General features: G+C 32.7%; 59 protein-coding genes, 3 tRNA genes and 1 riboswitch (2 of these 63 only partly in view). Of the genes, 28 read left to right on the top strand and 34 right to left on the bottom strand.

Annotation, left to right across the window (positions count from 1 at the left end; genetic code table 11):
* The 5 genes from LJY17_RS15820 to LJY17_RS15800 form a co-directional block, all read right to left on the bottom strand.
* Positions 1-498, bottom strand: partial view of an asparagine synthetase B gene (locus LJY17_RS15820; protein WP_413614513.1) — the beginning only. It extends 762 nt beyond the left edge of the window; 498 of the gene's 1260 nt are visible here — the first part of the coding sequence; it begins with the start codon at positions 496-498; its stop codon lies off the left edge, out of view.
* Between the two features lie 124 nt (positions 499-622).
* A complete protein-coding gene (locus LJY17_RS15815) occupies positions 623-1303 on the bottom strand; it encodes a response regulator transcription factor (RefSeq protein WP_264544760.1) in 681 nt (226 codons plus the stop codon).
* Position 1304: 1 nt separating this feature from the next.
* Positions 1305-2096 carry a sensor histidine kinase gene (locus tag LJY17_RS15810; protein ID WP_264544759.1) on the bottom strand — a complete coding sequence of 264 codons (792 nt, stop codon included), beginning with the start codon at positions 2094-2096 and terminating at the stop codon, positions 1305-1307.
* 6 nt (positions 2097-2102) lie between these two features.
* On the bottom strand, positions 2103-2408 hold the full coding sequence (locus tag LJY17_RS15805; protein WP_338441669.1) for a hypothetical protein: 306 nt from the start codon (positions 2406-2408) through the stop codon (positions 2103-2105).
* A 393-nt stretch (positions 2409-2801) separates the two neighbouring features.
* Positions 2802-3170 (bottom strand): hypothetical protein, encoded by a 369-nt coding sequence (locus LJY17_RS15800; RefSeq protein ID WP_264544757.1) that lies wholly within the window; start codon positions 3168-3170, stop codon positions 2802-2804.
* A 143-nt stretch (positions 3171-3313) separates the two neighbouring features.
* Here LJY17_RS15800 and LJY17_RS15795 point away from each other — a divergent pair, with 143 nt between their 5' ends.
* The 8 genes from LJY17_RS15795 (at position 3314) to LJY17_RS15760 (ending at position 14216) form a co-directional block, all read left to right on the top strand.
* On the top strand, positions 3314-3865 hold the full coding sequence (locus LJY17_RS15795) for a phage tail protein (protein ID WP_264544756.1): 552 nt from the start codon (positions 3314-3316) through the stop codon (positions 3863-3865).
* Between the two features lie 40 nt (positions 3866-3905).
* Positions 3906-4457 (top strand): phage tail protein, encoded by a 552-nt coding sequence (locus tag LJY17_RS15790; protein ID WP_264544755.1) that lies wholly within the window; start codon positions 3906-3908, stop codon positions 4455-4457.
* A gap of 39 nt (positions 4458-4496) precedes the next feature.
* Positions 4497-5048: a phage tail protein gene (locus LJY17_RS15785; protein ID WP_264544754.1), complete on the top strand. Its 552-nt coding sequence runs from the start codon at positions 4497-4499 to the stop codon at positions 5046-5048.
* 38 nt (positions 5049-5086) lie between these two features.
* On the top strand, positions 5087-6238 hold the full coding sequence (locus tag LJY17_RS15780; RefSeq protein ID WP_264544753.1) for an ABC transporter substrate-binding protein: 1152 nt from the start codon (positions 5087-5089) through the stop codon (positions 6236-6238).
* A 1-nt stretch (position 6239) separates the two neighbouring features.
* Positions 6240-7175, top strand: coding sequence for a methionyl-tRNA formyltransferase (locus LJY17_RS15775; protein ID WP_264544752.1), 936 nt, complete (start codon positions 6240-6242; stop codon positions 7173-7175).
* Positions 7176-7218: 43 nt separating this feature from the next.
* On the top strand, positions 7219-9105 hold the full coding sequence (locus LJY17_RS15770) for a T9SS type A sorting domain-containing protein (protein ID WP_264544751.1): 1887 nt from the start codon (positions 7219-7221) through the stop codon (positions 9103-9105).
* 93 nt (positions 9106-9198) lie between these two features.
* Positions 9199-9711 carry a hypothetical protein gene (locus tag LJY17_RS15765; protein ID WP_264544750.1) on the top strand — a complete coding sequence of 171 codons (513 nt, stop codon included), beginning with the start codon at positions 9199-9201 and terminating at the stop codon, positions 9709-9711.
* Positions 9712-9743: 32 nt separating this feature from the next.
* Positions 9744-14216, top strand: coding sequence for a beta strand repeat-containing protein (locus tag LJY17_RS15760; protein WP_264544749.1), 4473 nt, complete (start codon positions 9744-9746; stop codon positions 14214-14216).
* Positions 14217-14261: 45 nt separating this feature from the next.
* Here the strand turns inward: LJY17_RS15760 and LJY17_RS15755 are convergent, their stop codons facing one another.
* The 7 genes from LJY17_RS15755 to tgt form a co-directional block, all read right to left on the bottom strand.
* Positions 14262-16202, bottom strand: a complete 1941-nt coding sequence (locus LJY17_RS15755; RefSeq protein WP_264544748.1) for a tetratricopeptide repeat protein — start codon at positions 16200-16202, stop codon at positions 14262-14264.
* A 43-nt stretch (positions 16203-16245) separates the two neighbouring features.
* On the bottom strand, positions 16246-16965 hold the full coding sequence (locus tag LJY17_RS15750; RefSeq protein ID WP_264544747.1) for a glycosyltransferase family 2 protein: 720 nt from the start codon (positions 16963-16965) through the stop codon (positions 16246-16248).
* Positions 16966-17145: 180 nt separating this feature from the next.
* Positions 17146-18696 carry a replicative DNA helicase gene (gene dnaB / locus LJY17_RS15745; protein WP_264544746.1) on the bottom strand — a complete coding sequence of 517 codons (1551 nt, stop codon included), beginning with the start codon at positions 18694-18696 and terminating at the stop codon, positions 17146-17148.
* A gap of 140 nt (positions 18697-18836) precedes the next feature.
* The gene (locus LJY17_RS15740) at positions 18837-19790 is read right to left on the bottom strand and encodes an acetyl-CoA carboxylase carboxyltransferase subunit alpha (RefSeq protein WP_264544745.1); all 954 of its coding nucleotides are present in this window, start codon (positions 19788-19790) and stop codon (positions 18837-18839) included.
* A 118-nt stretch (positions 19791-19908) separates the two neighbouring features.
* Complete coding sequence (locus tag LJY17_RS15735) at positions 19909-20787, bottom strand: DMT family transporter (RefSeq protein WP_264544744.1); 879 nt, start codon at positions 20785-20787, stop codon at positions 19909-19911.
* The gene (locus LJY17_RS15730; protein ID WP_264544858.1) at positions 20774-21880 is read right to left on the bottom strand and encodes an LptF/LptG family permease; all 1107 of its coding nucleotides are present in this window, start codon (positions 21878-21880) and stop codon (positions 20774-20776) included. The genes LJY17_RS15735 and LJY17_RS15730 overlap by 14 nt, the downstream gene beginning before the upstream one ends.
* Entirely contained in the window at positions 21880-23010 is a 1131-nt protein-coding gene (gene tgt, locus LJY17_RS15725) for a tRNA guanosine(34) transglycosylase Tgt (protein ID WP_264544743.1), read from the bottom strand. The genes LJY17_RS15730 and tgt overlap by 1 nt, the downstream gene beginning before the upstream one ends.
* Positions 23011-23251: 241 nt before the next feature.
* Between tgt and LJY17_RS15720 the strand changes: the two genes are divergently transcribed.
* On the top strand, positions 23252-24097 hold the full coding sequence (locus tag LJY17_RS15720; RefSeq protein ID WP_264544742.1) for a transketolase: 846 nt from the start codon (positions 23252-23254) through the stop codon (positions 24095-24097).
* Between the two features lie 4 nt (positions 24098-24101).
* Positions 24102-25055: a transketolase family protein gene (locus LJY17_RS15715; RefSeq protein WP_264544741.1), complete on the top strand. Its 954-nt coding sequence runs from the start codon at positions 24102-24104 to the stop codon at positions 25053-25055.
* Between the two features lie 61 nt (positions 25056-25116).
* Here the strand turns inward: LJY17_RS15715 and LJY17_RS15710 are convergent, their stop codons facing one another.
* Positions 25117-26154, bottom strand: a complete 1038-nt coding sequence (locus LJY17_RS15710) for an FKBP-type peptidyl-prolyl cis-trans isomerase (RefSeq protein ID WP_264544740.1) — start codon at positions 26152-26154, stop codon at positions 25117-25119.
* Positions 26155-26232: 78 nt separating this feature from the next.
* On the opposite strand from LJY17_RS15710, the gene LJY17_RS15705 reads away from it, so the two are divergent.
* The 3 genes from LJY17_RS15705 to LJY17_RS15695 are packed head-to-tail and all read left to right on the top strand — an operon-like array spanning position 26233 to position 27697.
* Positions 26233-26628 carry an RNA-binding S4 domain-containing protein gene (locus LJY17_RS15705; protein ID WP_264544739.1) on the top strand — a complete coding sequence of 132 codons (396 nt, stop codon included), beginning with the start codon at positions 26233-26235 and terminating at the stop codon, positions 26626-26628.
* Positions 26615-27196, top strand: coding sequence for a TPMT family class I SAM-dependent methyltransferase (locus tag LJY17_RS15700; RefSeq protein ID WP_264544738.1), 582 nt, complete (start codon positions 26615-26617; stop codon positions 27194-27196). The genes LJY17_RS15705 and LJY17_RS15700 overlap by 14 nt, the downstream gene beginning before the upstream one ends.
* A gap of 3 nt (positions 27197-27199) precedes the next feature.
* The gene (locus LJY17_RS15695; protein WP_264544737.1) at positions 27200-27697 is read left to right on the top strand and encodes a phosphoribosyltransferase domain-containing protein; all 498 of its coding nucleotides are present in this window, start codon (positions 27200-27202) and stop codon (positions 27695-27697) included.
* Here LJY17_RS15695 and LJY17_RS15690 read toward each other — a convergent pair.
* Positions 27689-28204, bottom strand: coding sequence for a shikimate kinase (locus LJY17_RS15690; protein ID WP_264544736.1), 516 nt, complete (start codon positions 28202-28204; stop codon positions 27689-27691). The genes LJY17_RS15695 and LJY17_RS15690 overlap by 9 nt on opposite strands.
* A 127-nt stretch (positions 28205-28331) precedes the next feature.
* On the opposite strand from LJY17_RS15690, the gene LJY17_RS15685 reads away from it, so the two are divergent.
* The 3 genes from LJY17_RS15685 (at position 28332) to LJY17_RS15675 (ending at position 28630) form a co-directional block, all read left to right on the top strand.
* A tRNA-Lys gene (locus tag LJY17_RS15685) sits at positions 28332-28404 on the top strand.
* Between the two features lie 33 nt (positions 28405-28437).
* Positions 28438-28510: transfer RNA gene (locus tag LJY17_RS15680), tRNA-Lys, on the top strand.
* Between the two features lie 38 nt (positions 28511-28548).
* Positions 28549-28630, top strand: a tRNA-Leu gene (locus LJY17_RS15675).
* A gap of 23 nt (positions 28631-28653) precedes the next feature.
* On the opposite strand, the gene LJY17_RS15670 is transcribed toward LJY17_RS15675, so the two are convergent.
* Entirely contained in the window at positions 28654-29790 is a 1137-nt protein-coding gene (locus LJY17_RS15670) for a lycopene cyclase family protein (protein WP_264544735.1), read from the bottom strand.
* Positions 29791-29866: 76 nt separating this feature from the next.
* Between LJY17_RS15670 and LJY17_RS15665 the strand changes: the two genes are divergently transcribed.
* The 4 genes from LJY17_RS15665 to LJY17_RS15650 are packed head-to-tail and all read left to right on the top strand — an operon-like array spanning position 29867 to position 33579.
* A complete protein-coding gene (locus LJY17_RS15665) occupies positions 29867-30766 on the top strand; it encodes a MerR family transcriptional regulator (RefSeq protein ID WP_264544734.1) in 900 nt (299 codons plus the stop codon).
* Positions 30767-30818: 52 nt separating this feature from the next.
* Entirely contained in the window at positions 30819-32279 is a 1461-nt protein-coding gene (locus LJY17_RS15660) for a phytoene desaturase family protein (RefSeq protein WP_264544733.1), read from the top strand.
* A 9-nt stretch (positions 32280-32288) separates the two neighbouring features.
* Positions 32289-33128 (top strand): phytoene/squalene synthase family protein, encoded by an 840-nt coding sequence (locus tag LJY17_RS15655; protein WP_264544732.1) that lies wholly within the window; start codon positions 32289-32291, stop codon positions 33126-33128.
* A gap of 1 nt (position 33129) precedes the next feature.
* Complete coding sequence (locus LJY17_RS15650) at positions 33130-33579, top strand: sterol desaturase family protein (protein ID WP_264544731.1); 450 nt, start codon at positions 33130-33132, stop codon at positions 33577-33579.
* Positions 33580-33605: 26 nt separating this feature from the next.
* Here LJY17_RS15650 and LJY17_RS15645 read toward each other — a convergent pair whose 3' ends face one another.
* The 4 genes from LJY17_RS15645 to LJY17_RS15630 are packed head-to-tail and all read right to left on the bottom strand — an operon-like array spanning position 33606 to position 35685.
* A complete protein-coding gene (locus LJY17_RS15645) occupies positions 33606-34142 on the bottom strand; it encodes a DUF4252 domain-containing protein (protein ID WP_264544730.1) in 537 nt (178 codons plus the stop codon).
* A 7-nt stretch (positions 34143-34149) separates the two neighbouring features.
* A complete protein-coding gene (locus LJY17_RS15640) occupies positions 34150-34677 on the bottom strand; it encodes a DUF4252 domain-containing protein (RefSeq protein WP_264544857.1) in 528 nt (175 codons plus the stop codon).
* Positions 34678-34733: 56 nt separating this feature from the next.
* Positions 34734-35189: a hypothetical protein gene (locus tag LJY17_RS15635; protein WP_264544729.1), complete on the bottom strand. Its 456-nt coding sequence runs from the start codon at positions 35187-35189 to the stop codon at positions 34734-34736.
* Entirely contained in the window at positions 35176-35685 is a 510-nt protein-coding gene (locus tag LJY17_RS15630) for an RNA polymerase sigma factor (RefSeq protein ID WP_264544728.1), read from the bottom strand. The genes LJY17_RS15635 and LJY17_RS15630 overlap by 14 nt, the downstream gene beginning before the upstream one ends.
* Positions 35686-35793: 108 nt before the next feature.
* On the opposite strand from LJY17_RS15630, the gene LJY17_RS15625 reads away from it, so the two are divergent.
* A complete protein-coding gene (locus LJY17_RS15625; protein ID WP_264544727.1) occupies positions 35794-37224 on the top strand; it encodes a S41 family peptidase in 1431 nt (476 codons plus the stop codon).
* 155 nt (positions 37225-37379) lie between these two features.
* Here the strand turns inward: LJY17_RS15625 and LJY17_RS15620 are convergent, their stop codons facing one another.
* The 8 genes from LJY17_RS15620 to LJY17_RS15585 all read right to left on the bottom strand — a co-directional run bounded on the left by LJY17_RS15620 (position 37380) and on the right by LJY17_RS15585 (position 45287).
* Positions 37380-38441 carry a DUF5074 domain-containing protein gene (locus LJY17_RS15620; RefSeq protein ID WP_264544726.1) on the bottom strand — a complete coding sequence of 354 codons (1062 nt, stop codon included), beginning with the start codon at positions 38439-38441 and terminating at the stop codon, positions 37380-37382.
* Positions 38442-38445: 4 nt separating this feature from the next.
* Positions 38446-40311: a TonB-dependent receptor plug domain-containing protein gene (locus LJY17_RS15615; protein WP_264544725.1), complete on the bottom strand. Its 1866-nt coding sequence runs from the start codon at positions 40309-40311 to the stop codon at positions 38446-38448.
* A 29-nt stretch (positions 40312-40340) separates the two neighbouring features.
* Positions 40341-40548: riboswitch (cobalamin riboswitch) on the bottom strand.
* 191 nt (positions 40549-40739) lie between these two features.
* Positions 40740-41258 carry an alpha-ribazole phosphatase gene (cobC, locus tag LJY17_RS15610; RefSeq protein ID WP_264544724.1) on the bottom strand — a complete coding sequence of 173 codons (519 nt, stop codon included), beginning with the start codon at positions 41256-41258 and terminating at the stop codon, positions 40740-40742.
* Entirely contained in the window at positions 41243-42040 is a 798-nt protein-coding gene (locus LJY17_RS15605; protein WP_264544723.1) for an adenosylcobinamide-GDP ribazoletransferase, read from the bottom strand. The genes cobC and LJY17_RS15605 overlap by 16 nt, the downstream gene beginning before the upstream one ends.
* Position 42041: 1 nt before the next feature.
* Positions 42042-43727, bottom strand: a complete 1686-nt coding sequence (gene cobT, locus LJY17_RS15600) for a nicotinate-nucleotide--dimethylbenzimidazole phosphoribosyltransferase (protein WP_319800134.1) — start codon at positions 43725-43727, stop codon at positions 42042-42044.
* Between the two features lie 9 nt (positions 43728-43736).
* Positions 43737-44375, bottom strand: a complete 639-nt coding sequence (locus LJY17_RS15595) for a diphthine--ammonia ligase (RefSeq protein ID WP_264544721.1) — start codon at positions 44373-44375, stop codon at positions 43737-43739.
* Between the two features lie 10 nt (positions 44376-44385).
* Positions 44386-44895: a bifunctional adenosylcobinamide kinase/adenosylcobinamide-phosphate guanylyltransferase gene (gene cobU / locus LJY17_RS15590; RefSeq protein ID WP_264544720.1), complete on the bottom strand. Its 510-nt coding sequence runs from the start codon at positions 44893-44895 to the stop codon at positions 44386-44388.
* A gap of 29 nt (positions 44896-44924) precedes the next feature.
* On the bottom strand, positions 44925-45287 hold the full coding sequence (locus LJY17_RS15585) for a DUF5522 domain-containing protein (protein ID WP_264544719.1): 363 nt from the start codon (positions 45285-45287) through the stop codon (positions 44925-44927).
* A 94-nt stretch (positions 45288-45381) separates the two neighbouring features.
* Between LJY17_RS15585 and LJY17_RS15580 the strand changes: the two genes are divergently transcribed.
* The 4 genes from LJY17_RS15580 to LJY17_RS15565 all read left to right on the top strand — a co-directional run bounded on the left by LJY17_RS15580 (position 45382) and on the right by LJY17_RS15565 (position 49183).
* Positions 45382-46524, top strand: a complete 1143-nt coding sequence (locus LJY17_RS15580) for an ABC transporter substrate-binding protein (protein ID WP_264544718.1) — start codon at positions 45382-45384, stop codon at positions 46522-46524.
* 1 nt (position 46525) lies between these two features.
* Positions 46526-47557: an iron ABC transporter permease gene (locus LJY17_RS15575; protein WP_264544717.1), complete on the top strand. Its 1032-nt coding sequence runs from the start codon at positions 46526-46528 to the stop codon at positions 47555-47557.
* Positions 47558-47575: 18 nt separating this feature from the next.
* Positions 47576-48355, top strand: coding sequence for an ABC transporter ATP-binding protein (locus LJY17_RS15570; RefSeq protein ID WP_264544716.1), 780 nt, complete (start codon positions 47576-47578; stop codon positions 48353-48355).
* Between the two features lie 63 nt (positions 48356-48418).
* Positions 48419-49183: a dienelactone hydrolase family protein gene (locus LJY17_RS15565; RefSeq protein WP_264544715.1), complete on the top strand. Its 765-nt coding sequence runs from the start codon at positions 48419-48421 to the stop codon at positions 49181-49183.
* Position 49184: 1 nt separating this feature from the next.
* Here the strand turns inward: LJY17_RS15565 and LJY17_RS15560 are convergent, their stop codons facing one another.
* From LJY17_RS15560 to LJY17_RS15540, 5 genes are all read right to left on the bottom strand, one after another.
* Positions 49185-50147, bottom strand: a complete 963-nt coding sequence (locus tag LJY17_RS15560) for an acyltransferase family protein (protein ID WP_264544714.1) — start codon at positions 50145-50147, stop codon at positions 49185-49187.
* Complete coding sequence (locus LJY17_RS15555; protein WP_264544713.1) at positions 50147-50599, bottom strand: tRNA (cytidine(34)-2'-O)-methyltransferase; 453 nt, start codon at positions 50597-50599, stop codon at positions 50147-50149. The genes LJY17_RS15560 and LJY17_RS15555 overlap by 1 nt, the downstream gene beginning before the upstream one ends.
* Positions 50600-50610: 11 nt before the next feature.
* Complete coding sequence (locus LJY17_RS15550; protein ID WP_264544712.1) at positions 50611-51189, bottom strand: pseudouridine synthase; 579 nt, start codon at positions 51187-51189, stop codon at positions 50611-50613.
* 63 nt (positions 51190-51252) lie between these two features.
* Positions 51253-52191, bottom strand: a complete 939-nt coding sequence (locus LJY17_RS15545) for a DUF4476 domain-containing protein (protein ID WP_264544711.1) — start codon at positions 52189-52191, stop codon at positions 51253-51255.
* A gap of 81 nt (positions 52192-52272) precedes the next feature.
* A complete protein-coding gene (locus tag LJY17_RS15540; RefSeq protein ID WP_264544710.1) occupies positions 52273-53805 on the bottom strand; it encodes a glycosyltransferase family 39 protein in 1533 nt (510 codons plus the stop codon).
* A gap of 106 nt (positions 53806-53911) precedes the next feature.
* Between LJY17_RS15540 and rmuC the strand changes: the two genes are divergently transcribed.
* From rmuC to LJY17_RS15525, 3 genes are read left to right on the top strand one after another with little or no spacing between them, the layout of a single operon-like run.
* Complete coding sequence (gene rmuC / locus LJY17_RS15535; RefSeq protein ID WP_264544709.1) at positions 53912-55282, top strand: DNA recombination protein RmuC; 1371 nt, start codon at positions 53912-53914, stop codon at positions 55280-55282.
* A gap of 3 nt (positions 55283-55285) precedes the next feature.
* Positions 55286-55651, top strand: coding sequence for a 6-phosphogluconate dehydrogenase (locus LJY17_RS15530; RefSeq protein WP_264544708.1), 366 nt, complete (start codon positions 55286-55288; stop codon positions 55649-55651).
* The gene (locus LJY17_RS15525; protein ID WP_264544707.1) at positions 55652-56200 is read left to right on the top strand and encodes an acyl-CoA thioesterase; all 549 of its coding nucleotides are present in this window, start codon (positions 55652-55654) and stop codon (positions 56198-56200) included.
* On the opposite strand, the gene LJY17_RS15520 is transcribed toward LJY17_RS15525, so the two are convergent.
* On the bottom strand, positions 56197-57036 hold the full coding sequence (locus LJY17_RS15520) for a DUF5777 family beta-barrel protein (protein WP_264544706.1): 840 nt from the start codon (positions 57034-57036) through the stop codon (positions 56197-56199). The genes LJY17_RS15525 and LJY17_RS15520 overlap by 4 nt on opposite strands.
* A 3-nt stretch (positions 57037-57039) precedes the next feature.
* Positions 57040-57671, bottom strand: the 3' portion of a protein-coding gene (locus LJY17_RS15515; protein WP_264544705.1) for a T9SS type A sorting domain-containing protein. Its footprint extends 121 nt past the window's final position; 632 of the gene's 753 nt are visible here — the last part of the coding sequence; the start codon falls outside the window, past its right edge; the stop codon is at positions 57040-57042.

The raw sequence follows: 57671 nt of genomic DNA, 5'->3' as shown, positions 1-57671 counted from the left end.
AAAATCTTCATGATGTAAGTGTAACCAATCATATAATATCAATTGATCACTCAATACTTCTTCATCATAAATTTCTTTATAAGGAATTTCAGCATAAGTTAAAACCAAAGTCACTGCATCATCCCATGGTTGCTTACCTTTTGGTGTATACACTGCTACTTTAGGTGCTTTTTCCAAAATAACGGTCTCCATATTTTGCGAAGGACTGGCAATTTCAGCAAGAATTTGATTGGCTTCTGCATCTGAAAGAACTTCAAATGATACACCTCGTATTTGACACTCCCTTCTTATTTCAGAAACATCAGGAAGTAAAAAAGATCCACCTCTGTAATTAAGTAACCAGCTTGCTTTGTATTGTTTTTCAAGAGTCCAATACGTTATTCCATAAGCCTTTAAATGATTCTTTTGTGAAGTTTCATCCATTGGCAATAAAATATAATTAGCCTTTGCTTCCAAACAAGTTATTAAGAAAAAAAACAGTAGGTATCTAAATTTCATTTTCATTTTATTTCTATCCAAATATAAACAGTTATTTTTTATAAAAATATTATTGGATTACTAAAAAAGGAATTCTGAAAATGAGCTAATTTGATTTTAAATACAACAATGAGTCATTTTTGTTCTATAAAGCTAAATCATCAACAGTTATCATTTTATTTTGAATTGCATAAACTACCAATCCAGCAACATTTTTCGATTCTGTTTTTAACAATAAATTATTTCTATGTCCTTCAACTGTTCTAGGGCTTATGAAAAGCTTTTCAGCAATTTCATGAGTATTCATTTGCTTGCAAATTAATACTAAAACTTCCTTTTCCCTGTTTGTAAGATAGTCTTCATCAAACTGACTTTTATTTTGCCTATTTAAGTTTGTCGCAATTCCTTCCTGAATTATTTTTAAAACTTGATCATTATAATAAACCCCTTTTTCATAAACCTCATTTATAGTTTTAATCATATCTGATGGTGTTGTGTTTTTAACCAAATAAGAAGCAGCTCCAATATTTATCATGTTTGCAATAAAAGATTTAGAATCATAGCTTGTTAAAGCAATTATTTTAACATCAGGAAATTCTTCCATTATTATTCGTGTCGTTTCAACACCATTAAGAAATGGCATCTTCAAGTCCATCATTATTATATCTGGATGAATTGTACTTTCTCGTAAAAAAGACACAAGTTCCTTACCATTAGAAACCTCAAATATTATCTCAAAGTTTTGTTCTCTTTCTAGCAAAAATGAAATACCTTTTCTAAACAAGACTTCATCATCAGCTAGAATAATTTTAATTTTATTTTTCATTTTAAAAATTAAAAACTACTTGTGTTCCTTTACCAATCTCAGAATATATATTTATATCTCCACCTAGAAAACTAACTCGGCTCTCTATATTTTTCATACCTAACCCCTTTTGATTTTCTATTTTTTTCAAATCAAAACCTTTTCCATTGTCAGAAAACGTACAATACACGAATCCATTTTTTTCTTCAAACGAAAGATTAATTTTAGTTGACTTACCATGTTTTATTGAATTGTTGAATAATTCTTGAATAATTCTAAACACGTGTAAATGCTTAAAAATATCAGCTTCATTAAAATCAACATTGTTTTTAAATTCAATCTCAATAGATTTACCACTATTAATTTCAAAACATAATTCTTCGATTCCTGCGTGTAAACCAAATTTTTCAAGTACTGGAGGCAACAAATCGTGAGCAATTCTCCTTGAATTATCTAAAGCTTTAGTTGTAAGATTTATAATATTTGTTGAAATTTCTTCAATTTCATTTTTAGACAAATTCTTAGCAGTTAATAAATGACTATTAAGAGAAACTATATTTAATTTTGAACTAATGTCATCATGAAGGTCTTGAGCAATTCGCGTTCTCTCTTCTTCTTGAGTAACTAAAATAGAATGTAGAAGTTCTTTTTGATAATTAACCTCCATATTTTTCTTTTCAATTTCCTTTTGAATTATTTTTTTTCGTGAAAAATAAAAAAACAAAACCAACAGTAATGCCATCAATAAAAAAGCACTGAAGGTATATATGATAGCAGTAATTAATTCTTTTTGATATACTACAGTTTCAGTCATAAACTATTATATTTTTTTAGAAAAACTTTTTTTCCATTCATATAAAATAAACAACTGATAGATAATGTATAAGAATGCATTTAATATCCAAGGCACATCATTATACTTAGAAGATAGCATTGCGGCAAGATTTCCTCCTAAAAAAAGTACTGTACTCCCGAACAAATAAATCAATATCCCAAGATTTACATAATAAAACTCTTTTTCCTCATTTAAAAGATTGTATAGATGAAAAGTTGCATAAGTGACAATAAGAAATGATGTAATGAAAATTTCAAATAAATTAAACTTCATAAATAGAGATGGATTCATTGAATATTGTATGCTTAGTGAAACTAAACAAAAAATAAAACCTCCTTTGACATATTTTTTTTGATAAAAGTTTAGTTTTAAATTAAGATAAAAAAAACTCAAAAAAACAAACTGAAGTATAAAATAAAAATGAGATATAAATAAGTTATCCATTTTCATGTATTGAAAAATACTTACAGTTATTTGGATAAAAAACATAATCATTAAATACCCTGAAAAAATTCTATAGGCTTTCCCTTTATTAAAAAAGCCTATAGAAAAAACAATTGTATTAATTAGCAAAAGTAGATATCCTAAATCCGCAAAGACTTCCAATAACATATTAAATAATTGTTTATTCACAGATCGCAACAATAAAATAAACATCTAAATTTGCTTCTTCAAATCTGTTATCTATTTTAATCCATACAATGGACTATCAATATCACAAGTTGAAGGACAAGGCTTTGTAAAATCATAAATATTTCCTTCTATTTGAACAGAAACATCACTCTTACTAGAAGTTCCTGTAATCATATCAACATAGGTATTTGTTTTAGGGTCATATTTTGTACCAACAATCATCAAACGCTCTATACCATCATCATCAATTCCTATATATGCTCTTGCAGCATCAATGTCTTCTGCGAGTACCTCTAAAATATCAATTTTAGGAATCAAAAAAGCTTTTAATTCATGATGCTTATTATAATCACCTTCTAATTGTCTCCATTTTGCTGCCCAACGTTTTGCTTCCTCTAATGTAATTGTGTTTTCTTTCATTTTTAAGTTATTTAGTTATTTAACAAAAATAATACTATAATCTTATAAAAAAAGGAAAGAAGCAAAAACAGGTATAAATACCTATACAATTTTTTATATTATAGAATAAATTAGCCTGATTAAAACACTAATTGAAAAATTGTATGTCAACAGAACCTTTTATTGGAGAAATAAAAATTTTCGCATTTGATTTCGCACCAAGATACCATGCCAATTGTGCTGGTCAAATAATGAGTATCGCTCAAAATACAGCCCTTTTTTCTTTATTGGGAACAACTTATGGTGGAAACGGCCAAACAACTTTTGCTTTACCAGATTTAAGAGGACGAATGGCTATAGGACAAGGAACTGGACCTGGTCTTCCTAATTATACTATGGGACAAATGAGTGGAAGTACAAATGTAACTTTGCTAACCTCTAATATGCCTATTCATAATCACGCTGCAACTGGAATTAATGTTAGAATACCTGTAACTTCAATAAATGAAGATTCATCTGCAACAAATAATTACATTGGTAATGCGGTAAGTGATACTTTTGGATCTGTGGCATCTCCAACAAATTCATTAGGTGCTCCAGAAATTTCAGGATCAACTGCTTTAGCAGGAGGTAGTCAACCTTTTTCTATCTTAAATCCATACATAACAATTAATTACTCTATTGCACTTCAAGGAATTTTCCCATCAAGAAATTAATTAAAAAGCATATATTTGTATAACAATCAAATTTAAAACTATGTCTACAGAACCTTTTATCGGGGAAATCAAAATTTTTGGTTTCAATTTCGCGCCTGTTAGTTATGCGCTTTGTCAAGGTCAAATTGTGAGTATTGCACAAAACACAGCCCTTTTTTCTTTACTTGGAACAATGTATGGTGGAAACGGACAAACAACTTTTGCTCTTCCGGATTTAAGAGGTCGTATGCCAATTGGTCAAGGACAAGGTCCAGGATTACCTTTTTATAACATGGGAGAAGTAGCTGGAACAACAAATGTAACATTACTATCTACTAATATGCCCATCCATAATCACGCTGCAACAGGCATCAACGTTAGAATACCAGTAACTTCTGCAAGTGAAGATTCATCAGCAACTAACAATTACATTGGTAATGCAGTAAATGATACTTTTGGATCTGCTCCATCTACCACGAATTCGTTAGGAGCACCTGTGGTTTCTGGATCAACTGCTTTAGCAGGAGGTAGTCAACCTTTTTCAATTTTGAATCCTTATTTAGCAATCAATTATTCTATTGCAACACAAGGAATCTTCCCATCAAGAAATTAGTAAAGTACACAAATAATAATCAAACTAAATTTAAAAACTATGTCTACGGAACCTTTCATTGGGGAAATCAAAATTTTTGGTTTTAATTTTGCACCTCAAAGCTACATGACTTGTCAAGGTCAAATTTTATCTATTGCACAAAACACAGCACTTTTCTCTTTACTAGGAACTACTTACGGAGGAAATGGTCAAACAACTTTTGCATTACCTAACTTACAAGGACGTGTACCTATTGGACAAGGTACTGGCCCTGGGTTACCAACTTACACTATGGGACAAGTTGGAGGCACACCAACTACAACATTAATATCTAGCAATATGCCAATACACAATCACGCTGCTACGGGTATTAATGTAAGAATACCTGTTACTTCTGCAAGTGAAGATTCTTCCGCTACCAACAATTACATTGGTAATGCAGTAAACGACACTTTTGGACCTGTAGCTTCACCTACAAATTCATTAGGTGCTCCAGTAGTTTCAGGATCTACAGCTATGGCTGGTGGAAGTCAACCATTTTCGATAATGAACCCATACTTAGCAATAAATTATTCGATTGCTGTTTTTGGAATTTTTCCTTCACGCAACTAAAACTAATGACAATTTCACTATTGTCAAGAATTTTATAAATGAAAAAAATTGGACTTTTATTACCTAAATCCACATACTATTCAACGATTGGATTTGACCTATTTGAAGGGCTCAAATCCAATTTAAAAAAAATAGGGGTAGAGGATTTTAAAATTGTAACTGAAAATATAGGATTTGGTGCAGATAAGCAACAATGCTATAGATCTGCAGAAAAATTATTATTGGACGAAAATGCAGATTTGGTTATAGCTTACATAGGACACAGAATGGCGGAACTATTACGTCCTTTATTCTTGGCAACAAATAAAATTTTAATTGTTCTCGATGCTGGTGCTAATATGCCACAAGAATGGTCTGTCTGTCCAAATATAATTTATCATTCGCTACACAACTCATTAGGGGCATATTTGTCATCAAAATTAGCAGTAAGAAAAGGCTATAAAACAGGTGGAATGATAACTGGCTATTATGATGGTGGTTATCTACAAACCTATAGTTTATCTAAAAGTTTTGAAAATGAAGGTGGTAAAATTTGTTTCAATCACGCAACGGGATACAAAGAAGATGATTTTACTATGGAACCATTAACTGGTTATTTGGATTCTTATCCTGATTCTGCTTTTTTATCATTATTTAGTGGCGATTATGTGCAATGGTATTTTCAAAAAATAAAAGACTTATTTAATGAAACAAATATCCCTATTTTTTTAACTCCATTTGGTTTTGAAGAAACAATGTTGAAAAATGTAATTTGCCCAAGTAACAATATTCACGGGATTGCTGCATGGTCAAAAAATATTAAGAACCCTGAAAACAAATCATTTATAGAAGAAATAGAATCGGCAGGTAAAATACCAAACATATTTACCTTGTTAGGATGGGAAAGTGCTGAGTTAGTAAAAGAAATACTATCTCTTTTAGAAACCAATACTAATAATGTATCGAAAGTCATAAATGGATTGAATGAATTTCAATTTAAAAGTCCAAGAGGATTAATAACATTTTATTCCAAATACAATCAGACTATAGCCCCTTTATATGAAGCTTCAATTTTACCTGATGACAATGGAAATTGTTCTGTAAAAATAAATTCAATAATAGAAAATACTAACCAACATTTTGATGATTTATATAATCAAGAATTAGAAGGTGTTACTTCTGCTTGGTATAATAGTTACGTTTGTATTTAAAATGGAAAACAAAAAGAAAATAGTAATATTATGTGGCGGGAAGTTCGCTTTCAAAGCATTGCAGTTATTAGCATTTGAGAAATTCCTTTGTGGGATTGCAATTGGTAAAGGTAATAAATCTGTAACTGAAGCATTAGAAAACGAAGCTACAAATAGCGGATTAGCTTTTAAATCTTTTCCAACTAAAAAATCTATTTCTGCTATGCGAGAATGGATAGACGAAATACGACCGGATTATATTTTCTCAATTTCATTTCCTTATTTAATACCAGAATCTGTTTTATCCTATGGAGATGACAGATTTATTAATTTTCATCCAGGTCCATTACCAAGGTATAGAGGGCCAATGCCCATTTTTGAAGTTTTAAGAAATCAAGAAGAACAAACTGCTATTTGTGCCCATTTTATGAATAGCAATTTTGATGAAGGCAACGTTATTTTTAATGATCCAATTGTAATCAAACAAAATGAAACATACGGTAGTTTAACTGTCAAAATAAGCAACAGAATGTCTCAAGTAGTTCTTAATGTTGCAAACATGTTAGAATACGGATCCAAAATACCCAATTTTGTTCAGGACGAAGACGATTCTTGTTATTACGAAAAGCCAGAACTGTCTGACACATTCATTAACTGGAAAAACATGAATGCACAGGAGATTATTGCTTTAATTAACGCTTGTAATCCTTGGAATACTGGGGCAGATGCCACTTTACTTGGTGAACAAATAAAAATCATTTCAGCAGTTTTAATAGATGAACATCATGATAATCTGCAAGTTGGCAGTATTATATCATTATCCGATGAAGGCTTCTTAAAAATTGCTTGTTCTGATAATGAAATAATTGGAATAAATATTTTAAGTACTGATGAAGGAATTATGACTTCTAAGGAATATTCTAATTTAAAAAAAATAAACCAATACGTATTAAACTAAAAACATTAAAAATAAACATTCTATAAACTAAAAATTTAATAAAATGAAGATCAAAATTACTTTATCAATCATCTTACTTGTGTTTGGTATTTTTACTGGACAAGCACAGGTTTTTTGGAGTGATACATTTGAAGATGCAGGAGCTCCGTCAAGTGGCACAAGAACTCCAGGAAACAATACTGGAACAGACACTCCTTATACCTCTTATTTTGCGAGAACCAACAATTCAGGAATAAATGTTGTAACTTCACTAAGTGGAGGTTATTTATCTGGCGAAGGATCAAAGTTTTGGGCTGGAGAAAATCATGATGAAATCACTGGAGCAATTGTTGCAGGCACTGAAGAGCAACAAATTACTTGGAGTACAATCAGTATTAGTGGTAGATCAAATTTGTATTTTAATGGACTTTTTGCTGCAAATAACACAACCGCAGCTTTTGAAAACTCTGCTTTTGGATCAAGCCACAATGATTACATAATCGTTGAATACAGTATTGATGGAGGAGCTTATTTACCGCTTTTGAAATTTTATGCGAATAATGGAATTAACAGTGGCACAAATAACAAATCATTGTCATTAGATACTAATGGAGATAATATAGGTGATGGTACAATTCTTACTTCAACTTTTCAATCTTTTGAAAAACAAATCCCAGGATCTGGTTTGATTTTAACACTTAGAATCAGAAGCTATATGAATGGTGGAAGTGAAGAATGGGCCATAGATAATTTTAAAATTCAAGAAGGACCAGTATGTGTTAATCCAATAGTATATAATGTCACAGGTGGAGGAACTGGTTCATCGGTTTCAGTTGGTTTATCAAATTCAGAAGTTGGAGTTACTTATCAATTAAAAAATGGAGCATCTAATGTAGGATCACCTGTGGCAGGAACTGGGTCAGCAATTTCTTTTGGTAATCAAACAACATCAGGAACTTATACTGTAATTGGCACTAGAAACGTTGGTTTATGTACTTCTACAATGAATGGTAATGCTGTTGTAAATTATGTTCCTGTTGCAACTCCTTCCTTTTGGAATGATACTTTTGAAGACACAGGAGCACCATCTAACGGTGTAAGAACGGCTGAAAATAATTCAGGTTTTGGTTCTCCTTTATCATCATATTTCATTAGAACAAATAATTCTAACATTAGCCTTGTATCATCACTTAGTGGTGGATACCAATTAGGAGAAGGAGCGAAATTTTGGGCTGGTGAAAATCATGATGACATTTCGGGAGCACCATTAGCAGGAACAGAAGAACAACAAATTGACTGGACAGGAATTAACATTAGTGGTAAAACTGGTCTTCATTTTAAAGGACTATTTGCAGCAAACAACACATCAGCTGCTTTTGAGACACAAGCTTTAGGAGACACACATAGCGATTATATAATTGTTGAATATAGAATTGACGGAGGTGCTTACAGCCCACTTCTAAGATTTTATGGAAACAACGATATTGGTTCAGGCACAAACAATAGATCTTTAGCCTTAGATACTAATTCAGACAATATTGGGGATGGAACTATACTTTCAACTAATTTTCAACAGTTTGAAAATTCAATCCTAGGAACAGGAACTACATTGGATTTAAGAATCAGATCACATTCTAATTCAAGTAATGAAGAATGGGCAATGGATAATTTAAGGTTACTAGACAGTACATTAAGTAATGAAGGTTTTATTTTAAACAAATCATTTGTATTGTATCCAAATCCTAATAATGGTAGTGTGATTAATATAAAATCAGATTTTGATGGTGATTTTCAAGTAATAAATCAATTAGGACAAATGGTTAATACTTTCAAAATAAACTCTAATACTATAAACAGTATTAATCTTAATTCACTATCGGATGGTATTTACTTTATAAAAGGAACTGATGGTTCAAAAGTAATTACTCAAAAAATGATTATTAAAAAATAATTTTTCTGCAACCAATTAAAAGGGAAACTTTTCAATGATAACTTCCAATTTATCATTGAAAAGTATTCTCATAAAAAATCAAATCTAAAAATTATGAAAAGAAGATTGTTCGTAAAAAACGCAAGTATAGTTTCAATGGGTATTTTAGCAGTTTCAGGAACAAATGTACTAGCTAATAACACTCAAATAGAAAAAAGTACAGTAATAGATTTATTACCTCTTAGAAAGATTTCTAAAAAAATTGTTCTGAAAGGATCAATTCTAGATGCGACTACCTTAAAACCGATTGAAAATTGTAAAATGTCTGTTAAAGCTAAAGTGAATAGACTTTTAAACTCGACCCAAGATATATTCACAGCTAATGGGGATTATACTATCCTATCTGGTTTTACCACTGAAGGCAAGGTCAGTAAAAAAATTAAGGTAGAAATTACTGCAACAGGATACAAACCTTATACTGGATACATCTATTTATCTGCAGGTGGTTGCCATTTACATAGTAATGAATGGAATTACAATAAAAATTTTGACCATAATAATTGTCCTAAAAATGAACATTCGGAAAATGAAATATCATCTTTTTTCGATTTTAGATTAGTCAAATAAATATTTCAAATATAAACTAAATACTAAATAAAATGAAACAAAAAATTACACTACTTTTTATGGTGTTACTCTTTGGTCTTTTTAATGGTAATGCCCAAACTCAGTTTTGGAGCGATACTTTTGAAGATGCCGGAGCACCATCAAGCGGGACCAGAACCCCCGAGAACAATACTGGATTTGGTTTTCCCTATACAGCATATTTTGTTAGGACTAATAATGCCTCAATTAATATTGTAACAACTCCTACTGGTGGATATTCAAGTGTAGAAGGTTCTAAATTTTGGGCTGGTGAGGATCATGATGGAATGACTGGAACAACAATTGTTGGAACTGAAGAACAAGAAATCAATTGGACTGGAATTAATATTAATGGCAAAAGCGGTCTTATTTTTAGAGGTCTTTTTGCAGCAAATAACACTACAGCTGCATTTGAAAACACTGCATTTGGTTTTTCACATAATGATTACGTAATTGTCGAATATAGAGTTGATGGCGGGGCATATCAACCTTTGTTAAGATTTTTCGCAAATAATGGAACTACCAGTGGAACAGACAATAAATCATTAGCTATAGACACTAATAACGACAGTATTGGAGATAGTACTATTCTTAATTCAACTTTTCAAAATCTTGAAGTACCTATACCTTCAACAGGAACAACTTTAGATTTAAGAATTAGAGCTTTTATGAACGCCGCTAGTGAAGAGTGGGCTATCGATAATTTTAGATTATTAGAAACTCCTGTATGTGTTGCGCCAACAATTACTGCACAACCAAGTAACAGAAGTATTTGCAATAATGCAAATACAACCTTTGCAGTAACTGCAACAGGAGCAACTGGTTATCAATGGCAGGTGAATACTGGAAGTGGATTTACTGATATCGCTAATGGAGGTGTTTATTCAAATGCAACAACAAACACTTTAACGATAACTGGAGCTACTTCTGGCATGAATGGTTATTTGTATAGATGTATTACTTATAACGGAACTATTACTTGTTTTACAAATTCAAGTCAAGCAACCTTAACAATATCCAATATTAATACCTCAACAGCTTCACAAACCAATGTCGCTTGTAATGGAGGAAATACAGGTTCGGCTACAATTATACCTACAGGAGGAATTGCACCTTACACTTATTCTTGGTCACCTTCTGGCGGGACTGGATCAACAGCTTCAGGATTGAGTGCTGGAAGCTATACAGTAACAGTAACAGACAATATTGGTTGTACTGCAACAAGAAATTATACTATAACCCAACCTCCTGCTTTAACATTAAATCCTAATTCTCAAACTAATATAGCTTGTAATGGAGGATCAAATGGTGCTGCCTCAGTAAATGCTGCTACAGGTGGAGCTGGTGGATATACCTACAACTGGACTCCAGGAAATCCAACTGGAGACGGAACAACTTCGGTTACTGGACTAACAGCAGGTACTTGGACATGTACTGTAACTGATGCTAACGGATGTACTGCTACTAGAAACTTTACAATTACACAACCTCCTGCCCTTTCTCTTACAGCTGCTTCTCAAACTAATATAGCTTGTAATGGAGGATCAAATGGTGCTGCCTCAGTAAATACTGCTACAGGTGGAGCTGGTGGATATACCTACAACTGGACTCCAGGAAATCCAACTGGAGACGGAACAACTTCGGTAACTGGCCTAACAGCAGGTACTTGGACATGTACTGTAACTGATGCTAACGGATGTACCGCTACTAGAAACTTTACAATTACACAACCAGCTTCTGCGGTAAGCGGAACAACTGTAGTAACAAATGTTGCTTGCTTTGGTGGTAACACAGGAGCAATTAACCTGACTCCAACTGGTGGTGTAGGACCATATACTTTTAACTGGGTGGGTGGCCCAACTACCGAAGATAGAACTTCACTTGCTGCTGGAACATATTCGGTAACTATCACTGATGCTAATGGTTGTACTGGAACTGTAAATGCAACTGTTACACAACCAGCTTCTGCGGTAAGCGGAACAACTGTAGTAACAAATGTTGCTTGCTTTGGTGGTAACACAGGAGCAATTAACCTGACTCCAACTGGTGGTGTAGGACCATATACTTTTAACTGGGTGGGTGGCCCAACTACCGAAGATAGAACTTCACTTGCTGCTGGAACATATTCGGTAACTATCACTGATGCTAATGGTTGTACTGGAACTGTAAATGCAACTGTTACACAACCAGCTTCTGCGGTAAGCGGAACAACTGTAGTAACAAATGTTGCTTGCTTTGGTGGTAACACAGGAGCAATTAACCTGACTCCAACTGGTGGTGTAGGACCATATACTTTTAACTGGGTGGGTGGCCCAACTACCGAAGATAGAACTTCACTTGTTGCTGGAACATATTCGGTAACTATCACTGATGCTAATGGTTGTACTGGAACTGTAAATGCAACTGTTACACAACCAGCTTCTGCGGTAAGCGGAACAACTGTAGTAACAAATGTTGCTTGCTTTGGTGGTAACACAGGAGCAATTAACCTGACTCCAACTGGTGGTGTAGGACCATATACTTTTAACTGGGTGGGTGGCCCAACTACCGAAGATAGAACTTCACTTGCTGCTGGAACATATTCGGTAACTATCACTGATGCTAATGGTTGTACTGGAACTGTAAATGCAACTGTTACACAACCAACTTCTGCGGTAAGCGGAACAACTGTAGTAACAAATGTTGCTTGCTTTGGTGGTAACACAGGAGCAATTAACCTGACTCCAACTGGTGGTGTAGGACCATATACTTTTAACTGGGTGGGTGGCCCAACTACCGAAGATAGAACTTCACTTGCTGCTGGAACATATTCGGTAACTATCACTGATGCTAATGGTTGTACTGGAACTGTAAATGCAACTGTTACACAACCAACTTCTGCGGTAAGCGGAACAACTGTAGTAACAAATGTTGCTTGCTTTGGTGGTAACACAGGAGCAATTAACCTGACTCCAACTGGTGGTGTAGGACCATATACTTTTAACTGGGTGGGTGGCCCAACTACCGAAGATAGAACTTCACTTGCTGCTGGAACATATTCGGTAACTATCACTGATGCTAATGGTTGTACTGGAACTGTAAATGCAACTGTTACACAACCAGCTTCTGCGGTAAGCGGAACAACTGTAGTAACAAACGTGGCTTGTAATGGTGGTAACACAGGAGCAATCAACCTGACTCCAACTGGTGGTGTAGGACCATATACTTTTAACTGGGTGGGTGGCCCAACTACCGAAGATAGAACTTCACTTGCTGCTGGAACATATTCGGTAACTATCACTGATGCTAATGGTTGTACTGGAACTGTAAATGCAACTGTTACACAACCAGCTTCTGCGGTAAGCGGAACAACTGTAGTAACAAACGTGGCTTGTAATGGTGGTAACACAGGAGCAATCAACCTGACTCCAACTGGTGGTGTAGGACCATATACTTTTAACTGGGTGGGTGGCCCAACTACCGAAGATAGAACTTCACTTGCTGCTGGAACTTACTCTGTTACAATTACTGATGCTAATGGATGTACCGGAACTGTTTCTGGAATTACTGTAAATCAACCAACCGCATTAATTGCATCAGCTTCAGCGCAAACCAATGTATCTTGTAATGGTGGTGCAAACGGATCTGCTACAGTAAGTGCTTCAGGTGGAACTGCTGGATATACTTATTCTTGGGCTCCAACTGGCGGAACTGGCGCTACAGCTTCAGGACTTACAGCAGGAACTTACACTGTTACGGTTACAGATGCTAATGGCTGTACAGATACTCAAAGTTTTACAATAATACAACCAACTGCATTAATTGCATCAGCTTCAGCGCAAACCAATGTATCTTGTAATGGTGGTGCAAACGGATCTGCTACAGTAAGTGCTTCAGGTGGAACTGCTGGGTATACTTATTCTTGGGCTCCAACTGGCGGAACTAGTACAACTGCTTCTGGACTTGTAGCAGGAACTTATACTGTTACGGTTACCGATGCGAATGGTTGTACAGATACTCAAAGTTTCACAATTACTGAACCATCAGCTATTGATTCAAACGTAACTCAAGCTGCTGGTGTATTGACTGCAACTCAAACTGGAGCTACTTATCAATGGTACAGTTGTCCTAATACAAGTTTAACAGGTGAAACAAATCAAACTTATACTCCTACTGTAGTTGGAGATTATAAAGTTGACATTACTGTTGGTGGTTGTACTGTGACTTCAAATTGTATTACAGTAACTACTCTTGGCATTAATGAATTTGATTTATTCTCTAAATTCAAAATGTATCCTAATCCAACGAATGGAAATCTTAATATTGAGACTGAAACAGATGGTGATTTTGTAATTATAAATCAAATAGGTCAAATTGTAGAACGTTTTAGTGCAAAAGCTAATACTAAAACTACCATCAATATTGAAAGACTAAGTGAAGGGACCTACTTTGTAAAAGGTGGTAAAGGAACAAATATTCCAACAAAAAAATTAGTTATAAAAAAGTAACTAATAAATAACCAAACAAATAATTATAGGCCGTATTAATACGGCCTATTTTTTTATATAAAGTTCATAGTAATAATTTGCTTTAACATAATCTCCAGTGTCTCTGTATACCATGAATAAGCAATTAAGAGCTTGTTTTTGATCAGGATTTAATGCATAAGCTTTTTCAAAGGCTTTAATAGCCTCTTTGAAATGAATTGATATAGCCAATGCATTACCATAATTTAACCACATTTGAGCATGATTAGGTTGTTTCTTAAGTCCTTCTTCAAAAACAGTCATCGCTTCATTGTATCTTTTCAAATTAAAAAGAGCAGAACCATAAAAGTTATATGTATTTGAATCATCTGATTTACTTAAAATACTTTTCTTGTAATAGGTAACAGCTTTTTCAAATTCACCCTTCATAAAATATATGTCTGCCATATTTCTAAAAAGCGTTCCGTCATTTGGATCAATTTCCATCGCCTTACTAGTACAACTATAGGCATTATCATAATCTTTCAATCTATAATAACAAACACCTAGATTCGTCAATGTACCCTTATCATTTGGATCAATACGCAAAGCTCTTTTATAATACTCAATAATGCTAGGCAACTGTGATTGCTGCTCGGAAATATCTTCTGGTAATTGTGAAAAAAAAGTAGTTGCGTAATTAAAGTTAACTCGTGCACTATTTGGAGCGTGATTTATATCTGAAGTTAAAAGAGTAAAATTAGATTTCCAGTCTTTATTTCTTTGGAAAGAATTAATGAAAAAAGCCAAAAAGAGTAATCCAAAAGCAAAAATTATTCTACTATTATTCGAGTCTTTTTGCATCTTCTTAAAACTATGGAAAACAATAAAAACGGAAGTAATACAGATTCCTAAAACTGGTGTATATAGCAACCTATCCCCCATTGTTGTTCCGATCAACGTTATGATATTTGTAGCTAAAGTGATGGTTATAAAAAAGAAAATAATTGCAAATGAAATAACAGAACATTTCTTTCTATAATAAAAAGCAATTCCTAGTAATAGTAGTATTAAAAATATACTCCCAAAAAAAGACAATGATAAAAATTCAGCACAGGGAATTTGGTTAAAGGAATAATCATAACTCATATTCACAGGAAAAAAAGCATTACAGATGTAACGTCCTAAAATTGTAAAACCTGTTGCTATTTGTGTCAATTTATCCCCACAAGCTACTAAAGAATTATCCAAATAAGTATATTGTATTCTTTTGTATGGAGATGTATTTATTATAAACTGATGACAAATTAACCAACAAATAGTAACAACAACATGAGGCAAAACACTTTTTACTACTTGTTGGGTATTCTTGAATTCGTTCCATGAAAGGAAAGCCAAAATTGGAAGAAACAAAATGCCTGCTTCTTTAGAAAGTAAGCAAAAAAGGAAGAAAATAACCGATGTAATTTTCCAATACATTCCTTTTCTACAGAATGAACTGTAGACAGACAACAGGAAAAAAAGCAAGCACAAAATTTCATCTCTACTTTTAATGTTAGCAACAACTTCAGTATGTATTGGGTGAACTGCAAAAAGGATCACGATGATAAATGAAATCCAATACGAATAGTTTTTAAAAAAATGTCTTAGTATTATGAACAACAATATATTATTCAAAACATACAATACAACATTGCTAAAATGATGAATAAAAGGAGAATTGGGCATCAATTGCCATTCAATTGCAAAAAAGATTAAAGACATTGGTCTATATAAACCACTATTTGAATTCCAATATCCCTGCCAATAAAAAGTAGTTAAAATATCTTTGATTCCCAAAATACCATTTTTTACAAATTTATTTTGCTCAATAACAGCTATATCATCTAAAACAAAGCCATGAGCCAAAGTATTTGCATACAAAGCAAAGGAAACAATTCCAACAGCCCATAACATCCATGAATATGATTTTTGTGTTTCTTTTCCCTCAGAAATTATTTTTGAATTTGTTTGCTTTTTGTTAGCCATATCATTTTATTTTAAGACAAGATAATTTATAAAAATAATGGGATTACAATTTTAGAAAACCATATTTAATAATGCAAAATATTGCTCGAAATCCATCTTTCCAAGTGATTTTTTTATCTTCTTTGTATGTTCTCCCATAGTAAGATATACCCACTTCATAAATTCGGATATTCGGAATTCTTGCGATTTTTGCAGTCACTTCCGGTTCAAATCCAAACCGTTTTTCTTTTAATTGTATAGATTTCAAAACATCTGCGGTAAACATTTTATAACACGTTTCCATATCTGTTAAATTTAAATTGGTCATCATATTGGATAAAAAAGTCAAAAACTTATTCCCTACTGTATGCCAAAAAAACAAAATTCGGTGTGGTTTACTTCCCATAAATCTTGAACCATAAACAACATCGGCAAACCCATCTAAAAAAGGTTGAAGAAGTATATTATACTCTCTTGGATCGTATTCTAAATCTGCATCTTGAATAATAATATAGTCTCCACTCGCTTCACTAATTCCTTTATGAATTGAAGCCCCCTTGCCCATATTTATTACATTAGAAAAGTATTTAATATTTAGATGTTTGTTTTCTTGTAAGTAGTTTTGAATTAAAATCTCAGATGCATCTGAAGAACAATCATTAACAATAATGATTTCCTTTTCAATCTCATGTTGTAAAACAACAGATTCAATCTTTTCAAGAATTTTTAAAATTGTTTTTTCCTCATTATAGACAGGAATAATAACAGATAAAATAGCATTCATTTATTTACAAATTGAAATCATAGTAATTGTCATCTAAATTTTCACTAAAATACAATTTTAATATCTATTGATAAGGTTCTTTTTAAAACCAAAAATATTTTTAAAAATTTTATCTGTATTTGATTTTATAAAAAAAGCTGTTCTTTACGGAACAGCTTTTTATTAAAAGATTTTTATCATTTAGAATGGGACATCACTGTCATCATCGAAATTATTCAGATTACTTCCGAAAGCATCATTTGCGGAAGGTAGATTAGGCGTGATGAAAGGATTAGCTTGATCATCAAGATTCATTTTTGAAGGTAAATCACTAAATCCAGAACTAAAATCTTCCAAATTGTCAAACTTACCATACTGACCGATGAATTTAAGACGAATATTTTCTAAACCACCATTACGGTGTTTCGCAATAATAAATTCGGCTTGTCCTTGGGTAGGTGTATGTTCATCATCATCCCATTCATCAATTTTATAATATTCCGGACGGTAAATAAACGATACAATATCGGCATCTTGCTCAATTGCTCCAGATTCACGAAGGTCAGAAAGTAAAGGTCTTTTACTAGCGCCACGAGTTTCAACAGCACGCGATAACTGAGATAATGCAATAACTGGAACCTCAAGTTCTTTAGCCAAGGCTTTTAAGTTTCGGGAAATTGTTGATATTTCTTGCTCACGGTTTCCTCCACCTTTACCTCCACCACCAGCAGTCATTAACTGAAGATAATCGACAATTATAATTTTAATGTTATGCTGAGATTTTAAACGTCTTGCTTTTGCTCTTAAATCGAAAATAGAAAGTGATGGCGTATCATCAATAAACAAGGGTGCTTTTTCTAAGTCCTTTACCTTAACACTTAATTGCTCCCACTCGTGTTTTTCTAACTTCCCTGTTCTTAATTTTTCTGAAGACAAACCAGTTTCAGACGAAATTAAACGAGTAATCAACTGAACTGATGACATTTCTAGAGAGAAAACGGCAACTGCATGACTATGATCAATAGCCATATTACGGGCCATCGATAATACGAAAGCCGTTTTACCCATACCAGGACGAGCTGCAATAATAATCAAATCAGATGGTTGCCAACCCGATGTAACTTCATCAAGTTTATCGAAACCAGTTGCTATTCCGCTTAATCCTTCTTTCCCAGCAATTTCTTCAATACGCTTTTTTGCTTGAATTACTAAGCTTTGAGCAGTTTCTGAACTACGCTTAATATTTCCTTGAGTTACTTCGTACAGTTTTGATTCGGCTTTGTCTAACAAATCGAAAACATCAGTTGTTTCATCGTAAGAATCTTCAATAATTTCTGAAGAAATTTTAATCAAACTTCTTTGAATATATTTTTGAAGAATAATTCTTGAGTGGAACTCGATATGCGCCGAAGATGAAATTTTTTGAGTAAGTTGAATCAAATAAAAATCACCTCCTGACAAATCTAGTTTTCCCATCTTTTTCAATTGAGCGGAAACTGTTAATAAGTCAATTGGTTGTGAGTCATTAAATAAAGTAACAATTGCCTCAAAAATATACTTATGAGCATCTTTATAGAACGCATCAGGTTGTAGAATATCAATAACTTCATCTACCCCCTTTTTATCAATCATCATAGCTCCCAATACCGCTTCTTCTAGGTCAAGAACCTGCGGAGGGAGTTTTCCTTTTTCAAGGTTTATAATAGTAGTTTTATCTACTCTTACAGGGTTAATGTTTCGGATATTTTCCATGTTTCAAAGGTAGTCAAAAAATAAATTTTTATCCTTTTGACTTGTTAATATAAGTTGTTGAAAACAATTAGTTTTATGTTAATAACCAAAAAAAAATCCGAAACGATAAGGCTTCGGATTTTTTAACTAAAAGTAGTTAGTTATTCGTTGTACTGCCCCATTTTACTGTATTTATCCATTCTTTGGGCAATTAAATCGTTTGTTGATAAGTCTTTTAACTCATTAAATCCTTTAACAATATATTCTTTAACAAATTTAAAACCTGCTTCTTTATCACGGTGTATTCCTCCTAATGGCTCAGGAATAATATCATCTACTAAGTTATTTGCTTTCATATCCTTAGCAGTTAATTTTAAAGCCTCAGCTGCTTGCTCTTTATATTCCCAGCTTCTCCATAAAATAGAAGAGCAAGATTCTGGTGAAATTACAGAGTACCATGTATTTTCCATCATATACACTTTATCTCCAACACCTATCCCTAAAGCTCCTCCCGAAGCACCTTCACCAATAATAACTGTAATAATTGGCACTTTAAGACGAATCATTTCAAGGATATTTCTTGCAATAGCCTCACCTTGTCCTCTTTCTTCAGCTTCAAGACCTGGATAAGCTCCTGGAGTATCTACTAAAGTTAATACAGGGATATTGAATTTTTCAGCCATTTTCATTAAGCGCAATGCTTTACGGTAGCCTTCAGGGTTTGCCATACCAAAATTACGTAACTGGCGCATTTTAGTATTTATCCCTTTTTGTTGGCCAATAATCATAAATGACTGACCGTTTATTTTTCCTAAACCACCAACCATCGCTTTATCATCACGTACACCACGATCTCCAAATAATTCTAGGAAAGTATTATCTGTTAGGTTAGCGATATGCTCTAATGTATAAGGTCTGTTTGGATGTCTTGACATTTGAACACGTTGCCATGCAGTCAAGTTTGCGTATAATTGTTTCTTAGTTTCTTCTAATTTTTGAGTAAGGTTTTCACAAGTTGCAGTTACATCAACCTGAGAGTCTTCACCAATTTGTTGGCATTTTTCTAATTGTTCCTCAAGCTCTTTAATAGGTAGCTCAAAATCTAAATATTCCATAAGATTTTTGGGTTTTTATTCTCATTTGAATTAACAAAGATAAAGTTTTCGGTTGAGTTTAAAAGTAAATTTTAAAGTTTATCAACACACAGACCTTACATAGCTAAATTTCAAGCAATTACTTATTTCTATTTTTAAAAACTCCGTTTAATATTACTGTTGCTAAAATAATAAAAGCGCCTATATAAAATTGTGGGCTCATCTTCTCTTTTTCATTAAAAACAATAAGAGCTAATATGATTCCGTATATAGGTTCTAAGTTTATGGTAAGCATTACTGTGTATGGACTTAAATATTTCATAACTCCGACCGAAGCAATAAACGCATAGGCTGTACATATAGAACTAAGCACAAGCATCCAAATGAAATCATTAAGTGTTAACTGGAAAAACTCCACAGAAAAAGCTCCTTTAAACAAAATAAAGATTGAAAAGAAAATTACACCACCAAATATTTCATAAAAAGAGATTACAGTTGGATCGTATTTTTTTGCAAATTTCCCATTGATAATCGAAAAGGAAGCTGATAAAAATGCTGATGTTAACGCTAATATTATACCTTCAATATAGTTCCCTTTTACATTAAAAATTATATACAACCCAATAATTACAAACAATCCAAAAACAACTTCGTACGGAATTATCTTTCGTTTATAAAAGATTGGCTCAAGTATTGAAGTAAAAAAAGCTCCTGTTGACAAACAGGCAAGAGTGACAGATATATTTGAAACCTTTATGGCCGCAAAAAAAGTATACCAATGCATGGCTATAACCAAACCTGCCAATAAAAAAATCATTATTGTTCTTAATGGTAATTGCAATGGTATTTTCTTAAAAAGAATGTATGCATAAATAAAAACAGAAGCAAACAACATTCTGTACCAAACCAATGATAAAGCTTCAAGCGAAATTAAAGCTCCTAAAACTGCAGTAAATCCCCAAATAAAAACGATTAAATGAAGTAATAGATAGCTATTTAGATTTTTATCGTTTGGCATTTCGAAGTAAGTAAAAAGCTAAAATACCATAAATAATATTTGGAATCCAAACACCTATAAGAGGTGAAAATGAAGACTTTTCAGCTACTGTTCCAAAAATTTTATCTAAAAACACATAACTAAAAGCTAAAGCAATACCAATTGCTAGATTTACTCCCATTCCACCGCGACGTTTCATAGAAGAAACTGCCACAGCAATAATGGTTAAAATAAATGCTGAAACTGGAACACTGTACTTTCTATATTTTACAACTAAATAGGTATTAATATTTGCAGAACCGCGTTTTCTCTCCTTTTCAATAAACTTATTAAGTTCAGCCAAATTCAATGTTTCCGCTATATAAACGACTGGAGTTAAATCTTCCAAATCAAAATTAAACTTCATACTTTTAGTATTTTCAGTTTCAATTTTATCATCAAGATCACCAACAGTTCTTTTATTGTAATTCATCAATGTATAAGTACTATCTTTTGGATTCCATACTATAGAACTTGCAGTGATTTTATAAAGCATTTTCTCCTTATCAAACTTTTCATAAACAAAGTTGTATCCAGTTTTGGCTTCCTGATTGAAATTACTAGCGTAAATAAACTCAGAATCACTAATTTGACGATAAACATCACTAGTTTCCCGCATTTGATTTCGGCCATTTCCTTTTAAATACATGTACCTAAAATTATTAAAGCCCTCACTTGCTTTTGGAACCAAAAAGAATCCCATCAATAAAGCAAAAATTGAAACCATAGTAGCCCCAACAATATAAGGCCTTAAGAAACGCTGAAATGAAATCCCCGAACTTAAAATAGCAACAATCTCTGTATTATTGGCCAATTTTGAAGTAAACCAAATAATTGAAAGAAACAGAAAAATTGGAAAAAGTAAATTCGCAAAGTAGATAATGAAATCAACATAATAAGCTGCTACTTTAGGAAACGGAACCTTGTTTTCTAAAATTTTATTCACCTTTTCAGAAACGTCTACAATTATACCAATAGGAATAAACATTATCAACATGATTGAAAAGGTCATTAAATACCTTCTTAATATGTATCTATCAATAATTGTAAGTTTCGAAAATAACTGTTTGAACATTATAGACGCTGGCTCATTTGTTTGACCATTTTTTCTTTCCACTCACGGAAATCTCCTGCTAAGATATGCTTTCTGGCTTCACGAACCAACCACATGTAAAAACCAAGATTGTGAATTGTAGCAATTTGCTTTCCTAGATACTCATTAGCAGCAAAAAGGTGACGCAAATATGCTTTAGTATATTCAGTATCAACAAAAGTATGACCCATTTCATCAATTGGTGAAAAATCAGCTTCCCACTTTTTATTTTTGATATTGATAGTACCATGTGCTGTAAATAACATTCCGTTACGAGCATTTCGTGTTGGCATAACACAATCGAACATATCAATACCTAAAGCGATATTTTCTAAAATATTAATTGGCGTTCCTACTCCCATTAAATAACGAGGTTTATCTTCTGGAAGAATTGCCGTAACCACTTCGGTCATGGCATACATTTCCTCTGCAGGCTCTCCTACAGAAAGTCCTCCAATAGCATTACCTTTAGCTCCAACATTTGCAATATATTCTGCAGATTGCTCGCGTAAATCTTTATATGTGCTACCTTGAACAATAGGAAAAAGTGTTTGCTCATAACCATATTTAAAAGGTAACTTTTCTAAATGCGTAACACATCTGTCTAACCAGCGATGCGTCATGTGCATAGAACGTTTAGCATAACGATAATCACAAGGATATGGAGTACATTCGTCAAACGCCATGATAATATCGGCTCCAATGGTACGCTGAATTTCCATCACGCTTTCTGGTGAAAAGAAATGATATGAACCGTCAATATGTGATTTGAATTTAACTCCTTCTTCTTTAATTTTTCTATTAGAAGACAACGAATATACCTGATAACCTCCTGAATCTGTCAAAATATTTCTATCCCAGTTCATGAATTTATGCAATCCACCAGCTTTTTCTAAAATCTCTGTCTGAGGTCTAAGATATAAATGGTACGTATTACCCAAAATAATATCAGGATTTATTTCTTCTTTCAATTCGCGCTGATGGACTCCTTTAACAGAAGCAACAGTTCCCACAGGCATAAAAATAGGTGTTTCTATAACACCATGATCCGTAGTAACAAAACCGGCTCTCGCCTTAGTTTGAGGATCTTTTTGTACTAAATCAAATTTCATACTATCAAATATAGTTGGCAAAGATAAAATATTTAAAATTTTCGATTTAGCATTTCACGATTTATTTAACAATTAATTAGGCGAGTCCACTCCCCTGTCGTGGTCGGGCTATCCGCGCTACATGGTAGCTTGCTACTATCCCTCTCGCACACCAAGATTTTTTCAAAGTATTTTTTAAAACTTTTGCCAATGGTAAAAATATAAAGTAATTTTGGACGCTAATAATTTATACGTATTCAAAATGTCTGACATTCAACAACTAACAAATTTTACAACACAAGTAAGAAGAGACATTCTTCGCATGGTACATGCTGTAAATTCAGGTCACCCAGGAGGTTCTTTGGGTTGTGCCGAATTTTTCACCGTCTTGTACCAACACCTAATGAAAAGAAATGAAGGATTTGATATGAACGGAATTGGTGAAGATTTATTCTTCCTTTCAAACGGACATATCTCCCCAGTTTTTTATTCAGTTTTAGCACGTAGTGGCTATTTCCCAGTTGCTGAATTGGCGACTTTCAGAAAATTAAATACCCGTTTACAAGGACACCCAACCACTCACGAAGGATTACCAGGAATAAGAATGGCTTCTGGATCTTTAGGACAAGGTTTATCTGTAGCGATTGGCGCAGCTCAAGCAAAAAAACTAAACAAGGATAACCATTTGGTTTATGCACTTACTGGTGATGGTGAATTACAAGAAGGACAGAACTGGGAAGCAATCATGTATGCTTCAGCAAAAAAAGTAGACAACCTCATTGCCACAGTTGATTTAAACGGTCAACAAATTGACGGTTCTACTGACGATGTTTTGTGTATGGGTAATCTGAAAGCCAAATTTGAAGCATTTGATTGGGAAGTAATAGAAATCAAAGAAGGAAACAATATCGAAGCTATTATCGCAGGTATGACCGAAGCCAAATCAAAAACAGGTAAAGGGAAACCAGTTTGTGTGTTACTACATACCGAAATGGGAAATGGTGTAGACTTTATGATGCACACTCACGCTTGGCACGGAAAAGCACCGAGTAATGAACAATTAGAAAATGCTTTAAATCAGAATCCAGCAACTTTAGGCGATTATTAAGATTATGAAAAAATATACAAATCAAGGAAGTAAAGATACTCGTTCAGGTTTTGGAGCGGGAATGACTGAATTAGGTCAAAAAAACGAAAATGTTGTAGCATTATGCGCTGATTTAATTGGTTCATTAAAATTTGACGATTTCAAAAAAAATCACCCTGAAAGATTCTTTCAAATAGGAATTGCAGAAGCAAACATGATTGGAATTGCTGCTGGTTTAACCATTGGGGGTAAAATTCCTTTTACAGGAACTTTTGCTAACTTTTCAACAGGTCGTGTGTATGACCAAATTCGTCAATCTGTAGCATATTCAGACAAAAACGTAAAAATTTGTGCATCTCATGCTGGCTTAACTTTAGGTGAGGATGGTGCTACTCACCAAATCCTTGAAGATATTGGATTAATGAAAATGTTACCAGGAATGACAGTAATCAACACATGTGATTATAATCAAACTAAAGCTGCAACAATTGCATTAGCAGATCACCACGGACCAGCGTATTTACGTTTTGGTCGTCCAGTAGTGCCTAACTTTACTCCTGCTGATGAACCTTTTGTAATTGGAAAAGCCATTATGCTAAACGAAGGTACTGATGTGACCATTATCGCAACAGGTCACTTAGTATGGGAAGCATTAATTGCAGCCGAAGCATTAGAAGCTAAAGGAATTTCTGCCGAAGTAATCAATATCCACACTATCAAACCTCTTGATGATGAAGCTATTTTAAAATCGGTTGCAAAAACTGGTTGTGTAGTTACTGCAGAAGAGCATAACATTTTAGGTGGACTTGGAGAAAGCGTTTCGAGATTATTAGCATTAAACGCTCCTACTCCTCAAGAATTTGTAGCTGTTAATGATAGTTTTGGAGAGTCTGGAACACCAGAACAATTAATGGAGAAATACAAATTAAACAATCAAGCGATTGTTCAAGCTGTAGAAAAAGTAATAAAGAGAAAATAATTTTCAATAAAATAAAAAAAACCGCTCAATGAGCGGTTTTTTTTATTTTATACATATTCTATTATTGACAATTCTTATCTAAATATTTTCTTAGACGTGTTGATGTTATGAAATCACCTGAACAGCTAGGAATACCTTTTGTCTCATCAACATAAGGAGTTGACAAGTCATCTACAGCTGCTCCATTATAAGGATAATATCTTACTATTTTATCTGGATCAGCAGGATTCACATATGATGTTTCAACTTTAGTTAGAACATTATCACCATCATCATCTTTATCCAAATAATTTTGACGTCCATCTCCATCAGTATCATCGTCAGTATAAATTCCATTACCGTTTAAATCTTCATCTTTAGAAAGAATCCCATCTCCATCATGATCAGCAAATTTTGTCTGCATCAATTTAAAATTAAAAATCAAAGGTGCATAACTAGGAATTAAACCTCTAAAACCACTATAATACGCTAATCCTGAAGGCAAAAACATAATACCAGCTCCATAATCCTTAAAAGAAACCGTTCCGTCAGGATTATTTGAAACAAAAGTTCCACTCTTGAATTTTGTAAAAATTTCTCCCCAACCTTGTACAACACCATCCAATGGGAACCATTGAGGGCTCGCTATTTCATCAAAAGTAACAACTTTATTATTAGAATCATCATCATCATAAATTTTCCTTGCTAAAGTTCCTTTATAAGTTACAAACACCTCGTCAACTCTTGTTGGGCTTAAATTTTCACCATAATAATTTGGATCATAAGGCGAACCCGACTTTTTAGTAATATTGATATAATAAACCTTATAATCTACTCCATTGCTGTTTACCATTTTGTACTCAATAGGATATTCAGTTTGATCAGCAATAGACTGAACACCAGCAGTATTATCTACTGGTATTTCAAAGAAGGTAACATTTTGATTTGCATCCACTTCCATGTAATGCTTCTCCATAAACTTTTCAATATCTGCAATATCATAAGGATACTGCTCAGCATATGGCACCATCGGTAATGGTTCTGGAACATCCTCTTTTTTGCATTCGATAAAAACAAGACAAGACAATAATACCAAAGAAGTCTTTAAAATTCTATTCATTATTCAATAAATTTAAGTGCGCAAGATACAATTTTGATTTATTTTTGCTTTAAATTTTAACTTAGTTTTTTAAAATTTATGCGCATAGATAAGTACTTGTGGTGTATTCGTTATTACAAAACGAGAAATATGGCCACCGAAGCATGCAAAAAAAACCATGTAACGGTTAATGACAATATTGTTAAGCCTTCAAAAGATATTTTACCTGGAGACAAAATCACTTTCAGAAAAGATCAAATCACATATATAATAAAAGTACTAGCTATTCCTGACAATCGTGTTGGCGCTAAACTAGTCGATCTATACAGAATAGATCAAACACCTCCTGAAGCTTTTGCGCATTTAGAGATGCTTAAGTTATCCAAAGAACATTATAGAAAAACTGGAGTTGGAAGACCTACTAAAAAAGATCGTCGTGACTTAGACGAATTTGAATTTGAAACTGATAACGATTGGGACAATGAAATTGAATAGTAATTATTGGGAAAATCGATATAACCAAAACGATATCCCTTGGGATAGTGGAAAAATAACAACACCATTAAAGGAGTATTTTAACCAAATCAAGGATAAAAATATTAAAATATTGATCCCTGGCTGTGGCAATAGCCATGAATTTAAGTACTTAATAGATAATGGATTTAAAAATGTTTTTGTTTTAGACTATGCTGAAAGTCCTATTGAGAATCTTAAAAAAGAAACATCAGAAGCTTTTCACGGAAATATACTAAAACAAGATTTTTTTGAACATCAAGAAAAATATGATCTAATTATTGAACAAACTTTCTTTTGTGCATTAGATCCTATTTTAAGGAAAGACTATGTAACAAAAATGTATTCTCTACTTCAAAACAAAGGTAAATTAGTTGGCTTACTGTTTCAATTTCCTCTAACCGAATCAGGACCTCCATTTGGAGGAAGTAAAGAAGAATACATAAACTTATTTTCAGATTTATTTGAAATAAAGACATTAGAAACCGCTCATAATTCTATAAAACCCAGACTAGGAAACGAACTCTTTTTTATCTTTACAAAAAAATAACCCATGACTCAGAATATTATACTAAATCATCAGGAAATTGAATTTAAAATTAAACGAATAGCCTATCAAATTTATGAAACTTTCATTAATGATGAGGAAATCATAATTGCAGGAATTCATGGCAATGGAAGTGTTTTTGCACAAAAACTTTCAAATGTTTTAAAAAGCATCTCTCCTTTAAAAGTTACTTTGTGCGAAGTAATGATTGATAAAAAAAATCCAAACTCTACCATAACAACTTCGATTGATAAATCTCTTTACGAAAACAAAGGTCTAGTTCTTGTTGATGATGTACTTAATTCAGGAACTACATTAATATATGGTGTCAAACATTTTCTTGACGTTCCTTTAAACAAATTTAAAACCGCTGTACTTGTCGATCGTAACCACAAAAAATACCCCGTAAAAGCTGATTTTAAAGGAATTTCACTATCAACTTCTATTTTAGAACATGTTCAGGTCGTTTTTGAAGAGAATAACGATTATGCTTACCTAGAATAGTTTTTGAATTTCAGAAACAATTTCTTCAGGTGATTTTTCATCAGTCACAACTGTGTATTTGCATTGATTATAAAAATAGCTTCTATCAAAAAGATGTTTTGCTATAAATTCAAATGTTTCTTCATCCTTTAAACTTTGCAGCAGAGGTCTTTTTGCTATTTCATTTTTCAATCTTGAAACGAGCACAGGAATACTTGTTTTTAAATATACCGAAAACACATCATCATTTGCTAAAAACAAATGATTGTTTGCATAACAAGGCGTACCTCCTCCCGTACTTAAAACATATGATTCATCACTTTCGATAATTCTCTTAAAAACTTCGTGCTCTTTTTTTCTAAAAAACACTTCACCTTCCTCAGAAAATATCTCTCCAACCGATTTTTTCATCTCATTTTCAATCAAAAAATCTAAATCATAAAACGGTAGTCCTAAGTTTTTAGCTAAAATTTCACCTGTTTTGGACTTCCCTGATCCCATGTAACCTATTAAAACAATTTTCCTCATAAATATAAAAGCCTATAAATAAACACTTTGAAAACAATTTTTAAAAAAACTCAAATTTATCATTAATTTAGTTTGAAATGTTAAAAATAAGGTATTATATTTGCACCCGCAATCAGGAAATGATTTAGACTCCGTAGCTCAGTTGGTAGAGCACATCACTTTTAATGATGGGGTCCTGGGTTCGAGCCCCAGCGGGGTCACAAATTTGACCGAATTAATTTCTTGAAAGCTTAGACTCCGTAGCTCAGTTGGTAGAGCACATCACTTTTAATGATGGGGTCCTGGGTTCGAGCCCCAGCGGGGTCACAAAAAGTCAAACATAATGTTTGACTTTTTTTGTTTCTGGCCATGTGGAGGAATTGGTAGACTCGCCATCTTGAGGGGGTGGTGCTGCAAGGCGTATGGGTTCGAGTCCCATCATGGTCACAAAATCCGCTAGTTGCGGATTTTTATTTAAAAATTCTTCGAAAAAAAGATTTTATAAACTCCTTTTTAGGACAACTTAAAATCACTCGAAAATCTTCTAAGATAGATGTTTTTTCATCCAAAAACTTCAAAATTAAGTTAGGATTAGATGTGGTAAACATTGAAGAGAAAATTTGCTTACCTAAGAAATTTTTTCTGTAAAGCACATCTACAAATAAATCATCATAAAAAGTAAACCTGTTAGATTTTTTGAACTCCCTGAAATCAATACTCTTTTCATTAAAAAATTCGACAACTTTTTTACTTTCTCTATCAGTATTTGAAAATGTAAATCCAGAACTCGCTTTTGTCCATCCACCAACTGTACCAATGTTTAGAATTTTTTTTGTGTTGTTTTTCCAAAAAGGATAAGCTGTCATCGGTATATTACCTTTTTCTTTAGAAATTATTTCAAATGTTTCTATTCCAAAATTCTCTAAATAAGTTTTTATTTCAGATTCATATTCATCAGAACCTAATACTTCTGACGAGAAAAGTGTATATTCTATTAGTGCTTCTTTTTCGGATACCGGTAACACATACATAAACCGCGTATTCCCTCTTTGAGGTACAGAAAAATCCATAAAAAGTGCTTCCGCAGGATTAAAACACTTTTTCTCACTCCTTATAAACCAACCCACAAAATGCTGCTGTAACAAAGGAAACTTTTCTTGGTTTTTTAATTCATTATAATCAAAAACAGAATTGAAAAGATATGAACCTACATAATTAGTTTCTTTAGTTTCTACAATTACAGAATCTTTATCTTCGGCAAAAGAAACAAACTTTTCTTTTATCCACTTTATGTTGTAGTCTTTTGTAATTTCTTTATAATAATTGTAGAAACTTTTTGATTCTATCATCTTATATGACAAACCATTCAAGCAATCTATTTTTACTGATTGATTTATAAAAAAAGCTTTATCCCATTTATGTTTTAAAATTTCATCCCATTTGCCTTTCCCTTCTTCCCAAAAACACCAGGTTCTGTCATTTATATTCTTATCGTCGGGCTCAATCACTAATACATTTTTATTTTCTAAAATACCTTCTTCTGCCATTTTAATGATTGTCATCATAGCTGCCAAACCTAATCCAGAAAATATAAAATCGTACTTCATCTATTAATGATTTTAACAAAAATAAACATTCTAAATCATTATTTTATTAAATTTGTTTAACAAATAAGTAAAAATAATGAACAATATAAAGTCTGTTTTCAGTATTAAGGATCTTGAAAACCTTTCTGGAATTAAAGCACACACAATACGTATTTGGGAAAAAAGATATAATGTTTTAGAACCAATGCGAACTGACACCAACATAAGAGTGTATGATAGCAACAATTTACAAAAGTTGTTAAACATCACTTTACTTCACAATCATGGCTATAAAATATCTAAAATATCCAAAAACAATAGTAAAGAAATATCTGAATTAGTCAAAAAAATAATAACCGAAAAAAATGCAAGAAACCACGCCTTAAATGCATTTAAATTGGCAATGATGAACTTTGATCAGACACTTTTTACAACGACCTACAACGAATTACTATCCAAAAAGACTTTTAAAGATGTGTTTGTTGAAGTTTTTATCCCTTTAATGGAAGAGATTGGACTTTTATGGCAAACAGAAACCATATCACCTGCACACGAACACTTCATTAGCCATTTGATTAAACAAAAAATCCTTGTTAACACAGAAATACTTCAAAACTCAAACCCCACTAAAAATGATAAAGTATTTGTACTTTTCTTACCTGAAAATGAAATTCACGAACTAGGTCTTTTATATTTAAACTACGAATTAGTCTATAATGGCTATAAAACCATATATTTATCTGAAAGTATTCCGTTAGAGGATCTAGAAAGTATGCCAAATTATTTTGAAAATATTTGCTATTTGACCTATACAACTGTAGAGCCAGACAAGGATAATATCAATAATTATATAAAAGAATTTAATGACAAAATATTATCACTAGGTAATTCTGAATTATGGATTGTAGGTAGATTAACAAACTATATTGATGATTCAAAATTAAATTCATTAATAAAGATATTTAGAAACACTCCTGAAGTCTTAACAGAAATTTAAGAATTGTTTAAAGATAATTTTGTTTAACTTTATATTACTTTTGTTGAACAAAATGAAAAAAAGTATTGCAATTATAGGTTCAGGGTTTTCTTCGTTAGCTAGCGCTTGCTATTTGGCAAAAACAGGTTACGAAGTAACTATTTATGAAAAAAATGAAACCATTGGCGGTAGAGCCAGACAATTCAAAAAAGAAGGATTTACTTTTGATATTGGTCCAACTTGGTATTGGATGCCTGATGTTTTCGAGCGTTTTTTCAATGATTTCAACAAAAAACCATCTGATTATTACGAATTGATTAAGTTGTCACCTGCCTATCAGGTTTATTTTGGAATAAATGACTACATAACCATTGCAGATAATTTAGATGACATTAAACAAACTTTCGAAACAATTGAGCCTGAAAGTAGTACAAAATTAGAAAGTTTCATAAAAGAAGCTAAAAGCAATTATGAAATTGCCATTAAAGAATTAGTCTATCGTCCAGGAGAATCAGCTTTAGAATTAGTAACACTAGAAACTGCTAAAAAAGTCAACCAATTTTTTAGTACTATTTCAAAAGATGTTAGAAGCAAATTCAAAAACAAAAGACTAATTCAGATTCTTGAATTTCCTGTTTTATTTCTTGGTGCTAAACCCTCTAACACACCATCTTTTTACAGTTTCATGAATTACGCCGATTTTGGTCTTGGTACTTTTCATCCAAAAAATGGAATGTATAGTGTAATTCTAGCTATGGAAGAATTAGCAAAAGAACTTGGGGTAAAAATTAAGACAAAAGCGAATGTTGAAAAAATTGAAGTTGAAAATGGTAAAGCATCAGCCATAATCGTGAACGGAAATATAGTTGAGGCTGATATTGTTTTGTCTGGTGCAGATTATCATCATTCAGAAACTTTATTAGACACGAAACACAGAGCATATTCTGAAAAGTATTGGGATAAAAAAACCTTTGCTCCTTCATCACTCCTATTTTATGTAGGTTTTGATAAAAAAATAAAAAATGTAGAGCATCATTCATTATTTTTTGATGTAGATTTTGATATTCATGCTCAAGATATATATGACAATCCAAAATGGCCTGAAGATCCGTTATTTTATGCAAGTTTTCCCTCAAAAACCGATAGCAATTCGGCACCAGAAGGAAAAGAAGCAGGTATCTTTTTAATTCCATTAGCACCAGGCCTTAATGACACTCCAGAATTAAGAGAACTCTATTTTGACAAAATAATAACGCGATTAGAAAAACTAACTCAACAAGAAATAAAATCAAGCATAGTATTTAAAGAATCATTTTGTGTAAATGATTTTATAAAAGAATATAACTCCTACAAGGGAAATGCATATGGTATGGCCAATACACTTTTACAAACGGCTTTTCTTCGCCCTAAATTACGAAGCAAAAAAGTAAAAGGCTTATACTTTACAGGACAATTAACAGTTCCAGGGCCTGGTGTACCTCCAGCATTAATTTCTGGAAAATTAGTAGCTCAACTAATCGAAAAATATTCTTAAACAACGCCTATGAAAGCATTATTCGACAAAGTATCCAATGATTGCAGTAAGATTGTAACTAAAACTTACAGCACTTCATTTTCTACAGCTGTAAAAATGCTGGCTCCAAGTATCCGTCAAGATATTTACAATGTTTATGGGTTTGTTCGCTTGGCAGATGAAATTGTAGATTCTTTTCATGATTTTGATAAAGAAGCTCTTTTTTCGATGTTTGAGTCAGAATTAAAACTAGCAATTGAACAAAAAATCAGCTTAAATCCTGTATTAAATTCATTTCAACATACGGCTCATAAATACAATATTCCTATGGAATTAATAGACTCTTTTATGAATAGCATGCGATTGGATTTAACTAAAAGTATTTATGCTACACGAGAAGAGTACGAGAATTATATTTATGGCAGTGCTGATGTTGTAGGCTTAATGTGCCTCAAAGTTTTTGTAAAAGGTAATGATGAGCTCTATGAAAAATTAAAAAAACCGGCAATGAAATTAGGCTCAGCTTTTCAAAAAGTTAATTTCTTGAGGGATTTAAAAGCCGATTTTGAGGATTTAGACAGAACATATTTTCCTAATACAGATTTAAAAAACCTCAACGAAGAATCAAAACAAACAATCATAAAAGATATTGAAGAAGATTTTAGAGAAGGTTTCGAAGGCATAAAAAATCTACCTCTTGAAGCTAAATTTGGTGTTTATACTGCGTATATTTATTATAAAAAATTACTAACAAAATTAAAAAGAACTCCTTCATCTGAAATAAAAAACACCAGAATTAGAGTTCCAGATTATCAAAAAGTAAGTTTACTTGCTAATTGTTATGTAAAATATAGATTAAACCTTTTATAAAATGATAATTCACGTTATAGTATTTATATTAACATTTTGTTTCATGGAGTTTATGGCTTGGTTTAGCCATAAATATATAATGCATGGGTTTTTATGGTATTTACATGCTGATCATCATAAAAAAGATCATGAGTCGTGGTTTGAAAGAAATGATGCTTTTTTTATTTTTTATGCTTTAGTAAGTATCGGTTTTTTTCTTTTATGGAAATATAACATTCTCAACATAGGATTAGCGATTGGTGTAGGCATTTTTGTCTATGGTTTGGCTTACTTTATGGTTCATGATATTTTTATTCATCAACGATTTAAACTTTTTAGAAATGCTAACAATCGTTATGCCCGTGCCGTGAGAAGAGCTCATAAAATGCATCACAAACACATCGGCAAAGAAGATGGAGAATGTTTTGGCATGTTACTTTTTCCTTGGAAATATTATAAAGAAACTAAATAAAAAAAGCGACCAAAAGGTCGCTTTTTTTATTTGAACAATTCCTGTAAAGGTTTTAACTGCTCGACATCTATTTTTGATTTTTGCATTAGTTTCAGCATTTCCATAACAGCTGTAGGATTCATATCATTTCCAGTGATTCTTATAACTGCTAATCCGTTTTCTGCTCTATTTCCATATAAGATAAACTCATCTATATGTTCGTCTTTACCAATGCATTTAAATTCGGCACCATCTTTACCCATACTTACCTTTATCAAAGATTCGTATTTTTTATCTTTTAATATTGAAGATATTTTTCTCTTTTCTGCTTCAAATTGAATTTGATTTTTATCATCAGCTTTAAAAGTCAAAATATTCACTTTATCAAAAGATTCTAGTACTTCTTTTTCATTTGAAGAAAGCTTTGTTTTTTCTAGATTTAAAATATTAGGAGTTACATCTAACACTGTAAAATCTTTGTTTTCGCTTTTTTCTACAAAATATTTCTGAAGTGTAGGTTCATTTTTACAACCTACTATAAGTAATACTAAACCTAATGAAACATATTTTACAACACTTTTCATAAGCTTTTTATTTACTCGCTTTTTTTAATTCCTCTCCACCAGGAAGATTCATACGATTAGTTAATGTAGACAATTCATTAATATCAAAGTTTCCCGTTAATGACATTAATACAGTCTCGTTACCTTTTGCGTTTGTTCCTTCAATAAACATAAGCAATTCCTTAACCTGTGAATCTGAATTTCCTGATTTCACATAAATCTTAACGTTTTTACCGCCATCATTTACTCTCATCAACTCTTCTAAATTAGTTGATTTTAAGTATTTGTCAACATTACCTCGCATATCTGCAGTAGTTTTATTACTTGAAGTCATAAACACTTTCAAATTGTCTAACTTTTTAATTAAAGCTAAATATTTTTGAGCATCTTTATCCGAAGCTTCCATTTTCACTTTACTCATTAAATCGAACATTTTTTTGTTTACCACAATAGAAGTAACTCCCTCTTGGCCATCATATTTGTCAAATAATGTTTGTGCTTGACTAAAAAATGGTAACAAAATAAATGTTGCTATTATAACTATTCGTTTACTCATAGATATTGATTTATTTTTTTGGAATTCGTGAATCTTTGATTTCATGATTGATAATTTTAATTATTGTTTTTAAATACTCTGTTTTTTGCATTCTCGTACTCTTGTACATACTTAACACTTTCTATACCAATGTTTACATTTTGTGACAATAGAGCCAATGCCTTTTGAGTTTGTTCAAATGCTTCCTGTGGATTTTCATAACTCCCTAGTTCATTTTTAACCTCTTGAGGTTGGATACTATTCATATAAAAAGTAATCATTCCAAGCAAAATTACCGTTGAAGCTGCTATTGAAATCCACATGCTCTTTTTACTTACTTTTTGTTGTGGAAAATCTTTAGTGAATTCATCTAATTTAGCTTGAGAGAAGTAACCAAACATAGCCTTATATTGCTCTAAATGTGGCGCCACATTTGGAGATGAAAAGTAGCTGCGCAACTCCTTTTCTTCGGCCAGAGAGGTTTCTCCTTGAAAGTATTTTTCTATAAATATTTCTATTTTATTGTAATCCATAATTATGGGTATTAATCATTTTTTCACGTATTGCTTTTCGGGCTCTTGATAAAGCTACTCGAACAGCAGTTTCATTCATTCCTAAAACTTCAGCAATTTTTTCAAACTCGTACTCTTCTATATCTCGCATCTGAATAACTAATTTTTGCTGTTCTGGCAAATCATTGATCCATTTTTCAACCCAATTCAAAGAATCCTGATCTTCAATTTTTTTATGCAATTCAGCGCTTTGCTCAGTATAGTTATTATGTACAATTTTCAAATTTGTTGCTCGTTTAGATTTCAAAACATCTAAACAATGATTTTTGGTAATTGTCATTGCGTAAGCTTCAACACTTCCATACTCTTTCAGAGCATCGTTTTTATTCCAAAGTTTTATGAGAACGTCTTGAGTTGCATCTTCTGCTTCTTCATTACTAACAAGGAGTCTTTTAGCCAATCTGAACAGCTTATCCTTAAACGGTTTTATAGTATTTAAAAATTCAGATTGGTTCATTTAATTGACTTGTTATATTAGCTAGACGATTGATAAAATGTTTTGTTACATTAACTTTAAAATAATTTTTAACTCACTAAATTTACAGAAATTAAAAATCAATAAAAAATGAAAGCTTTCACTAAATCAATACTTTTTCTATTGCTTTTTGGTGCATTTATAATTTCTTGTGAAGACTATGACGATAACCCTTCAAGCTATCCTATACAAAACTTTATATGGAAAGGATTAAATGGTTATTATTTATATCAACCAGATATCCCAGATTTAAGTGATTCAAAATTCTATATACAAAAAGACTTAGATAATTATTTAAGTAATTTTTCATCACCAAAATCATTATTCGAAAGTTTAATATATCAACGAAGCACAATTGACAAATACAGTGTACTTTACAGCGACTATACAAAACTTGAACAAGCGCTAAGTGGTTCTAGTGACAGTAATGGGTTAGAATATGGTTTAAATTATAAATCTGGCAGTACTACTGATATTTTTGGATGGGTAAAATATATTATGCCGAATTCTGATGCTTCCACAAAAAACATTCAACGAGGAACAATCTTTTATGCTGTAAATGGAACCCCATTAACGATTAGTAATTATAGAAGTCTATTAGCAAACACATCATACACATTAAATTTAGCAGACTATAATAATGGTGCAATAACGCCTAATGGGCAATCTGTTTCATTAGTAAAAGGATCCTATACAGAAAATCCAGTTTTAATAAAGAATATACATGTTCTAGGTTCACGAAAAGTTGGTTATCTAATGTATAATGGTTTTTATGGAGCCTATGAAAATCAACTTAATGATGCTTTTGGTTATTTAAAAGGTGAAGGAATTACTCATTTAGTTCTAGATTTAAGATACAATTCAGGTGGTTCAGTTGCAACAGCTACAAGACTAGCTAGTATGATTACTGGTCAATTTACTGGACAAGTTTTTGCAAAACAGCAATGGAATCCTAAGCTTATGGCTAGGCTAGATCCAAGTAGTTTAAATAATTTATTTACAAACTCAACAAACTCAGGAAGTACACTAAACAATCTAAATCTTAATAAAGTCTATATTTTAACAACTAAAAGCACCGCTTCTGCAAGCGAATTAGTGATCAATTCGCTTAAACCTTATATTGATGTTGTACAAATTGGAACAACAACTACTGGAAAAAATGTAGGCTCGATAACCTTGTATGACTCTGATGATTACACAAAACAAAATATAAATCCAGATCATAAATATGCAATGCAACCTATTGTCCTTAAGATTGTAGACAAAAACGGCTTTGGAGATTATGCGCAAGGTATTAGTCCTACTTCACAAAATACATTAGCAGAAAACATTGGTAATTTAGGAATCCTTGGTAATGCAAGCGAACCTTATCTTGCTAAAGTACTTGACCTTATTGCTAATGGTGGGAAAATGGCTATTCCTAAAACATTTAAAGTATTTAATGAAGTTTCAGAAATTGGAGAACGTGATTTAAGTAAAGAAATGTATATCAATGAAATTCCTTTAAAAAAACAATTTTGATGTTTTCTCCTTTGTGCAATAAACCTCTACTTCCCATAATTTTTACTCAAAATATAGATGAGCAACATTATGTTTTATTATAAAAACAATTCATTTTACAAAACAAAACGTCCCTTTCATTGAAAGGGACGTTTTGTTTAAATTAAGTTATCAAACTAGTTGTTAAAATAAAAACCATTTGGACCGACACCTACTGTTAAAGTCTTTTTCAAAGTTCCTGTTAAAGAATAAATATAAGCATTACTATTCGCAGTAAAATCACCACCATCAGCAATGTAAATATTATCGTTATTTACAGAGAAACCATACATTTTACCATAAACTGATGTAGAAGAATAAGTTAAAATAGCTGTGGTTGAAGCCGCAGAAGCTGTAATATCCATTGCATAAACAGATGTATCTACTGTATAATAGATTTTATTGTTATAAATATCCAAGTTTTTAGCATCGTTTAATGCAGCGGGAAACACAACATTGCTCAATGTACTGTCAGACAATTTCACTTTAACTATTTCGCTTGGTCCTCCATAAGGACTTCTTAACACATATAAAATTCCATTATGTACCTCCATAGTATCTGCATCAGAACCTACAGCAATAGGTGCTTCTACAGTATTTGTAGTAGGGTTTACAACTAAAACATTAGTGTTATTATAAGGCTCTGTAATGTATAGTTTTCCATTTTCTAACACAATTCTATTCGCTGTAGCATTTAATGGAATTGTAGATTCTACAGTATTCGTAGAAAGATTAATAACCGCAACATAATCATCCGTATTTCCAGTTGTTGGATTCGCATAAGAATAAGTGTTTGCATTAGTAACGTAAGCCTTACCATCTTTTACCACACCATATCTTGGTGCCACGAGACCTGTTTCAATTTTAGCAACTAATTTGAAAGTTACTCTATTCACTACAGTAATTTTATTAGAACCACCAGCAATGATATACGCATTATCTCCATTAAAAAATATAGATTGAACATATTTACCAAACAAATCCCCTGGATTTACAGTTCCATAAACGTCTTGCATAAAACTACCTAAATCATTACTTATAAAAGATACTGAACCTTGCCCCGAACCTCCTTCATTTAAGATAAAAGCACCATTAGTATAGACTTTTGAATCATCTGGAGCATTATCATCATTATCACTACATGAAAGAAATACTGACATACTAGTTAGAGCAACTAAAAACATTTTATTGAACTTCATTTTACTAAAATTTAAGTGTTATATATAAATTAAAATTTCTACCTGGAAACGGCCTATCTTCCAAGCTTTGGTATTTTTCATTAAACAAATTCAGAACCTGAAAACCTACTTTAGAAGAATTTAAAAATTCAAAATCATAGTCGATTCCAGCATTTGATACTTTATAAGCTTTTATGATTTGCTTTGGATCATTATCTGATCTGGTATATACAAATCCATTATATAAAAATTGATAATTAGCAGAAATTTTTTTGTAAGAATAAGCAATTGTCCCAGTCATTTTATGGAAAGGGACGAAGAAAAGCTGTTTTTTGGTTTCTTGATTTTCTGAAATGGTATAAGCATAGGTTCCGTTTATTCTAAAATTGTGCTTCCCAAAATTGTTTGCCCATCCCAACAAGGTTTCTGCTCCATAAGTATTTACCCTATCGGTATTTTGCGGAGACCAGCCTCCTGATACATTTCCAGGAACCCAATTAATCATGTCTTTTATCTTAATAAAATAAAATGTTTGAGACAAGGTTATTTTTTTATATGAAAATACATTTCCAAGCTCAGCTTCATAAGCACTTTCGGGTTTCAAATTTGGGTTTCCGTAATCTGAAGTTCCTATCCAGTACAAATCATTAAAAGTTGGGATTCTATAGTTTTTAGAAAAATTAGCCTTTAGAGTATAAAAATGACCGAAAGCATATGAACTTCCCAATGAAAACAACAATGGACTTTGATAATTATTGGTAACCTCTTTTCTAACACCAAACTCATTTTGCCATTTATTCGGAACATTAAGTTTGACCATTACTGCACCAGAGCCAATTTCTCTAACATTACTGCCAAAACTAGTTCCAAATCCTTTGGTACGATTATAATCTAGTGTGCTGTAAACCTTTAAAGACTCAATCAATTTATAGCTTAAATTTAGTTTAGTTATCACACATTCTGATTTACCAAAACTAAAGTAGTTGCTGTTTATATCTCCAAAGTATTTGTAGTTTTCAAAAATGTAGGCCGATTTAAAATTGGCAGAAAACCTATTGTAATCTCCTACATACTCTATCAAGTTTCGGCTAAAGCTATTGACATATTTTGTTTTTGAATCAGATTCGGAAATCAAAGAAAGGTGTCTATCGGTATCTGAAGTTTGAGTATAGAGTTTCAGAATATTATGTTGGTTTATTTTGTAACCAACGTTTGCGTTTAGACTTGTATTAAAATATTCTCCATTTAAATTTTTTCTTTGAATTCCTTTCCATGTATATAATCCAACGTAAGGGTAGTCATTTTTAGAAACATTATATGAAAATCCAATTTGTGCGTTCCACTTTTCATTGGAAACATTCATTTTATAATTCGTCCCAAATGTATTGAAGCTACCATAAGCGATTCTAAAATCATTAACAAACTGTTTTTTAAAAATCAAATCGTTGTTCAAATGCACTGTACCACCAATAGCACCACTACCATACAACACACTTCCTCCTCCAGCTTTTACATCGATAGAATTAAAATCATTAGGAGTAATGGTATTAAAATCTGTATTTCCATTTAGCTGTGAATTGATATTAATTCCGTTCCAAACAACTGCAGTTTGTGATGCTGTTGTCCCTCTAAAAGAAACGGTAGATAACATTCCCCGACCATATTCTTTAAAATAAATAACACTATTGTAGTTTAATAAGCTTGAAAGAGATGATTGATTTTTATTAATTATCGAATCGTTAATAGCCAAAATAGATTGCGATTGATTATTGTTTTTCAAATAAACATCAGAAACGACAACTTCCTTAATTTGATGAATAGTATCGCTCTGCGCAGAAATACATTGGCACAGTAATAAAAAACAAAATAAAAACAGCTTTTTAGCAGTCATAATTTCTAAACCTTTTTTCCCGAAAGTTTGATAATTTATGTACTAGGCAGGTCTCCTGGCTCGCGTCTTGTTGTTTACCTTCCCATCTCTTTGTTTTAAAACGAGACAGTGGTGTGTGTAGATAACAACAAGCTTCATAGCTTACAGTTGCGGGTACAGCTTAGGTATTTCACCTAATTCCCTTTTAATGTGTTTTGCAAAAAAAGCAAAACAACAACCTCAATACGGATGCAAATATAACATTCCAATTAGAAATAATGCAAATTATATCTTCATTTTAAATATTTTATTAAAAAATATTAAACCAAAAAGACTATTTCTTTTTCTTTTTATATCTTTTATAAAGTATAATCGAAATCACAATAATATGAATAAATAGTATTGTGTAAAGTGCATACATGAATTCTTTTGAGTTGATATCCATAATTTTAAAGTATAATTTTAATCACTTGACCAAAATCTACTTTATTAGAAAAAGCATCTTTCAAATCAAGACTCATTTGTTTGCATAAAAAACTTCTAATTACACCAGCGTGTGTAACTATTACTAAAGAAGAAGTATCTTCTTTTTTTTCTTCGATGAAAGAAAGAACTCTATTGTACAACTCTACAAATGATTCTCCACTAGGAACATTTACATTCACAAAATCTTTCATCCATGGGTCTATTTCTTCCGAAGGAATATCGTCCCAATTTTGCAATTCCCAACTCCCGAAATTCATTTCCATCAAACGCCTGTCAACATTATAATTGGAAGTAGACAAATAATTCGCTAAAATAGTACAGCGCTGCAACGGACTCGAATAAAACAATGCTTCCGCAGGTAATTGTTTTTTTATCTCTTCAAACTGGTGCAAATAAGGCTCTAATAATTCAACATCTGCCTGACCGTAGCAAACACCTTTAGGACAAACCGTTTCTGTATGACGAACTAAATAAACTTCCATATAGCAATAGCCGATAAATAAAAAACAACTTCACAAACCTGTTGGGTGGCACCAAGACAATCTCCGGTATAACCGCCAATCCATCTTTGGAAATAACGGGCGAGATAAATCCGTATTAAAAACACAGGTATTAAAGTCAAAATAAATTGCCACTGAAAATACGACAATACAAGTAATGGAACTAATCCAAAAAAGAAAGCCCCTACCACTTCCCTCCATGTAAAACTTTTAGCAATGGGTTTACTTTTGCTGGTAGCATCTTCACGGGAATATTCGTGAGTGAACACAATGGAAACTGCTGCCAATCTACTCAAGGAGTATGCCGTAACAAATAGTAAAAGATAAATAATAGGCTGGTTTAAATTAGATTCTCCAGTCATTTTAAGAAGCCCAGTAAGAGACATTAATTTTATAAGTAAAAGCAAAAATACACCAATGGCGCCATAAGCCCCAATAGCACTGTCTTTCATAATTAATAGTATCTTCTCTTTAGTCCAGCCACCTCCAAAGCCATCACAAACATCAGCAAAACCATCTTCATGAAAAGCTCCAGTAACCAATATAGAAGTAATCATAGAAAGTAGTACCGCAATTTCAGATCCAATAAGATAATCGAACAAAATAAAGATCCCAAAAGCAACCAAACCTACTATCCAACCCACTAAAGGAAAATAACGAGAAGCTTTGTTGAGATAATCAGGGTCATGGTTAATATTTTTCGGACATGGAATCCGAGTATAAAACATCAAGGCAGTAAAAAATATATCTAGTTCTTTCTTCATATTATAATCTTTCTTTATTGCTGACTCCCGCACTCTCAAAGCTTGCCATTTTATTCAAAAAAGCTATCGCTGAATTCAAAATAGGCATTACAATTGCACAGCCTGTTCCTTCACCCAATCGCAAATCCAATTGCAAAACAGCTTTGGCATTCATATATTCCAATAATTTTGCATGTGCCTGTTCGGCTGACTGATGGCTGAATACCGCATTCTTAATAATTCCCGGTTGTTTTGTACAAGCAATCAGAAAAGCCACACTGCAAATGAAACCGTCCACCAAAATCAGCATATTGTTTCGATACGCTTCAAGCATTCCGCCTGCCATCTCAAGGATTTCAAAACCACCGAAATAAGCCAATCGTTCATCAAGATTATCAGATCCTCCATAGGATTCTATGGCTTTCCGCAAAATTTCACTTTTAAACCGCAACTTCTCTTCATCAACTCCGGTTCCTTTCCCGACACATTCTTCAATGGAAATTCCGGTAATAATACTCATCAAAACCGAAGCTGTCGATGTATTCCCAATCCCCATTTCTCCAAAACCGATACAATTACTTCCTTGCTTAGCAATTTCTGCTACTATTTCACTTCCTTTTACAAAGCAAAGTTCCTTTTGACTTTTAGTCATAGCTGGTCCATGCAAGAAAGATTGTGTCCCTTTATCTATAGATGCAGAAATAAGTTTAGCATTAGGCGGAAAATCATAATTAACTCCCGCATTAACAATAGATAAATTAATGTTGTTCTGCTTACAAAAAACATTGATAGCAGCTCCTCCTTCCAGAAAATTTGTCATCATTTGACGGGTAACATCTTGCGGATAGGCACTCACACCATGGGCAGCAATTCCATGATCGGCAGCAAAAACAACAATATTTGGCTGTTTGATTTCAGGTGTTAACGATTGAAAAACCATACCAATTTGCTTAGCCAAAGTTTCCAAAACTCCCAGTGCACCATTTGGTTTAGTTTTATTGTCTATTTTGTGTTGTAATTCTGCTTGAAGCTCAATATTATCTCCAGATATTACTTTTTCTCCCAATCCTTTTTCTAAGTCCTCTTCATGTATTTCTGTAATCTCTTTAACAAAAGGTTTCTCAGATTTATGCTTCCATTTCAATTGTTGAAGCATCGGTTGATTATCGTAATTGGTCGCGGGCTTTCCTACACAAAAATACCCCAAAGGCTCAATATGTTCTGGTAATCCAATAAGTTTTTTAAACTGATAATAGTTAAGAATTGAAACCCATCCCATGGAATATCCTTGTTCCGTCAACGACAACCAAATATTTTGTGCCGCACAAACCGCACTGAACTTAATCGCTTCATTACTTCCCACCGTTCCAATGGTGAAATTATTCAGCACCGACCGATCATAACAAATAACCATTCCTACCGGTGCTTCTTCAATGGCTTCCAGTTTCAATGCCTGGTATTGCTCTTTCTGTACCTCATCATCGGTCTGGTTTGCCGCCTTTTCATCATATTCCTGAAAGAGTTTCTTTACCGCCTGTTTTATGGCGGTTGATTTGATGATATAATACTTGGTTGCATCGGTTAAACCTACAGATGGTGCCCAATGCCCGGCCTGCAATGCTTTTTCCATAACAGCTTCCGGCACTTCATCACTTAAAAAATGACGTGTATCACGTCGGGATTTCATTATATCATCCAAATAACTCATACATTCTTCTTAATTGATTTCCCAGACTACAAAACAGTAGTCATTATAGGTTTTGGTAGTATATTCTGGTAATGTAATCGCTTCTGAGAATAATGGACAGTTAATTACCATGGTATGGAATTCACCATTCTCTCCACAGGAGTCTATTTCTTTCATTTCTAATTCTTCGGCCAATTCCAAAGTCATGATTTTCCCTAAATAACTTTCTCCCATTTGTGTATTACAGGAAACTATCATCGTCTGAATGCCTTCAGAAATCATTTCTTTAACCAATTTCACTCTATCATCCTTCCACAAAGGTAAAATTGCTTCTAATTCTGCGACTTTACACACCTTTTCTTCCCAATCTCTGTGCGGTTGTAAATCAATGTCTCCAAAAACAGCCGCATCTAGATTATAATCACTCTTCAATTTTCGCAAAGCATCAACGAACTTTACTTCATAGTCACTCCATGTCGCCGGAATTGTTACAATGGGTAAATTCATCTTGGCAGCTTGTTGATTCAAGATATACAATGGTAAACCATGAGAACGTGAAACCTGACCGTTTTCATTCATCATGTTGAGCAATACTCTTGGTTCTAAACCTATAGCAACTGCTTTCATCATTGCATAACAAGAATCTTTACCCCCACTCCAAGAAGTCATGAAATTCATATTATCCTTTTATTTTAACAGGTATCCCCGAAACCATCAATACAACTTCATCAGCATTCTTTGCAAGATATTGATTCATCCAACCTTGTAATTCGGTAAACTTCCTTCCGATATGTGTTTCAGCATGCACGCCCATCCCTATTTCATTGGTAATTATGATAATCGTTGCATTTTGCTGTTGCACCAAAGCATCAAACTGGGCTTTTGCCTGTTCTAAACTCAGCGACACGTCGTTTTTGGTATCGACGAAAAAATTGGTCAGCCAAAGCGTAACACAATCCACAATAGCGACTTTTCCTGAAAAATCAATAGTACTTAACTGTTTTTCTTCTTCTATATTAATCCATCTCTCATCTCTTTCTGCCTGATGACGGTCTATTCTTTTCTGGAAATCTCCGTCCCACTTTCTAGCTGTTGCTACATAAATTGGATTCAATGAAAGTTCCATAGCCAAGTCTTGAGCATAACTACTTTTTCCAGAGCGCTCACCTCCTGTTATTAAATAAATCATTCTTTATTTTTAATAGTAAATCTTTGTGTTTAATATGGGCAATGTCTGCAACCATTCTTGCAGCAGTAGCCTCTTTTTAAATGATACCATGATTTAAAAACGTACTTTCCGTCTTCTAAATAATAATCTATGCCTTCCTGTAAACTTCCAGCTTTAGGCAAATCTTTAGTTCTGTTTTCTAAAGCATTTTCGGGGGTAATGGTGTCAACATAAGCATCAATCTTAACTAAACAAGCTTCTTTAAAACAATTTGGACACAAACAATCAACCACATCTGAAGGAGAAAAAATGGGCGGAAAATCATTACACCAACATTTATTACCATCTAAAGTATCTCCGCAATTGAAATCAGTTTTACAGGTAGAACATTTTTTAACTCGTATGGTATTCATGCGGTAAAGATAGTGTTTGTCAATTTTTGCAATAAAAAAGAATCCGATTTTTTTTGCAAATTCTTTTACCTTTGCTGGAAATAAGCACAAACTAATGAAGACTTCTCTCTTTAAAGCCCTTTTTATTTCTTTTTTTTCATTTGCTATTGGTTGTAAGAAAAATGAAAAAACTGAAATTGTTAAAAAAACTACTTCAGAAGAAGTAATTCAATATGCCAGCGGACTTTCAATTCACAAATACACAGGATATTCAGTTGTAAAAGTAACCAATCCTTGGCCGGAAGCCAACAAGGACTTCACCTATGTACTGAAAGAAGAAAAAGGCATTGTTCCGGACAGCCTTCAAAAATACACAACCGTAGCGGTTCCCCTGAAATCCATCGTGGTGACTTCCACAACCAATGTGCCTTTCCTTGAAATGCTGGGTGTGGAAAACAAATTGGTGGGCTTCCCGCATACCAATTATATTTCTTCGGAAAAAACTAGGACGCTTATAGATAAAGGTATCATAAAAAACGTAGGTCAGAATGAACGTCTCAACATGGAGAAACTAATCGAACTTTCTCCTGAACTGATTGTAACTTTCGGTGTGGACAACAACAATCCGATGATCAAAAACCTTGAAAAAAGTGGGCTGAAAGTTATGATTCAAGGCGACTGGATGGAACAATCTCCACTTGGAAAAGCAGAATGGATTAAATTGTATGCGGCATTGTTCGGAAAAGAAAAAGAAGCAGATGTCTTATTTGACAATATTGTAAAAGAATACAACGATGCACTCGTTTCGGTAAAAAATAAAGAGGCAAAAGCTACGGTTCTTTACGGTAATATGTACCAAAAACAATGGTTTGTAGCCAAAGGCAACAGCTGGGTAGCTCAATTTCTGAAAGATGCCAAAGCAAATTACCTATGGGCAGATGTGGAAGGTACGGGAAGTTTGGCATTAACTTTTGAAAAGGTATTGGAAAAAGCTAAAATGGCCGATATATGGATTGCTGCTGGTACATTTAAAACACTGGACGAATTATCTGCAAGTAACCCGCATTACAGTCAGTTTAATGCTTTCACAAAAAGAAATGTATATACTTTCGAAAGTAAATTGGGAGCTACAGGTGGAACTGTTTATTACGAACTGGGACCAAGCCGTCCTGATTTGGTCTTAAAAGACTTTATCAAAATTTTCCATCCTGAATTATTGCCGGATTACAAGTTAACATTTGCAGAAAAACTGAAATAAATTGGCTAACCAGAAACGAAATACCATCTTATTCATCCTACTGGGACTAGCATTGATGTTACTTTTACTGATAAACATCAGTTTTGGTTCAGTAACCATACCATTCAAGGAAGTAATCAACAGTTTAACCGGCGGGGAAGCCAGTAAATCCACTTGGGAATACATCATAATTAATTATAGATTACCCAAAGCCATTACAGCTATCTTAGTTGGTATGGGACTTTCGATAAGTGGTTTACTAATGCAGACCTTATTTCGAAATCCATTGGCAGGGCCTGATGTTTTGGGTTTAAGTTCAGGAGCAAGTTTAAGCGTTGCCTTTGTAATATTGGGAGCTGGATTATTGCCTCCTTTTTTGAGTTCAATATTTTTATCACCTTACGGTTTAGTATTAGCTTCTACTTTTGGAAGTTTTGTGGTTCTAATTGCTGTTTTATTGGTTTCACAAAAACTACGCGACACTATGGCGATACTGATTGTAGGATTAATGTTTAGTAGTTTTACCAATGCTTTTGTAAATATCCTTACTTACTTCAGTACTGCAGAACAATTGCAAAAATTCGCTTTTTGGTCTATGGGAAATCTAGGGAATTTATCTTGGATGTCAATAATTTTATTATCGATATGTGTGTCAATAGGGCTTTTATTGGGTCTAGTTAATGTAAAGCCTTTAAACACCTTGCTTTTAGGTGAAAATTACGCAAGAAGTTTGGGGCTTAATTACAAAAGAACAAGGCTAATCATTTTATTTACCACCAGCATTTTAACGGGAAGCATTACCGCTTTTGCAGGTCCAATAGCTTTTATTGGATTAGCAATACCTCATATTGCTAAATTATTGTTTCAAACCAGCAATCATTCGGTTTTGTATTGGAGTACACTCTTATTAGGCGCATCAGTAATGCTAATTTGCGATGTGGTTTCACAAATGCCAGGAATGGAAATAACTCTACCCATCAATGCAATCACTTCTTTAATTGGAGCGCCTGTTGTAGTTTGGCTTTTGGTACGAAAACGTAAAATGATGAATTAGGATAATGGTAAATATCTCATGAAAGAAATAATTCTACATACCGAAAACCTAACTACTGGTTACACTTCCAAAGCTGGAGAAACGATTATTTGCCAAAATTTAAATCTTGAATTTAACACTGGAAAACTTATTGCCTTAATTGGAGCAAATGGTATTGGAAAATCGACTTTATTGCGTACCATTACTGGTATTCAAAAACCCCTTAAAGGGAAAGTTTTTCTCAAGGATAAAGAAATTTCAAATTATGAACCATTAGAATTGGCACAAAACCTCAGTGTCGTATTAACCGAGAAACTTCCCTCAAGCAACTTAACAGTTTATGAACTTATTGCTTTAGGCAGGCAACCATACACCAACTGGATTGGCACTTTAACTAAAACTGATAAAGAAAAAATTAATCAAGCCATTGAGTTGACCCAAATTTCTCATCTTATCAGTAAAAAACATTACGAAATAAGTGACGGGCAACTACAAAACGTTTTGATAGCAAGGGCTCTTGCACAAGACACACCACTAATCATTTTAGACGAACCTACTACTCATTTAGATTTACACCATAAAGTATCGTTATTTAAATTATTAAAGAGATTATCGGCAACAATGAATAAATGCATTCTTTTCTCTACACATGATATTGATTTAGCAATACAATTGAGTGATGAAATGATTGTCATGACTAAAAACAATATCATTCAGGACGATCCTTGCAAACTGATTGAAATGGAAGTTTTCAATGCTTTGTTTGAAGATGAAGATATTGTTTTTGACGCTGTCAAAGGAAAATTTCTATTTAAATAATTAAGATTTTCTTCACATTTTTTTATTGGCAAAACTGTAATTTTAGAAATCAAATTTTGAACTATGAAAACTTTAATTACAGCTCTAATATTTATGTTTACATTAACTATCGAAGCGCAACTAAAACCCATTGCTTATTCTGATGGTGAACAAAAACTGGAAGGTCTTTTGGCTCAACCAAAAAAAGAATTAAAAAATAAAGCTGGCGTTTTATTACTTCCCGCTTGGATGGGTATTGAAAATAATGCTAAAGAAAATGCCACCGAATTAGCAAAACTAGGCTATATCACATTTGTGGCTGATATTTATGGAGTAGACAAAAGACCTCAAAACACAAAAGAAGCTGGACAAATTGCTGGATACTTTAAAAAGAATTATCAGGAGTATCAAAAAAGAATTCAATTAGCACTAGACCAATTAATAAAAGCTGGAGCCAATCCTGATAAGATTGCGGTAATTGGATATTGCTTTGGAGGTTCAGGAGCCATCGAAGCCGCACGTTCTAATATGAAAGTACAAGGAATCGTTTCTTTTCATGGTGGATTGGGAAGAGATGCCACTAGAAATATTGAACCCATCAAACCTAAAGTTTTAGTTTTACATGGTGCTGATGATTTTTTTGTTCCAGAAGCAGAAATAAAAGCATTCCAAGATGAAATGAATAAAGCAAAAGCAGACTGGCAAATGATTTATTATGCTGATGCTGTTCATTCTTTTACACACAAAGACGCTGGGAATGATAAAAGCAAAGGAACTGCGTACAATGAGAAAGCAGCTAAAAGATCATGGGAAGCTATGAAACAATTCTTCACAGAAATTCTCAACTAAACTAAAAGAAGTAAGGTATTTTTTTATTGATTTTATCTAAAATCCACCATAAGACAATCGCTGTAATACAAACCAAAAAATATTTGATGACCACAAAATCAAATGTTTTCTGTGGCAAAAACTTATACACTAAACGAATAGCATAGGGATGAGTCAGATAAATCCCTAAAGACAATGTTGAATTAATAGGAGCATCTAAAACTGATGCTCTTTCTTTTATTATACTAAAAGTTAACATACTCAATAAAGGTAAAAGCAATAGAAAATCCATAGCTTTTACTTTCAATTGATAATACAATCCCACTTCTATCAATAATAAAACCCATAAAGGAATGTAAAGCTTCTTTAATTTTAAAACATTAGATCCCCAAGAATCATATAAACTTCCAATTAGCATCATTGGAAAGGCAAAAAATAAAAAGTTTCTAGTAGTTCCAATAATTGAATGCACAAACTGAATATCTAAATAACGATGCAGAACATCAGCCTGAATTAAAACTTGAAAGACATATCCAACAGTTAGTAAAGAAATTATTAAACTCCATTTTGTATAAACCGAAGTATTTCGCGTCAAATACAACAAACCCACGGCCAAAACTGATGCCAATAAATACCATAGGTGCCAATACCCATAAATCAGTTTCAAAATCATATCAAAATGATTAAACCAACCCAAGTTGTAATATTTGATTAAATCAGGCAAATAAATAATTTGCCAAATCACATAAAGCAATAAAATACGTTTTACATATTTCCATAAATAAGCTGTGTCATTAAGTTTATTTTGCAAAAAGAATCCTGAAATCAAAAAAAATGTCGGCACTGCAATACGAGTAATTCCGCTAGCAATTTCATATGAAACCAACCCCTCTAATCCTTCCAATTTAGAAACTGGAAAGATATGCAAAGCCACAACCAAAAAGGCCATTACTACTTTTAATATATCAAGATTGTTATTGCGCATTACTTAAACAATAATTGTCTTCTTGCCTCTCCCACTACAAAAGCTACTGAATTAGCTATATTATAACTTCTTATTTTATCAGTCATAGGAATGGTTAAGTGATTTTCAAATTGTACCAAAACTTCTTCACTTAAGCCTACACTTTCTTTTCCAAAAACCAACCAATCTCCTTCTTTGAAATTGGCTTCATAATACGATCGATCGGCTTTAGAACTAAATAAAAAAACTCTGGATTTATCAGAAATCTGAGCAATCCATTCTTCTATATTATTGTATTCTTTCCAATCCAAATGTACCCAATAATCGAGTCCGGAGCGTTTTAAATTTTTATCTGTAATCTCAAAACCATAAGGCTTAATTAAATGTAAACGATTACCAGTTCCCACACACAAACGGCCAATATTACCAGTGTTATTAGGTATTTCAGGTTCGACTAAAACTATATTCAACATATTGGTTATTCTTAATTCATTTGTTCAAAAAAATCTAAAACTTCAAGTACTTCACCTGCTTTCAGATTATATAAATTTATAGTTCCCACACGAACACGCACCAATCGCAACGTAGGAAATCCGACAGCTGCAGTCATTTTACGAACCTGACGAAATTTTCCTTCAGTTAGTGTAATAGAAACCCAGCTTGTTGGACCATGACGTTCGTCACGAATTCTTCTGCCTTCACCAATAAATTCAGGTAAAGAGTCAATTTTATGAGATTCGCAAGGTTTAGTGGTATATCGTATCCCTTTGAAACCTATTTCAACACCACTTTTTAGCTTCTCAATAGCTTCGGAAGTGATGAGACCATCAACCTGTGCATAATATTCTTTCTCAATGGTTTTGCTTCTCACAATCTCACTCATAATTCCATCTGTCGTTAATAACAATAATCCTTCTGAATCTTCATCCAAACGACCTATTGCCATTGTTCCTTCGGGAAAATCAAACAATTCGCCTAACTTTTTTTTGGGACGTTTCTTTTCGTAGATAAATTGACTTAAATATCCGTGAGGTTTATGTAAAATAAAATGACGATGTTTCATAATCTTTGGCAAAAATAAAAAGACCATTCAAAAGAATGGTCTTTTAAATTTATTTGTTAATGTTTATTGTCGACTTTGTATGTAATCTGATAGTTCATCTACATTACTACTGAAAGAAAAAATACCATTTAATTTAAAATAATTCTTAGGCTCTGTACAAAAATCATAAGCATATTTAGCAAACTCTAATTTATTATCTTCAAAACTGAAAGTATTTGCAATTTGAATAATTTGATCTACATTCAAACAATTGTCATTAATAACTTGCTTTGCTGTTTTTAAACGAGTTTCCTCAAAACTTTGTTTTTTTATTGTAGTTAAAGCAGCATTAAAATTTGTTCCCGACATCCCCAATCTTCCTCTACAACCTCTTAACGGGCGATCTCCTTCATAAGGTCTTATATCTGAAACATGGCTGGAAGAAGATGTTGTAGTTGTTGTCGTTTGAGTTACAGTTCCACCACCCATAGAATCATTGATTGTCACTCCCATATTAACACCGCCAACATTCATACCAACACCCATCGATACACCATCTGTTTGAGTGGTAGTTGTGGTAGTGGTTGTTTGAGAAACGCCACCATTTACTGCAACACCTCTAGGCTGACCATAATGAACTACATATACATTTGGAGCAGGAATAAAATCAGGTTGTACTGGGATAGACGAAAAATAATTGAGTTTAGCTTTTGTCTTGTTATTTTTATCTCTTTTAATTTTATAAGTTACATCAGAAAAAACTCCGTCAACATCAGTTATCATTAAATTATTTTTAGATAAATCAACTAAAGTTTTATCTTCAAATTTAATTTTAGCGTTATAATAAGGCTGATTTAAATCTTCAACTCTTAGATTTGATTGTGGTATGTCATTAATCTGTTCTCCATTTAAAATAAGGGTAAACTTATCTCCATCCTCAGAAAAAATTGACAAATGACCAAACTGAGCAAAAGAAAAACAAGAAATAAACAAAAAGGCTAATAAAGTAATTTTTCTAATCATATTTTAAAGTTTTAAATAGTTGAAATAATTTAAGTTAGTTTTTCAAAAACAATGCCAATTTAAAAAAATCTTTTAAACACACTATTCTTTACTTTCGGATATCCATTTTTTCAATGATGCGTTGATATCAGTTTTAGGATTTTTTAATATAAAAATTGTTGTACCATACTCTCGAGCTAATGTATTCTCAATAGAATCAAAAACAATAACATTTTTAAATTTTTTAACCCCAATTTCTATTGCTTCTTTTTTGTTTTCTACTTCTTTTACCCAAATTATTGTTTCAATTTTATTCTCTAAAGGAAACCAATTAATATAATCAGCATTAAAAGAAACAGCTTTGACTGATTTATTTTTTGAATAAAAATTGATTGCTCCCGCTTGACCATAATTATCACATAAAACCAATGTGTATTTAGTATTATCTATGGTGGTCAAAGCTTTGTCTGTTTTTTGAGCTAACTCATCCCAACCCAACATATCAGCAAAATCCTGTGGTAAATCGTGTTCTTCTCCATCTTCCCATTCCAACATTCCTAATTCTTTATACTTTTTAGGATGTTCTTTGATGTACGCTGGCTCAACGTTTGGAAAGGCCAAATTATACATTGGTACAAATAACAAAATAGGAATTATTATAGTTACAGGACGAAGATATCTAAGCCATTTCCCTTGTAAAAGGTCTTCAGTATACACAGCACCAAAAGCAAGTAAAACAGGATATAAACCAATGGTATAATAGGCTTTCGCTTTAAAGAAAATAAAGATTACCATAGTCAACACAAAAGCCCAAAAGAAAACTTTATATTCTTTAAATGGCTTGTACTTCCAAAAACTAACAAACCCAATTAACAACACAAAAAAGGCTCCGAAAAAGAAAAGAATTTGCTCTTTGATAAAATCACCAATCTCTACATTCTCCAATTGAGTTTCTTTAAGCTCTTTCATGTGTCCAATTACCGGAAAATCGTGTTGAAACTGCCAAACTAAATTTGGCAATACAATCAACACCGCAAGAATTAAGGCAAAGTACAAATGTTTGTTGGCAAATACTTTTCGCTGAGGCGTAAGGATAATCGCAGGCAATAAGCCTAAAATCAAAAATATAATATTGTATTTATTTAAGAATCCAAATGCAAAAACAATGCCTGCAAAATAAAGCCATTTGCTATTTTCAGTTTTGATATATTGAATAATAGTGTAGTAGAATAATGTCCAAAGTAAAATGTCTAAACTGTTAGGCTGATACAAAATATTCATTCGAAGAATAACCGAAAACAAAACCGAAACAGCCCCTAGAATTAAAGCAAATAAGTTTCCTTTGATTGATTCTATAGTTTTCCAAACCACTAGAATGGTCAAAGCACCAAATAAAGCTGGGAAAAATTTTACCCAAAAAACAGTATTACCTAATAAATAAACAACATACGATATCCATGCAGTTAGCGGCGGTACAGAAACATATCCCCAATCTAAATGCTGCCCCTGATCCAAATGAAGAAATTCATCACGGTGTAAAGTATAGTCAGGAATGATTAAATGATATTGTAACCAAAACTTAAAAAGAACAAAAAAAACCAGTAAAAGGTATTTAACCTGAATATTCAATTTCATAGTAAGATTTTATTTACGCAATTTATGGTTTTTTAAACAAACCTAAAGCCTTAACTGTTTTATCGATTCATTTTATTGATTACTTTTACATAACTAAATCAAATTCATGTCAGAAAGCATAATCATACTAGCCACATTTATTATTGCATTAGCTATTGGAATTTTTATTGGAAAAGCACTTTTTTCAGCTAATTCAAAATCAAAAAAAGCTTCTTTGGAAGAAAAAGTTAATGGATTACTTAGTCAAATAGAACAACTCAAACAGCAATTCCAAACAGAAAGAATTCAGTGGGAAAATCAGTTACGTCAAAGTATTACCGAAAAAGAAAGCATCCGTACCGAGAAAGAGGCGCTAGCCATTCAGTTATCAAAAAAAGAAGTTGATTTTGATAATCTCTTAGATCGTAACAAGGAGCAAAAACAAGAGGTAGAACAACTTCAGGAAAAATTCACCAAAGAATTTGAAAATTTAGCCAATAAAATATTGGATGAAAAAACCACAAAATTCACTGAGCAAAATAAAGAGAACCTAAAAACCATACTTTCTCCACTGCAGGATAAGATTCAGCTTTTTGAGAAAAAAGTTGAAGACACACACAAAGAAAGTATCGATTATCATGCAGCATTGCGTCAGCAAATTTTAGGACTGAAAGAAATGAATGCTCAGATGAGTAAAGAAACCATTAATTTAACAAAAGCCTTAAAAGGTGACAGTAAAATGCAAGGAAATTGGGGCGAATTAGTTTTGGAACGCGTTCTGGAAAAATCAGGTTTGGAAAAAGGGCGTGAGTACGAAGTACAACAAAGTTTTGTTACAGAAGAAGGCAATCGTGTTCAACCCGACGTAGTAATTAACCTTCCTGATGGAAAGAAAATGATTGTCGATTCTAAAGTTACTTTAACAGCTTATGAACGTTACACTAATGAAGAAGATGAAGATTTAAGAACACAATATCTAAAAGAACATGTGATTGCTTTAAAACGTCATGTAGAACAATTGAGTGACAAAAATTATCAAGATTTATATAAAATCGAAAGCCCTGATTTCGTTCTTCTTTTCGTTCCTATCGAACCAGCATTTGCCTTAGCGCTTAATGAAGATACAACATTATACAACAAAGCTTTCGAGAAAAACATTGTAATTGTGACTCCTTCCACTCTATTGGCGACGCTTAGAACTATCGACAGCATGTGGACCAACCAGAAGCAACAGGAAAACGCTTACGAAATTGCAAGACAAGCAGGCGCTTTGTATGATAAGTTTGAAGGTTTCGTTTCTGATTTGATTAAAATTGGGAAAAAAATAGACGAATCGAAAGTAGAATATAGTGGCGCCATGAATAAATTGGTAGAAGGAAAAGGAAACCTCATTACCAGTGTTGAAAAACTAAAGAAAATGGGAGCCAAAGCTAAAAAATCACTCCCAGAAAGCATTATAAACAGAGCTGAAAACGAAACTAACACTTTATCTCAATAAACTATGTTACGTAAAATTATTTTCATCACAATCACAACAATAATACTGGGTATTGCTCTTTACTTTACTTTTTTATACTACTTCACTTATAGCGAAGGCGATCGAACTGGAGATTTGATAAAGTTTAGTCATAAAGGTTATATTTTTAAAACCTATGAAGGTGAAATATCAAAGGGAATCGTTGGAGTACAATTATTCAAATTTTCAGTATTAGATAGTGATAAAAAAGTTATCGAAGCTCTTAATAAAGCACAAGGAAAATATGTAAAAGTCCATTATATAGAACGTATCAAAACTTTTCCTTGGTGGGGGGATACTACTTATTTTGTAACTCAAGTTCAAGAGGAAAAATCACCAATTATCAGATAAATGACAAAAGTATTCAAAACCGTAAAATCTTCAAAAGTAGTAATATCAGAGCTGATGTTGCCTTCACACACTAATTTTAGTGGTAAAATTCACGGGGGATATATATTGTCATTACTCGACCAAATTGCTTTTGCCTGTGCTTCCAAATTTTCTGGACATTATAGTGTAACTGCATCGGTAGATACTGTAGATTTTTTGGCTCCAATTGAAGTTGGTGAACTAGTAACCATGAGAGCTTCTGTAAATTATGTTGGAAAAACTTCGATGATTGTTGGCATTAGAGTAGAGGCAGAAAATATTCAAACAGGACAAATAAAACACTGTAATTCATCTTATTTCACAATGGTTGCAAAAGATAAAATGGGAAATAATGTTACTGTTCCTGGATTAATTTTATCTACTGATGATGACATTAGACGTTTTTGGAATTGCATAAAAATGATTGCCAACAAAAAAGATAAACAAAATCACGAGGAAACCTTTAATTATAAATCGGAAGAAGCATTTACTGAATTAAGCAAATACAATGTTCAGATTGATTTAGTTTAAAAAACCCTTACTAGATTAAATCCAAAGAAAATATCTCCTTTTCCCCAATCACCTGTAGCACTTCCTAAGAAACCAGCTTCATGTATAGCTTGTGAGTTGGTAAAATGCATTTGGAACACGTGACCTCCTGTTTCAATATCGACGCCAATTGACAATGGATTTCTAAACGGTGAAGTTGATGACCTGTTTAAGTGTGCTGCATAATCCATGTTTATAGAGACCCTTTTAGAAATTTTATATCTTCCTCCCATTCCCAATGAAAATTGACTATTCGTTTGATTATTATCAATCACAAAATTTTCATGGAAATAAGTTGGAGCTAATTCTAAAGATAATTTTTCATTAAACTTTCTCGAAATCAATAACTGATTTACATAAATCATTCGATCAGAAAATTTCATTTTGGGATAGTTCGATTCCTTCATTTGATTATTAAAACCAACACTATTAAACCCTACAAATGTAAAAGGCAATCCGTTTTCTCTTTGTGGAGCAATGAGATATTTCACAGAAAAATCATAAGCTTGTTCACTTCTACCTGCTCCAATCGAAACTTTAGAGGTTAAACCGTAAATAAACTTTATTTGTGTGACAGCATTGTCAAGCCCAAAAAAACCTTCAAATCCATCTTTTATAGATCCAAAACGATGTGCTACGACAAAATACAACTCCTTTTTACCAAGAAGCTTTGTCGATTCTATGTTTACTATTTTTTGTGCTTTAAAAGCAGCAACTACTTCGGCGTTTGAGGCTGTAGAATCTATTTGAGATAATAAATCATCTTGTGCAAAAACACTTTGGGTAAAAATGATTAATACTGTGATGATATATTTCATAGGCTATTCTATTAACAAAGTCTGAGTTGCATTTCCATACTCTGTTCTTAAAACCACTGTATAAGTTCCCGCTTTTAAAAAGCTTGTTTGAATTTTATTATCTAAAAGTGTAACATCTTTTATAACAACTACTTTTCCTAAAGTATCATAAATTTTAACTTCTCCTCTTTCTACAATGCCTGGGAAATCAATAATTAAAAAATCTTTTGAAGGATTTGGATAAATTTTTAACGAGTTTTTATCAAATTCATCATTCCCCAAAGTAAGATTTGCCACTATGGTTCCACAATTTCCTCCACCATGATAGCCTATCGTTGTTGAACCTACACGCTGAGCAAAAATTATATTTATAGCCTGTGCCGATGTAGGAAATGTATAATCTGTACCTTCAGTTGCAACTCTAGGACGCGTCATAACTACTGTTCTTACCCCGGCTGATACATTATTTGATGATAATGTCCAATTTTGAGTATCTGTAGGAGGGACTACACCTATTCCATTAAAACTTCTATCTGTAATATTTGACCCATCAAAAATTACAACATCTCTACCAGTATCATCCATTGATGTAGCGTCAAAACCAATACTCAACCAATTTGTATTGGGTCCAACTAAGGTAACAGTCACAATATTTG

The sequence above is a fragment of the Flavobacterium hankyongi genome (assembly GCF_036840915.1).
Taxonomy (GTDB): domain Bacteria; phylum Bacteroidota; class Bacteroidia; order Flavobacteriales; family Flavobacteriaceae; genus Flavobacterium; species Flavobacterium hankyongi.
Note: the sequence above shows the minus strand (reverse complement) of the source record. Positions and strands in the feature narration are given on the sequence as shown.

Bases quoted from the DNA above. Each gene is read 5' to 3' on its own strand.
- LJY17_RS15605 (WP_264544723.1), bottom strand. From the start codon at position 42,040: ATGAAGAAAGAACTAGATATATTTTTTACTGCCTTGATGTTTTATACT.
- cobT (WP_319800134.1), bottom strand. From the start codon at position 43,727: ATGAGTTATTTGGATGATATAATGAAATCCCGACGTGATACACGTCAT.
- LJY17_RS15625 (WP_264544727.1), top strand. From the start codon at position 35,794: ATGAAAGCTTTCACTAAATCAATACTTTTTCTATTGCTTTTTGGTGCA.
- LJY17_RS15560 (WP_264544714.1), bottom strand. From the start codon at position 50,147: ATGCGCAATAACAATCTTGATATATTAAAAGTAGTAATGGCCTTTTTG.
- cobC (WP_264544724.1), bottom strand. From the start codon at position 41,258: ATGGAAGTTTATTTAGTTCGTCATACAGAAACGGTTTGTCCTAAAGGT.
- LJY17_RS15700 (WP_264544738.1), top strand. From the start codon at position 26,615: ATGAAATTGAATAGTAATTATTGGGAAAATCGATATAACCAAAACGAT.
- LJY17_RS15780 (WP_264544753.1), top strand. From the start codon at position 5,087: ATGAAAAAAATTGGACTTTTATTACCTAAATCCACATACTATTCAACG.
- LJY17_RS15630 (WP_264544728.1), bottom strand. From the start codon at position 35,685: ATGAACCAATCTGAATTTTTAAATACTATAAAACCGTTTAAGGATAAG.
- LJY17_RS15550 (WP_264544712.1), bottom strand. From the start codon at position 51,189: ATGAAACATCGTCATTTTATTTTACATAAACCTCACGGATATTTAAGT.
- LJY17_RS15730 (WP_264544858.1), bottom strand. From the start codon at position 21,880: ATGTTCAAACAGTTATTTTCGAAACTTACAATTATTGATAGATACATA.
- LJY17_RS15740 (WP_264544745.1), bottom strand. From the start codon at position 19,790: ATGGAATATTTAGATTTTGAGCTACCTATTAAAGAGCTTGAGGAACAA.
- LJY17_RS15565 (WP_264544715.1), top strand. From the start codon at position 48,419: ATGAAAACTTTAATTACAGCTCTAATATTTATGTTTACATTAACTATC.
- LJY17_RS15620 (WP_264544726.1), bottom strand. From the start codon at position 38,441: ATGAAGTTCAATAAAATGTTTTTAGTTGCTCTAACTAGTATGTCAGTA.
- cobU (WP_264544720.1), bottom strand. From the start codon at position 44,895: ATGATTTATTTAATAACAGGAGGTGAGCGCTCTGGAAAAAGTAGTTAT.
- LJY17_RS15810 (WP_264544759.1), bottom strand. From the start codon at position 2,096: ATGACTGAAACTGTAGTATATCAAAAAGAATTAATTACTGCTATCATA.
- LJY17_RS15760 (WP_264544749.1), top strand. From the start codon at position 9,744: ATGAAACAAAAAATTACACTACTTTTTATGGTGTTACTCTTTGGTCTT.
- LJY17_RS15525 (WP_264544707.1), top strand. From the start codon at position 55,652: ATGACAAAAGTATTCAAAACCGTAAAATCTTCAAAAGTAGTAATATCA.
- LJY17_RS15705 (WP_264544739.1), top strand. From the start codon at position 26,233: ATGCGCATAGATAAGTACTTGTGGTGTATTCGTTATTACAAAACGAGA.
- LJY17_RS15555 (WP_264544713.1), bottom strand. From the start codon at position 50,599: ATGTTGAATATAGTTTTAGTCGAACCTGAAATACCTAATAACACTGGT.
- LJY17_RS15595 (WP_264544721.1), bottom strand. From the start codon at position 44,375: ATGACTTCTTGGAGTGGGGGTAAAGATTCTTGTTATGCAATGATGAAA.
- tgt (WP_264544743.1), bottom strand. From the start codon at position 23,010: ATGAAATTTGATTTAGTACAAAAAGATCCTCAAACTAAGGCGAGAGCC.
- LJY17_RS15635 (WP_264544729.1), bottom strand. From the start codon at position 35,189: ATGGATTACAATAAAATAGAAATATTTATAGAAAAATACTTTCAAGGA.
- LJY17_RS15645 (WP_264544730.1), bottom strand. From the start codon at position 34,142: ATGAAAAGTGTTGTAAAATATGTTTCATTAGGTTTAGTATTACTTATA.
- LJY17_RS15665 (WP_264544734.1), top strand. From the start codon at position 29,867: ATGAACAATATAAAGTCTGTTTTCAGTATTAAGGATCTTGAAAACCTT.
- LJY17_RS15690 (WP_264544736.1), bottom strand. From the start codon at position 28,204: ATGAGGAAAATTGTTTTAATAGGTTACATGGGATCAGGGAAGTCCAAA.
- LJY17_RS15615 (WP_264544725.1), bottom strand. From the start codon at position 40,311: ATGACTGCTAAAAAGCTGTTTTTATTTTGTTTTTTATTACTGTGCCAA.
- rmuC (WP_264544709.1), top strand. From the start codon at position 53,912: ATGTCAGAAAGCATAATCATACTAGCCACATTTATTATTGCATTAGCT.
- LJY17_RS15790 (WP_264544755.1), top strand. From the start codon at position 3,906: ATGTCTACAGAACCTTTTATCGGGGAAATCAAAATTTTTGGTTTCAAT.
- LJY17_RS15710 (WP_264544740.1), bottom strand. From the start codon at position 26,154: ATGAATAGAATTTTAAAGACTTCTTTGGTATTATTGTCTTGTCTTGTT.
- dnaB (WP_264544746.1), bottom strand. From the start codon at position 18,696: ATGGAAAATATCCGAAACATTAACCCTGTAAGAGTAGATAAAACTACT.
- LJY17_RS15735 (WP_264544744.1), bottom strand. From the start codon at position 20,787: ATGCCAAACGATAAAAATCTAAATAGCTATCTATTACTTCATTTAATC.
- LJY17_RS15520 (WP_264544706.1), bottom strand. From the start codon at position 57,036: ATGAAATATATCATCACAGTATTAATCATTTTTACCCAAAGTGTTTTT.
- LJY17_RS15805 (WP_338441669.1), bottom strand. From the start codon at position 2,408: ATGAATCCATCTCTATTTATGAAGTTTAATTTATTTGAAATTTTCATT.
- LJY17_RS15785 (WP_264544754.1), top strand. From the start codon at position 4,497: ATGTCTACGGAACCTTTCATTGGGGAAATCAAAATTTTTGGTTTTAAT.
- LJY17_RS15750 (WP_264544747.1), bottom strand. From the start codon at position 16,965: ATGAATGCTATTTTATCTGTTATTATTCCTGTCTATAATGAGGAAAAA.
- LJY17_RS15530 (WP_264544708.1), top strand. From the start codon at position 55,286: ATGTTACGTAAAATTATTTTCATCACAATCACAACAATAATACTGGGT.
- LJY17_RS15695 (WP_264544737.1), top strand. From the start codon at position 27,200: ATGACTCAGAATATTATACTAAATCATCAGGAAATTGAATTTAAAATT.
- LJY17_RS15720 (WP_264544742.1), top strand. From the start codon at position 23,252: ATGTCTGACATTCAACAACTAACAAATTTTACAACACAAGTAAGAAGA.
- LJY17_RS15545 (WP_264544711.1), bottom strand. From the start codon at position 52,191: ATGATTAGAAAAATTACTTTATTAGCCTTTTTGTTTATTTCTTGTTTT.
- LJY17_RS15770 (WP_264544751.1), top strand. From the start codon at position 7,219: ATGAAGATCAAAATTACTTTATCAATCATCTTACTTGTGTTTGGTATT.
- LJY17_RS15655 (WP_264544732.1), top strand. From the start codon at position 32,289: ATGAAAGCATTATTCGACAAAGTATCCAATGATTGCAGTAAGATTGTA.
- LJY17_RS15755 (WP_264544748.1), bottom strand. From the start codon at position 16,202: ATGGCTAACAAAAAGCAAACAAATTCAAAAATAATTTCTGAGGGAAAA.
- LJY17_RS15580 (WP_264544718.1), top strand. From the start codon at position 45,382: ATGAAGACTTCTCTCTTTAAAGCCCTTTTTATTTCTTTTTTTTCATTT.
- LJY17_RS15715 (WP_264544741.1), top strand. From the start codon at position 24,102: ATGAAAAAATATACAAATCAAGGAAGTAAAGATACTCGTTCAGGTTTT.
- LJY17_RS15800 (WP_264544757.1), bottom strand. From the start codon at position 3,170: ATGAAAGAAAACACAATTACATTAGAGGAAGCAAAACGTTGGGCAGCA.
- LJY17_RS15640 (WP_264544857.1), bottom strand. From the start codon at position 34,677: ATGAGTAAACGAATAGTTATAATAGCAACATTTATTTTGTTACCATTT.
- LJY17_RS15815 (WP_264544760.1), bottom strand. From the start codon at position 1,303: ATGAAAAATAAAATTAAAATTATTCTAGCTGATGATGAAGTCTTGTTT.
- LJY17_RS15540 (WP_264544710.1), bottom strand. From the start codon at position 53,805: ATGAAATTGAATATTCAGGTTAAATACCTTTTACTGGTTTTTTTTGTT.
- LJY17_RS15795 (WP_264544756.1), top strand. From the start codon at position 3,314: ATGTCAACAGAACCTTTTATTGGAGAAATAAAAATTTTCGCATTTGAT.
- LJY17_RS15570 (WP_264544716.1), top strand. From the start codon at position 47,576: ATGAAAGAAATAATTCTACATACCGAAAACCTAACTACTGGTTACACT.
- LJY17_RS15765 (WP_264544750.1), top strand. From the start codon at position 9,199: ATGAAAAGAAGATTGTTCGTAAAAAACGCAAGTATAGTTTCAATGGGT.
- LJY17_RS15775 (WP_264544752.1), top strand. From the start codon at position 6,240: ATGGAAAACAAAAAGAAAATAGTAATATTATGTGGCGGGAAGTTCGCT.
- LJY17_RS15660 (WP_264544733.1), top strand. From the start codon at position 30,819: ATGAAAAAAAGTATTGCAATTATAGGTTCAGGGTTTTCTTCGTTAGCT.
- LJY17_RS15650 (WP_264544731.1), top strand. From the start codon at position 33,130: ATGATAATTCACGTTATAGTATTTATATTAACATTTTGTTTCATGGAG.
- LJY17_RS15585 (WP_264544719.1), bottom strand. From the start codon at position 45,287: ATGAATACCATACGAGTTAAAAAATGTTCTACCTGTAAAACTGATTTC.
- LJY17_RS15670 (WP_264544735.1), bottom strand. From the start codon at position 29,790: ATGAAGTACGATTTTATATTTTCTGGATTAGGTTTGGCAGCTATGATG.